The 41,831-nt window shown below is 66.0% G+C and carries 38 protein-coding genes (1 of these 38 running past the window's edge); 15 read left to right on the top strand and 23 right to left on the bottom strand.

Annotation, left to right across the window (positions count from 1 at the left end; genetic code table 11):
- Nucleotides 1-66: 66 nt before the first annotated feature.
- Nucleotides 67-543: a nuclear transport factor 2 family protein gene (locus ARC23_RS02545; RefSeq protein ID WP_057495772.1), complete on the bottom strand. Its 477-nt coding sequence runs from the start codon at nt 541-543 to the stop codon at nt 67-69.
- A 62-nt stretch (nt 544-605) separates the two neighbouring features.
- The gene (locus ARC23_RS02540; RefSeq protein ID WP_057495771.1) at nt 606-1,175 is read right to left on the bottom strand and encodes a TetR/AcrR family transcriptional regulator; all 570 of its coding nucleotides are present in this window, start codon (nt 1,173-1,175) and stop codon (nt 606-608) included.
- A gap of 166 nt (nt 1,176-1,341) precedes the next feature.
- Here ARC23_RS02540 and ARC23_RS02535 point away from each other — a divergent pair, with 166 nt between their 5' ends.
- Nucleotides 1,342-2,295, top strand: coding sequence for an alpha/beta fold hydrolase (locus ARC23_RS02535; RefSeq protein WP_057495770.1), 954 nt, complete (start codon nt 1,342-1,344; stop codon nt 2,293-2,295).
- Between the two features lie 567 nt (nt 2,296-2,862).
- On the opposite strand, the gene ARC23_RS02530 is transcribed toward ARC23_RS02535, so the two are convergent.
- From ARC23_RS02530 to ARC23_RS02515, 4 genes are all read right to left on the bottom strand, one after another.
- A complete protein-coding gene (locus ARC23_RS02530; protein WP_057495769.1) occupies nt 2,863-11,697 on the bottom strand; it encodes a calcium-binding protein in 8,835 nt (2,944 codons plus the stop codon).
- 224 nt (nt 11,698-11,921) lie between these two features.
- A complete protein-coding gene (locus ARC23_RS02525; protein WP_057495768.1) occupies nt 11,922-13,340 on the bottom strand; it encodes an HlyD family type I secretion periplasmic adaptor subunit in 1,419 nt (472 codons plus the stop codon).
- The gene (locus tag ARC23_RS02520; protein ID WP_057495767.1) at nt 13,337-15,508 is read right to left on the bottom strand and encodes a type I secretion system permease/ATPase; all 2,172 of its coding nucleotides are present in this window, start codon (nt 15,506-15,508) and stop codon (nt 13,337-13,339) included. The genes ARC23_RS02525 and ARC23_RS02520 overlap by 4 nt, the downstream gene beginning before the upstream one ends.
- A gap of 232 nt (nt 15,509-15,740) precedes the next feature.
- Entirely contained in the window at nt 15,741-18,389 is a 2,649-nt protein-coding gene (locus ARC23_RS02515; protein ID WP_057495766.1) for an excinuclease ABC subunit UvrA, read from the bottom strand.
- Between the two features lie 176 nt (nt 18,390-18,565).
- On the opposite strand from ARC23_RS02515, the gene ARC23_RS02510 reads away from it, so the two are divergent.
- The 3 genes from ARC23_RS02510 to ARC23_RS02500 all read left to right on the top strand — a co-directional run bounded on the left by ARC23_RS02510 (nt 18,566) and on the right by ARC23_RS02500 (nt 19,641).
- Nucleotides 18,566-18,844: a hypothetical protein gene (locus ARC23_RS02510; protein ID WP_057495765.1), complete on the top strand. Its 279-nt coding sequence runs from the start codon at nt 18,566-18,568 to the stop codon at nt 18,842-18,844.
- A gap of 123 nt (nt 18,845-18,967) precedes the next feature.
- On the top strand, nt 18,968-19,222 hold the full coding sequence (locus ARC23_RS02505; RefSeq protein WP_057495764.1) for a hypothetical protein: 255 nt from the start codon (nt 18,968-18,970) through the stop codon (nt 19,220-19,222).
- A complete protein-coding gene (locus tag ARC23_RS02500; RefSeq protein WP_057495763.1) occupies nt 19,219-19,641 on the top strand; it encodes a low affinity iron permease family protein in 423 nt (140 codons plus the stop codon). The genes ARC23_RS02505 and ARC23_RS02500 overlap by 4 nt, the downstream gene beginning before the upstream one ends.
- 3 nt (nt 19,642-19,644) lie before the next feature.
- On the opposite strand, the gene ARC23_RS02495 is transcribed toward ARC23_RS02500, so the two are convergent.
- Complete coding sequence (locus ARC23_RS02495; RefSeq protein ID WP_057495762.1) at nt 19,645-21,162, bottom strand: FAD-dependent oxidoreductase; 1,518 nt, start codon at nt 21,160-21,162, stop codon at nt 19,645-19,647.
- A 225-nt stretch (nt 21,163-21,387) separates the two neighbouring features.
- Between ARC23_RS02495 and ARC23_RS02490 the strand changes: the two genes are divergently transcribed.
- A complete protein-coding gene (locus tag ARC23_RS02490; protein WP_057495761.1) occupies nt 21,388-21,618 on the top strand; it encodes a hypothetical protein in 231 nt (76 codons plus the stop codon).
- A 9-nt stretch (nt 21,619-21,627) separates the two neighbouring features.
- Here the strand turns inward: ARC23_RS02490 and ARC23_RS02485 are convergent, their stop codons facing one another.
- Nucleotides 21,628-22,077, bottom strand: a complete 450-nt coding sequence (locus ARC23_RS02485; protein WP_057495760.1) for a BLUF domain-containing protein — start codon at nt 22,075-22,077, stop codon at nt 21,628-21,630.
- Between the two features lie 190 nt (nt 22,078-22,267).
- Between ARC23_RS02485 and ARC23_RS20270 the strand changes: the two genes are divergently transcribed.
- Nucleotides 22,268-22,528, top strand: a complete 261-nt coding sequence (locus tag ARC23_RS20270) for a hypothetical protein (RefSeq protein ID WP_238985170.1) — start codon at nt 22,268-22,270, stop codon at nt 22,526-22,528.
- 7 nt (nt 22,529-22,535) lie between these two features.
- Here the strand turns inward: ARC23_RS20270 and ligD are convergent, their stop codons facing one another.
- Complete coding sequence (gene ligD, locus ARC23_RS02480; RefSeq protein ID WP_057495759.1) at nt 22,536-25,085, bottom strand: DNA ligase D; 2,550 nt, start codon at nt 25,083-25,085, stop codon at nt 22,536-22,538.
- A gap of 13 nt (nt 25,086-25,098) precedes the next feature.
- Nucleotides 25,099-25,275: a DUF3606 domain-containing protein gene (locus ARC23_RS20265; RefSeq protein WP_080392996.1), complete on the bottom strand. Its 177-nt coding sequence runs from the start codon at nt 25,273-25,275 to the stop codon at nt 25,099-25,101.
- Between the two features lie 248 nt (nt 25,276-25,523).
- Between ARC23_RS20265 and ARC23_RS02475 the strand changes: the two genes are divergently transcribed.
- On the top strand, nt 25,524-26,021 hold the full coding sequence (locus ARC23_RS02475) for a YciE/YciF ferroxidase family protein (protein ID WP_005416567.1): 498 nt from the start codon (nt 25,524-25,526) through the stop codon (nt 26,019-26,021).
- A gap of 39 nt (nt 26,022-26,060) precedes the next feature.
- On the opposite strand, the gene ARC23_RS02470 is transcribed toward ARC23_RS02475, so the two are convergent.
- The 3 genes from ARC23_RS02470 to ARC23_RS02460 are packed head-to-tail and all read right to left on the bottom strand — an operon-like array spanning nt 26,061 to nt 28,019.
- Complete coding sequence (locus ARC23_RS02470) at nt 26,061-26,795, bottom strand: DNA-formamidopyrimidine glycosylase family protein (protein WP_057495758.1); 735 nt, start codon at nt 26,793-26,795, stop codon at nt 26,061-26,063.
- Nucleotides 26,788-27,555 (bottom strand): DUF72 domain-containing protein, encoded by a 768-nt coding sequence (locus ARC23_RS02465; protein ID WP_057495757.1) that lies wholly within the window; start codon nt 27,553-27,555, stop codon nt 26,788-26,790. Before ARC23_RS02465 ends, ARC23_RS02470 begins: the two co-directional genes overlap by 8 nt.
- Nucleotides 27,552-28,019, bottom strand: coding sequence for a BLUF domain-containing protein (locus ARC23_RS02460; RefSeq protein WP_057495756.1), 468 nt, complete (start codon nt 28,017-28,019; stop codon nt 27,552-27,554). Before ARC23_RS02460 ends, ARC23_RS02465 begins: the two co-directional genes overlap by 4 nt.
- Before the next feature lie 303 nt (nt 28,020-28,322).
- Here ARC23_RS02460 and ARC23_RS02455 point away from each other — a divergent pair, with 303 nt between their 5' ends.
- The gene (locus ARC23_RS02455; protein ID WP_046430680.1) at nt 28,323-28,646 is read left to right on the top strand and encodes a KGG domain-containing protein; all 324 of its coding nucleotides are present in this window, start codon (nt 28,323-28,325) and stop codon (nt 28,644-28,646) included.
- Nucleotides 28,647-28,746: 100 nt separating this feature from the next.
- Here the strand turns inward: ARC23_RS02455 and ARC23_RS02450 are convergent, their stop codons facing one another.
- From ARC23_RS02450 to ARC23_RS02440, 3 genes are all read right to left on the bottom strand, one after another.
- A complete protein-coding gene (locus ARC23_RS02450; RefSeq protein WP_057495755.1) occupies nt 28,747-29,655 on the bottom strand; it encodes a manganese catalase family protein in 909 nt (302 codons plus the stop codon).
- A gap of 36 nt (nt 29,656-29,691) precedes the next feature.
- Nucleotides 29,692-30,213, bottom strand: a complete 522-nt coding sequence (locus ARC23_RS02445; RefSeq protein ID WP_057495754.1) for a ferritin-like domain-containing protein — start codon at nt 30,211-30,213, stop codon at nt 29,692-29,694.
- A gap of 159 nt (nt 30,214-30,372) precedes the next feature.
- Nucleotides 30,373-30,720: a hypothetical protein gene (locus ARC23_RS02440; protein ID WP_238985169.1), complete on the bottom strand. Its 348-nt coding sequence runs from the start codon at nt 30,718-30,720 to the stop codon at nt 30,373-30,375.
- Nucleotides 30,721-30,927: 207 nt separating this feature from the next.
- Here ARC23_RS02440 and ARC23_RS02435 point away from each other — a divergent pair, with 207 nt between their 5' ends.
- A complete protein-coding gene (locus ARC23_RS02435) occupies nt 30,928-31,320 on the top strand; it encodes a response regulator (protein WP_057495753.1) in 393 nt (130 codons plus the stop codon).
- A gap of 15 nt (nt 31,321-31,335) precedes the next feature.
- Here ARC23_RS02435 and ARC23_RS02430 read toward each other — a convergent pair whose 3' ends face one another.
- From ARC23_RS02430 to ARC23_RS02420, 3 genes are all read right to left on the bottom strand, one after another.
- Nucleotides 31,336-31,734, bottom strand: coding sequence for a BLUF domain-containing protein (locus tag ARC23_RS02430; RefSeq protein ID WP_080392995.1), 399 nt, complete (start codon nt 31,732-31,734; stop codon nt 31,336-31,338).
- A gap of 373 nt (nt 31,735-32,107) precedes the next feature.
- Nucleotides 32,108-32,614 (bottom strand): hypothetical protein, encoded by a 507-nt coding sequence (locus tag ARC23_RS02425; protein ID WP_057495751.1) that lies wholly within the window; start codon nt 32,612-32,614, stop codon nt 32,108-32,110.
- 10 nt (nt 32,615-32,624) lie between these two features.
- The gene (locus ARC23_RS02420; RefSeq protein ID WP_057495786.1) at nt 32,625-33,788 is read right to left on the bottom strand and encodes a zinc-dependent alcohol dehydrogenase; all 1,164 of its coding nucleotides are present in this window, start codon (nt 33,786-33,788) and stop codon (nt 32,625-32,627) included.
- Between the two features lie 148 nt (nt 33,789-33,936).
- On the opposite strand from ARC23_RS02420, the gene ARC23_RS02415 reads away from it, so the two are divergent.
- The 3 genes from ARC23_RS02415 (at nt 33,937) to ARC23_RS02405 (ending at nt 35,420) form a co-directional block, all read left to right on the top strand.
- Complete coding sequence (locus tag ARC23_RS02415; RefSeq protein WP_057495750.1) at nt 33,937-34,125, top strand: hypothetical protein; 189 nt, start codon at nt 33,937-33,939, stop codon at nt 34,123-34,125.
- Nucleotides 34,126-34,226: 101 nt separating this feature from the next.
- Nucleotides 34,227-34,865, top strand: a complete 639-nt coding sequence (locus ARC23_RS02410) for a DUF6766 family protein (RefSeq protein ID WP_057495749.1) — start codon at nt 34,227-34,229, stop codon at nt 34,863-34,865.
- 3 nt (nt 34,866-34,868) lie between these two features.
- The gene (locus tag ARC23_RS02405; RefSeq protein ID WP_057495748.1) at nt 34,869-35,420 is read left to right on the top strand and encodes a cysteine hydrolase family protein; all 552 of its coding nucleotides are present in this window, start codon (nt 34,869-34,871) and stop codon (nt 35,418-35,420) included.
- Nucleotides 35,421-35,445: 25 nt separating this feature from the next.
- Here the strand turns inward: ARC23_RS02405 and ARC23_RS02400 are convergent, their stop codons facing one another.
- The 4 genes from ARC23_RS02400 to ARC23_RS02385 all read right to left on the bottom strand — a co-directional run bounded on the left by ARC23_RS02400 (nt 35,446) and on the right by ARC23_RS02385 (nt 38,003).
- Nucleotides 35,446-35,679: a hypothetical protein gene (locus ARC23_RS02400; protein ID WP_057495747.1), complete on the bottom strand. Its 234-nt coding sequence runs from the start codon at nt 35,677-35,679 to the stop codon at nt 35,446-35,448.
- A gap of 122 nt (nt 35,680-35,801) precedes the next feature.
- Nucleotides 35,802-36,278 (bottom strand): Rap1a/Tai family immunity protein, encoded by a 477-nt coding sequence (locus ARC23_RS02395; RefSeq protein ID WP_238985168.1) that lies wholly within the window; start codon nt 36,276-36,278, stop codon nt 35,802-35,804.
- Nucleotides 36,279-36,293: 15 nt separating this feature from the next.
- The gene (locus ARC23_RS02390; RefSeq protein ID WP_080393000.1) at nt 36,294-36,785 is read right to left on the bottom strand and encodes a hypothetical protein; all 492 of its coding nucleotides are present in this window, start codon (nt 36,783-36,785) and stop codon (nt 36,294-36,296) included.
- A gap of 234 nt (nt 36,786-37,019) precedes the next feature.
- Nucleotides 37,020-38,003, bottom strand: a complete 984-nt coding sequence (locus ARC23_RS02385; protein WP_057495746.1) for a LacI family DNA-binding transcriptional regulator — start codon at nt 38,001-38,003, stop codon at nt 37,020-37,022.
- Nucleotides 38,004-38,160: 157 nt separating this feature from the next.
- On the opposite strand from ARC23_RS02385, the gene ptsP reads away from it, so the two are divergent.
- The 3 genes from ptsP to ARC23_RS02370 all read left to right on the top strand — a co-directional run.
- Complete coding sequence (gene ptsP / locus ARC23_RS02380) at nt 38,161-40,671, top strand: phosphoenolpyruvate--protein phosphotransferase (protein ID WP_057495745.1); 2,511 nt, start codon at nt 38,161-38,163, stop codon at nt 40,669-40,671.
- Nucleotides 40,668-41,624, top strand: coding sequence for a 1-phosphofructokinase family hexose kinase (locus ARC23_RS02375; protein WP_057495744.1), 957 nt, complete (start codon nt 40,668-40,670; stop codon nt 41,622-41,624). Before ptsP ends, ARC23_RS02375 begins: the two co-directional genes overlap by 4 nt.
- A gap of 86 nt (nt 41,625-41,710) precedes the next feature.
- Nucleotides 41,711-41,831, top strand: partial view of a fructose-specific PTS transporter subunit EIIC gene (locus tag ARC23_RS02370; protein ID WP_057495743.1) — the 5' portion only. 1,571 nt of this gene lie beyond the right edge of the window; 121 of the gene's 1,692 nt are visible here — the first part of the coding sequence; it begins with the start codon at nt 41,711-41,713; its stop codon lies beyond the right edge, outside the window.

Genomic DNA, 41,831 nt, shown 5'->3' with positions numbered 1-41,831 from the left:
CCGCCGGCGCAGATGCCGGCGGCCCCATCGTACCCGAGCACGCGTCCATTGGCGCCTTTGAGGCGCTTACATCCCCAGCTCAGTCAACCCCGGATGATCATCCGGGCGACGCCCCAGCGGCCAATGGAACTTGCGGTCGCTTTCCTTGATCGGCAGGTCGTTGATGCACGAGAAGCGGCGCTGCATCAGGCCATCCTCGCCGAATTCCCAGTTCTCATTCCCATAGGAACGGAACCAGTTGCCGGAGTCGTCGTGCCATTCGTAGGCGTAGCGGACAGCGATACGGTTCCCGGTAAAGGCCCAGAGCTCCTTGATCAGGCGGTACTCGAGCTCCTTGTTCCATTTGCGTGCCAGGAACTGCCGGGCTTCCTCCCGGCCGTTGGTGAATTCGGCACGGTTACGCCACTGGGTGTCGAGCGAATAGGCAAGCGACACCTTGTCGGCATCGCGGGAGTTCCAGCCATCCTCGGCAAGGCGCACCTTCAGCGTGGCCGATTCAAGGGTGAACGGAGGAAGCGGCGGACGGGGTTGTTCAGCGGACACGGGGGGACCTCCAATCGAAATGGATATACGGGTTGCTTCAAAGGATCTGGCGTACCCAGGCGCTAACGCCTGGCCTGTTCCAACAACAGCATCGCGACATCCTTCGCAGTGTCTGCGGCGTCGAGATCACCCATCACGTGCGACAGGGTGATGGCGCCTTCCATGAGGACCAGCAGCTGGCGGGCCAGGTCCGCCGGCTGCTCCACATCCAGTTGTTCGGTAAGTTCCAGCGTGTAATCGAGCAACTTCTGTTTGTGATCACGCGCGATCTCCCGGATCGGATCGGCAGGATCGCCGACCTCGCCCGCGGTATTGATGAACGCGCAACCGCGATAGCCCTCGGACTGGAACCACTCCCTGAGCACGGTGAACAACCTGAGGATGCGTGCTTCAGGAGTATCGGCCTTGTCGCACTCCTGCCGGAACCAGGTCAGCCAACGCACATCGCGCGTCTTCAACGCAGCGGCAGCCACGTCGTCCTTGTTCTCGAAGTGGCGGTAGATGCTCTTCCGTGCCACACCCGAGGTCTTCACCAGCAGGTCCATGCCAGTGGCGTGGATCCCATTCTGGTAGATCAGCGCCTCGGCCGTGGCCAGGATCTTCTGTTGGGTGTCGGTAGTGGCCTTGCTCATGGCCACAAGGTAGAACGATCATTCTCCCCTGTCAACGACGCCCTTCGCGACTGCGGCGACTCATGCTCGCCCAGGACGATCGATCAAGAAATTCGGACTCGTCATATCCCTGAGGCCTGATCGCGGGCGCAGAGTACGCCTCACCACCCACCCATGAGATACCTGCATGAACACCTTCGCCCGCACATTGGCCATTGCCACCCTCGCCCTCTCGGTGCAAGCCGGCCTGTCCGCACAGGCCGCCGAACCGGCCAAGCCGGCGACGGTTACCGCCATCGCGCGCACCGCCAGCTACATCACCACCGCCGACGGCGTGCAGCTGTACTACAAGGACTGGGGCCCGAAGAATGGCCCGGTCGTGACCTTCAGCCACGGCTGGCCGTTGAACTCGGACAGCTGGGAATCGCAGATGATCTTCCTGGCCAATCATGGCTACCGCGTCATCGCCCATGACCGTCGTGGCCACGGCCGTTCCAGCCAGCCGTGGGACGGCAACGATATGGATCATTACGCCGATGACCTGGCCACGGTGATCAATACACTGGACCTGCACGATGTGACCCTGGTGGGCTTCTCTACCGGTGGCGGCGAAGTGGCGCGCTACATCGGCCGGCATGGCACCGGCCGGGTGAAGAAGGCCGTACTGATCAGTTCGGTGCCGCCATTGATGCTGAAGACTGCCGACAACCCCAACGGCCTGCCGATCGAAGTGTTCGACGGCATCCGCAAGGCACAGATGGAGAACCGCGCGCAGCTGTACCGCGACATTCCGTCGGGCCCGTTCTATGGCTTCAACCGCCCGGGCGCGAAGGTCTCGCAGGGGCTGATCGATGCGTGGTGGGCGCAGGGCATGCAGGGCGGCCACAAGAACACCTACGATTCGATCGCCGCGTTCTCGGCCACCGATTTCCGCGCCGACCTGAAGAAGTTCGATGTGCCCACCCTGGTCATCCACGGTGACGATGATCAGATCGTGCCGATCGATATCTCCGGCCGCCAGTCAGCGAAACTGATCAAGGGCGCCAGGCTGATTGTCTACCCGGGTGCGCCGCACGGCCTGACCGATACCCACAAGGACAAGGTCAACCAGGACCTGCTGACGTTCCTGCAGGAAAAGTGAGCACCTTGGGCTCCGGCGATGCGCCGGAGCCCATCCCAGTGCCAATGCCGGAAGCTCGGTTCCTGCCGGCCACCCCCGCCCCGATTCGCATGATGAACCGGCCGACGCCAAGGAGGCCCGATCCCTGGTATTTGCCACGCTCTCGCCTGCGCAAAGTGCGGTCCTTGCCACGGGACTGCTCAGGGGGGCTGAAACCAACCAATGGTTGGGGGACGTGGCGGCGAACGGCTCCGTTCGAGTCTGCTGCGCGCATCCCGGCGCGCTGCACGGGCCCACTCATGACGATGCACTTCATGCGGCAGGCAATGGAGCAGGCATGATCCATCGGAGCGCCCCGTGTGCCCAAGCGGGCCCTGCGAACCCGCAGCGGAAACGTTGGCTGCTGGTCGCTTTCCGGCAGCAGCGCGTCGCCACTGGGGATCGTCGCGTGAAGAGCAGGCATGGCAGCCGGAGCAGGACGGCGTCGGGCGAACAGCGCAGGTTGCGCTGTCGGCGCAACCCACCTGGGCTCCCGCCCTTGCCAAGGGCTGCCTGCGGGAGGGCGTCGTGGCCCTCCCGCAGTGGCCATCAGAGCAGCAGCTGGCGTACCGCGTTGGCGCTGTAGCGGGGATTCAGGCGCCCCCCCGCCAGTGCGTGAGCTTGGGCCAGGCTGGCCTGCGGGTCGTCTTCGCTGCCCAGCGACAGCTCAGCCCCCTTGCCACCGAAACTGCCCATGCTGTCCACCAGGTGCTGCAGCTCCGCAAGCGATGCGGCGGTATCAGCTGCCCGGATCGATGACGAGGTGCGCAGCGTGGGCGGTGAGACGTCCTGGGCGGAGGCCTCGGCAAGCGGCGGGGCGACAACCGGTGCCGCGATCACCGCGGACGGCAGGCTGATGCCGTGGCCGTCATCGAACAGGCCCATCGCCTGCACGAAGGCGGAAGCCTCATCTGCGAGGCTGGGCAACGGCGCATCCAGCGGCGACGCCATGCTTGCGGTGGCGCTGGATGCAGCCCGGGCCGCCGGCAGCGGGGTCAGCTGCCCAGCGATGGTGGCGGCCGAGATCGCGTAGCCGCCATCGCCCGGCTGGACGAAGCTGATCGCGCGCTCCCCACCGAGGAAGTGCCCGAGCACCCGCATCTGCTTGCTGGCACTGCCGTCCACACGAACGATCAGGTCGTCGCCATCGCGGTGGTAAGCCAGGCGCGCGCGGTCGATGCCCTCCAGATACAGCCAGTCGGTTCCGCCCCCGGTGTTGTCGATGGTGTCGGCACCGGAAGCATCGGTGTAGAAGTAAGTGTCATTTCCGGTGCCTCCGAACAGCATGTCGTCGCCGTCCTCGCCGACCAGCTGGTCATCTCCAGCGCCACCGATGAGGATGTCCTTGCCGGAGCCACTGAAGCTGCCGTTGCCACCAGAAAGGTAGTCATTGCCATCGCCGCCATCAAGCTTGTCGTCGCCGCCCATGCCGAACAGGGTGTCATCACCGGCCACCCCCTTGATCAGGTCACGGCCGCTGGTGCCGACAATCTGTTCGCCGGCCGCGGTTCCGGTCTTGACCGAGGGGTAATCCGCGTCATTGCCCATGCCCGGTGATCCCCCGCCCGGATTGCTGCCACCGCCGTTGTTGGAGACCAGGGCATTGATCGCGGCGGTGTTCAGCGCCGAGCCACTGGCGGGCTGCAGGTAATCCAAGGCGAAGTCGCCGCCGAGGAAATGATCGGTCACTGTCACCCGCTGGCTGGCATTGCCATTGACGGTGATGATCAGGTTGTTGCCATCGCGGGTGAACGCCAGCTGCGCCGTGCCGATGCCGTTCTGGAAAATCAGCCAATCGGTGCCGCCGCCGGTGTTGTTGATCACATCGGTGCCGCCGCCATAGACGTACTGGTCGTCACCTGCACCACCGCTCAGGGTGTTGGTGCCGTCCTCGCCACGCAGCGTGTCATTGCCCAGCCCGCCTTCCAGTATGTCGTTGCCTGAGCCGGTGCCGTTGCCACTGCCGCCGGCCAGCTGATCGTTGCCGTCGCCACCCCGCAGCGTGTCATCGCCGCCCATGCCGAACAGGGTGTCGGCGCCGCCGAGACCTTCGATCAGGTCCTTGCCGGCGCCTCCGACCAGCTGCTCGCCAGCCGCTGTGCCCTGCACCACCTGATCGAAGCCGCTGCCGCTGCCGGCAACGATCTGGTTGATCTGCGCAGCCGTCAGGGTGCTCCCTCCGTCGGGCTGCACGAAATCGATTGCCGCGTCGCCGCCGAGGAAGTGATTGAGCACGCGCACCGCGGGTGTGGCGGACTGGTCGATGGTGATCAGCAGGTCGTTTCCGTTGCGGGTGAAGCTCAGGCGCTCGCGGCTCACGCCGGCACCGAAGAACAGCGTGTCGCTGCCGCCGCCGGTGTTGTCCACGGTGTCACTGCCGCTGCTGGCATCCACCAGGTAGGCGTCGTTGCCCGAGCCGCCGATCAGCAGGTCGTCGCCTGCACCGCCACTGAGCGTGTCGTTGCCGCCTGCGCCATTGAGTGTGTTGGCGCCAGCATTGCCCGCGATGTAGTTGGCGGCATCATTGCCGGTGCCGGCAATGGCGGCGGTGCCGGTCAGGAACAGGTTCTCCACGTTGGCCGACAAGACATGGCTTGCCGACGCCTGGACCTGATCGGTGCCCTCGCCCGCCAGTTCGGTCACGGTGTCATCGGCGTGGTCCACGATGTAGACGTCATTGCCGGCGCCACCGCGCAGCTGGTCGGCACCGGTCCCGCCGTCCAGGTAGTCTGCTCCGTTGCCGCCGTGCAGGATGTCCAGGCCGTTGCCACCCCACAGTTGATCGTCGCCATCGGCACCGATCAGGGTGTCGTCGCCATCCATGCCCGAAAGTCGATTGGCCGCAGCATTGCCCGTGATCTGATTGGAAAGGCCGTTGCCATTGCCGGTCACGATGCCGGCACCGAGCACCAGGTGCTCCACGTTCGAAGCCAGCACCAGATTGGTTTCGAAGCGCCGTTCGACCGTATCCACGCCCGCATCGAGCTCTTCGATCACACGTTCCTGGGCCGAGCTGGTCACGTAGTAATCGTCGCCCTGCGCGCCCTGCAGCCAGTCGTTGCCGCCGCCACCGTCCATGCGGTTGTTGCCGGCATTTCCGATCAGCTGGTTGTCCAGTGCATTGCCGGTTGCGTTCCAGTGCCCGGTGCCGACCAGCTCGAGGTTCTCCACATTGTCGCCGAGCTGCCAGCTGAGGTCTGCCAGCACCGTATCGATGCCCTCGCCTGCCAGCTCCACGGTCTGGTCCGATGCGGAGTCGACGCGGTAGATGTCGTCCCCCAGCCCGCCGACGAGCCGGTCGTTGCCGAGCCCTCCGTCGAGCAGGTTGTCGCCGTCGGTGCCGATGATCAGGTTGTCCAGCTGGTTGCCGATGCCCTCGATGGCCTGGTCCAGCAGGGCCAGGCCCTCGACCTGTTCGCCGAGCGTGTAGGAGTAGCTCGAGCTTTGCACGGTGTCGTGGCCTTCGCCGGCCAGCTCGATGATCTGCTGGGAGGCGTCGGTGACCACGTAGGTGTCGTCGCCCTGGCCACCATAGAGGCGATCGCCCGGGCCCGCGCCTGTCAGGGTGTCGTTGCCCTGGCCGGCATGGATGTCGTCGCGGAACTGGGTGCCGGTCAGGGAGTCCGCTGCGGCGGTGCCGCGGATGACATTGCGCACGCCCAGCGACAGCGACGAGGTGGCGGTCTGGCCCCAGCTGTCGCTGGCGACGATCTGCACGGTGTACTCGCCACCACCGTTGGGCGGACTGCCGGAGATGACGCCTGTGGTCGCGTCGATGGCCAGCCACTCGGGACTGCCGTTGCCCAGGCTGAAGGAAAGGGTGTCATCGGCGGCATCGCGGAACATGCCGGTCGGCAGCGCGAGGGTGAAAGCCTCTTCACCCACCGCCTCATGATTGAAGTAGTAGATCAGGGTTTCGGGCGGATTGTTGGTGTAAGGCAGCCGATCCAGCCCGCCCTTGCGGATGGTGCCATCGGCAAACACGAATTCGTCGATGCGCTGGCTGAGAACGATGCCCGCTTCGCTTTCCTGCCAGTATCCGCTGACGGTGATCCGGTCCGACGGATCCGTACCCACCTGGATCACCAGATCCAGCCCGACCTGCGACCAGGTGATGTCGTCCGGATCGATGCCGGCAGCGAAGATCACACGGTCGCGGGTCGAGACGCCATGGCCCTTGGACTCGATGGTGTCCTGGCCATCGCCACGCGCGTAATGGAAGTCATCGTTGCCGGTGCCGCCCTCCAGGGTGTCGTTGCCGGTGCCGCCATACAGGTCGGCGCCCCCGCTTCCGGCCTGCAGGAGGTCGTTTCCTTCCTCGCCGTACAGGTAGTCGCGGCCGGTGGCGTAGGACGTGTTGAGCTCGCGCTCACCGCCCACCAGCGTGTCGTTGCCGCCGCCACCGCGCAGTTCATTGCTGAAGCCGTTGCCGACCAGTCGGTTGTCGCCGGCATTGCCACGCAGGTTGGCATTGAAGGCGCCTTCGTTGTCACTGCCGCTGAAGTACAGGTCCAGGGTGAGGTTGTTGCCCAGCGAGAGATTCTCGACGTTGGCGTAGTCGGCCACGTTGAACCATTGGGTCGAACTGCTCACTTCGTCGACGTGATCGATGATCACGGTGTCGATGCCTTCCCCGGCATTCTCCACCACCACATCCTTGGCGGTGATGACGTAGGTGTCATCCCCGAGTCCGCCATACAGATGATTGGCCGCATCGGAAGTGCGGCCGACCAGGATGTTGTTGCCGCTGTTGCCCCAGCCGGAGAGCGCGTTGGCGCCCCACAGTTCAAGCCGCTCGATATTGGCGTGGTCTGCCAGCGAGTAGGACAGCGAGGCGCGGATGGTATCGAACGATGCGCCGACACCGGTGTCGGTCTCCACGATGACATCGCCCAGGCTGTCGACGACGTAGATCTCATCGGCAATGCTGCCGATCAGGGTGTCGTTGCCAGCGCCACCGTCCAGCAGGTACAGGCGCTGGTCGTGGTTGCCGTTCCAGGGCGCAGGCCCGATCTGGATGGTGTTGTCCAGGTCGTTGCCGACGAACTTGCGCGGGATGTTGACGCGCCACCCGTAGTACTCGGGGTTCTGCCAGTACAGGAAGGTGGAGGCGTAGACGCCCACCAGGTTCTCTACGTTGGCGGTAAGGGTGTAGGAGTAGGACTCCGCGTACACGGTGTCGATGCCCTCGCCCGCCAGTTCGATCACCGTATCCGGGCTGGGCGCATCCTGGTAACCCGCACCGACGTAATAACGGTCGTTGCCCGCGCCGCCGCGCAGCACATCGTACTCTCCGGGGCCGGAGATTGCGTCGTCCCCATACAGTTGGTCGTCACCGTCGCCGCCATCGATCTCGTCGATGCCGCCGTCGCCGTCCAGCGAATCGTTGCCCGCGCCGCCGAAGATCCGGTCGTCGCCAGCCAGCCCGTGCAGCTCATCGTTGCCGAGCCCGCCCTGCACATTGTTGTTGGCGGCGGTGCCAAGATAGAGGTCATCGCCGTCGGTACCGACCCATGCATCGGAATTGCCTCGGAAATCCTGCGCCGACAACCAGGTGCCATCGGCGAACTGGATGCGATGCGTGCCGTTGGCTGCCGAGAGGAATCCTTCAAGGTAGATGCTGGCGAAGTCGGCACCCTGCCTGAAGGCGATCATCAGGTCGTCCCCGGAGACCTGGAAGTTGTTGATCATGTCCCGGGTGATCGACGTGCCGAGCTGGATCACATCGCTGCCCGCGTCTGCCTCGCCCAGGTTGAGGATCGAGTCGTAGCCGTCGTAGAAGTTGAAGATGTAGGTGTCGTTGCCGCTGCCACCGTCGAGTACGTCGCCGCCGAGCCCGCCGCTGAGGGTGTCGTTGCCGGCACCGCCGTACAGGAAGTCGTCGCCGGCCAGGCCATGAATGGCATCATTGCCGCCACCGCCGTGCAGGTTGTCTGCGTTCTCCGTGCCGACCATCTGGTCGTCGCCCGCGCTGCCCACGCCGGTCGGCACGGGGATGGACAGCAGCTGCTCGAAGTAGGCTCGATCAAGGATCGTGCCATTGGGCAGCTGCACCGACGCTGCCATCCCTGCCGCAAAGAATCCGCGCACGACGATGGAGTCGACACCGCTGGCGTGAAGGATGACCAGATCCAGGCCATGGGCCGTATAGGCCAGGTCTTCGGCAGCGATGCTGCTGCCGAAGCTGATGGTGTCCTGGCCCGCGCCTGCATCCTCCAGAGCCACCAGGTCGGCGCCGAAGCCGGACTCGAAGTGGAAACGGTCGTTGCCTGCGCCGCCGCGCAGGAGATCGTTGCCTGCACCGCCGGTCAGGACATCGTCGCCGTCGCCGCCGGTCAGGTGATCGTTGCCGTCTCCGCCCTGCACATCGTCGTTGCCTGCGTCGCCGTTGAGCATGTCATTGCCGGCACCGCCAAGGACCAGATCATTGCCTTCGGCGGCCGAGATGATGTCATCGCCATCCTCGCCGTGCAGTTCGTCGTTGCCGATGCCGCCATAGATGCCGTCATCGCCGGCGCCACCGAAGACCAGGTCGCTGCCGTCGTCGCCGTCGATGGTGTCGTTGCCGGCGCCGCCATAGATCGTGTCGTCACCTGCTTCGCCGTCCAGGGTGTCGTTGCCATCGCCTCCATCCAGGACATCATTGCCGACGCCGCCGCCCAGCTTGTCGATGCCCGCGCCACCGCTCAAGCGGTCATTGCCCGCGCCGCCATACAGCTCATCGTTGCCGTGATCGCCACTCAGTACGTCGTCGCCGTCCTGGCCGAACAGGCGATCGTCATCGCTTCCACCGGACAGCGTGTCCTGGCCGTCGCCGCCCTGCAGCTCATCCTTGCCGTCGCCGCCCTGCAGGGTGTCGTTGCCGTCCTGGCCGGACAGCAGGTCGTCGCCGGTGCCGCCATCGAGGAAGTCATCGCCGCCGTTGCCCTGCAGTTCGTCGTCGCCCGCTTCGCCGTACAGGGTGTCGTTGCCGTGGAAGTCTGCGCCGACATCGCTGAGGGCGCCGTCGCCGAGCAGGATGTCGTTGCCATCACCGCCCCGGATCACGTCGTTGCCACCCAGGCCGATCACGGTATCGGCACCTTCGCCTGCATCGATCGTGTCGTTGCCATGAAGCGATCCATCGATACCGATCGAATCGCCGACAATCATGTCGTTGCCGCTGCCGCCGCGCAGGGTGTCGTTGCCGCCGTCACCGTAGATCTGGTCGTTGCCGTCGCCGCCATCGATGAAGTCGTCCCCGGCCACGCCGCCGACGTTGTAGGAGTACCCCAGCCCATAGTCGACACGGTCGCCCTGGAGGATGTCATCGCCCTCACCGCCGTCGATGATGTCATGGCCTCCCTGTCCATAGATGCGGTCATTTCCCGATCCGCCGATCAGGGTGTCGTTGCCCGAGGTATTGGCCTGGCTGGAAATCTGCGTCGCCACGAAATCCCATATGCCGCCGGCGGCAGCGAAGTCATCACCCAGGATGAGATCGTTGTCCTCTTCGCCGCGGATGTAATCGTTGTCGGCGCCACCGATCAGCAGGTCGTTGCCCGTGCCACCACTGATGTTGTCATCGCCTTCGCCACCGTAGGCGACGTCCGAGCCGTCCCCGGCGTCGATCTCATCGTCGCCACTCGGGTTCACGTTCGAATCGGTTTCGACCCAGGGATCCTGCCCGTTGTCGTAGGTGGCGCTGACCTGGAAGCCGATCAGGTTCTGTGTCGCGTCACCGCTGACCGGCGCGTGACCCTCCATGTGGGTATACCAGCCCTTGCCGAAATTGAGGACATCGTTGCGTTCGCGCATGTCCTCGTACCAACCGTCCAGATCGTTCGGCACGGTCCATGCCAGCAGCATTGGAATACCGAGCAGCACATCGTCTCCCAGGCCGCCGAGAAGACGGTTGCTGCCCGGCCCGCCAAGGATCAGGTCGTTGCCGTGGCCACCGTCGATCCAGTCGTCGCCATAGCCACCGTCCACGCCATCATTGCCACCCATCGCGCTGATGATGTCGTTGCCGCTGCGCACTTCATCCGGATCGCCATCATGGCCGACCTGATCGTTCTCGTTGGTCAGCGCGTACGGGTTCTCGGGCGTTCCCGGCTGGCCGAGGCCCGGCAGCGTGATGCTCAGCTCGCCATTGGACCAGTTGCGTACGACGATGCGGCCGCCGGTCTCACGGTGGGTGATGATGAGCGAGGAGGTATCGCCGCTGCCAACCACCTGCAGGCGGAACTTGCGGTCCTGGGTTTCCCAGCCAAGGCCGTCGCGGGAAACGTGATTGACAGAAAGGTCGCCGATGGCGACGTTGTCGAAGGTGATCTTGCCGATACCGTCGGTATCGACCACGATATCCTGCGATCCGCCGGCAAAATCGGCCAGGTGGAATTCGTAGGTGTCGAACCCGGTGCCGCCTTCCAGCCGGTCCGATCCCTTGCCGCCCTCCAGTACGTCATTGCCGGCACCGCCGTTGAGGACGTCGTTGCCTTCATAGCCCTTCAGCAGATCGTTGCCGGCGCCGCCGCTCAGGCGGTCCACGCGTTCGGCACCGTGCAGGCTGTCATTGCCACCTCCGCCGATCAGGATGCTGCCGTTGCCCTGCAGATACTGCGCGCTGAGCTGGTCATCGCCCGAGGTGCCGAAACTGAGGTAGTCGCCCATGGCGGGCAGGTAGCTGCTGCCGCCGTGCTGGATCTGGAAGACGATGGAATTGTAGGCATCGTCGCGAAGGTCTTCCGGCTCCTTGGCGAATTCGAAGAAGTCCTCGACCAGGTCGTTGGCCATGTTGCCGCCGACGATACCGGCCACCGCACCGATCACTGCGACACCGGCCACGATAGGCCAGGAGACCACGCCTGCCGCGACCACCGCGCCGGTCAGCACACCCGTTACGACGGTATTGACGGCGCTGCCTGCAAAGACGGCCGCCGCCGCGCTGAAGTCACCGTCGAGCATCTTCTGGATGATGTCGAGGCGGTCCAGTCCCTTGCCCACCACGCCGAAGACCTTTTCCGAGCCGCCCAGCGAGATGAGCTTGCCCTGCTCGTCCAGCGAGCTGATCACGCCGCTGGCCAGATCCTTCAGGGTGATGGCCGGCTCCTGGTCCTTGTCGACCAGCGCCAGCTGACGCTGCGTGTCGGCGATCATGCCCTGGCACCACACCAGCAGATCGGCGTTTCCTTCCAGCTGGAACCGGCTGGCGTAGATGCTCAGCAGCTCGGCATTCTGTTCCAGCACATCCTTGTACATGGCGAGCAGCTGGTCGGGGGGCACTGCACCGGTCCCGTCCGCGGGCTTCACCCGATCCAGCCCGAGCTTCAGGTTGGCCGCCAGGGCCGCTGATATCTCGGTCAGCAGCATCGCCTTTGCATCATTGATCGCATCTGCAGCCATCACCGTTTCCTTTCGTTGATTGGTCGTATCGTCATGTGCAGCGGAATGCCGAAGCACGCCACCGGAAGAGGAACCCACAGAACGTTCTTCCGTTCTGCCAGGGCTGGAACAGGAGCCTGCCGAGCGGGGATCCCGCCGGCATCATCAACAACGTTTCCACTCGAACAGCGAACGCCCTGCGAACCGGATCGCGCCCTTGCGCGCGCGTTCGCTGGAGACCGGTGCTAGCGCTCGCGGAGCCCTTCCCCGGCATGCTGCCGCAATGGACTGAGCAGGTAGTCGATCACCCGTCGCTTGCCGGTCTTCACCTCGGCGCTGAGTGCCATGCCCGCGCTCATGCCCACCACTACGCCATCGATATCCAGGGTGCTGCCATCGAGACGGATCCGTGCTGGAAAGACCGAGCCCAGCGTTTCGTGTTGGGCTGCGTCGTGCGAGACGCTGATCACGCGGCCGGTCAGATAGCCGTAGCGCGTGTACGGGAAACTTTCCACCTTTACGACAACGGCCTGCCCAGCGCGGACGAAGCCGATATCCTTGTTGAGGATGGTGGCTTCCACCTCGAGCGACTCCCGTGGCACCACGGCCAGAAGCTCCTGGGCCGGAGTGACCACGCCGCCGACGGTGTGCACTGCCAGCTGCTGCACGGTGCCGGCCACGGGGGCGCGCAGGGTCATCAAGCGGTTGCGTTGCCCAGCCTTGTCCCGTTCTGGCGTTCCCTGCGCGATCTGTTGTTGTGCCTCGCGCAACTGCTCCAGGTACTGGCGCTTGGATTCGGTGAGCAGCACCCGCAGTTCTTCCTGCGCGGTGGCCAGTGAACTTTTCAGCTCACGCAGGCGATTGTGCTGCACGGCAAGATCCCGCTCGGCGCTGATCCGCTCCTGTTCGCGCAGCAGGTAGTCATGGCGCCCAACGTAGTTGCCCTGCACCAGCCGCGCATAGTCCTCCGCGCGCACCTTGGTGATCCGCGCAAGCTCGGCCATCGGCTCGATGGCCTCGGATATGGTCTGGATCTCGGCCGCCCGCTGGTCGATGGTCGCCTGCAGCCTGAGCCGGTTGGCCTGCAGCGCGTCGAACTGGCTCAGTAGCAGCTGCTGCTCGGCGGCGCGTCGTTCATCGGCGATCCCTTCGGCCTGGGGCAAGTGTGGTCGCTGCCCCGAGGACATCGCGTCAACCATCGCTGCCAGCCGCAGTGCGGTCATCCGTGATTCTGTCAGTGCAGCGTCCACCTGGCTCAGCTCTGCGCCACTGGCGGTAGTATCCAGTTCGATCAGCGGCTGCCCGGCCGCGACCTGCTGACCGTCGCGCACCAGAATACGCCGCACAACGGCGGTCTCCAGAGGCTGCACGATCTTGGTGCGCGAGTCGGCCACCATCCTTCCGGGCGCCACCGCCACGATGTCCAGCTTGCCCAGGCAGGCCCAGAGCAGAGCGACGCAGAAGAAGGCAATGATGATCCAGGCCGTCCAGCGCGCTGTCGGCGAGACGGGGGTCTCGATCAGCTCCAGGTGAGCGGGCAGGAACTCGCGCTCCGCCCGCTGGCGCGCCGGCGCTTGATGTGCATGCCGCGCTGCCCAGTGTGCACGGAACGCGCCGCAATAGCGCTGTACGAACGCCGCGCATCCTTGGAGAACGTGTTTCATGGCGTGCCCGCCTGAAGGGTGTGCAGCCGCTGGTAGGCGCCGCCCGGGCGATCAACCAGCTCGGCATGGCTGCCGGACTCGACGATGCGGCCCTTCTCCACCACCACGATCCGGTCGGCATGGCGGACCGTGGACAGTCGGTGCGCAATGATCAGCACGGTACGGCCCTTGCAGATGGCCTGCATGTTGCGCATCACCGCATGCTCCGATTCGTAGTCCAGTGCGCTGGTGGCCTCGTCCAGGATCAGGATGCGTGGCTCGGTGATCAACGCGCGGGCGATCGCCACCCGCTGCCGCTGCCCGCCGGAGAGTCCGGCGCCGTGCTCACCGACAATCGTGTCGTAGCCTTCCGGCAGCGCCACGATGAAATCATGCGCACCGGCCAGCGTCGCGGCGCGGATCACACGCTCCAAGGGCACGCCCGGGTCAGCCAGGGCGATGTTGTCGCGGATGCTGCGATTGAACAGGAAGTTCTCCTGCAGCACCACTCCCAGCTGGCGGCGCAGCCACGCTGGGTCGGCAAGCGCCAGGTCATGCCCATCGATGAGTACGCGGCCACGCTCGGGAATGTAGAGGCGCTGCACCAGCTTGGTCAGCGTGCTCTTGCCCGAGCCCGAGCGGCCGACGATGCCGATGACCTCACCGGGCTTGATCTCCAGATCGATGCCATCCAGGACCTGGGGGGCTTCGGGCCGGTAACGGAATTGCACGCGCTCGAAACTGATGCCACCCTGGATCGGCGGCAGGGCCGCGCGGCTGCCCGGCAATTCGGTACGGGTGTTGAGGATGTCGCCCAACCGCTCCACCGAAATGCCCACCTGCTGGAAGTCCTGCCAGAGCTGGGCCAGCCGGATGATCGGCGCGGCCACCTGGCCGGACAGCATGTTGAACGCGATCAACTGGCCCAGTGACAGCTTTCCTTCCAGTACCTGCCTGGCGCCAAAGAACAGGATTGCCACCCCGACCAGTTTCTGCACCAGCTGGACGCTCTGCTGCCCCACGGTAGCGGCGCGGGTGACACCGAAGCTGGCGTTGACATATCCCGCCAGCTGGTTGTCCCAGGTGCGGGTGGCCTGCGGGTCAACGGCCATCGCCTTGACCGTGCCGATGCCGCTGACCGTTTCGACCAGGAAGGACTGGTTGTCAGCCCCCCGCGCGAATTTGTCCTGCAACCGCCGGCGAAGAACCGGCGTGATACCCGCTGAGATCAACGCGTAGACGGGCAACGAAAGCACGACGATCAGGGTCAGCCAGCCGCTGTACCAGAACATGACGGCGAGGAACACCACGGTGAACAGCAGGTCCAGTACCGACGTCAGCGCATTGCCGGTCAGGAATCCCCGGATGTTCTCCAGTTCGCGCACGCGTGCGATGGTGTCGCCGACCCTGCGCGATTCGAAGTAGGCCAGCGGCAGCGTCATGACATGCCGGAACAGCCGCGCGCCCAGCTCAACATCGATCTTGCTGCTGGTGTGCGCGAAGACATAGGTGCGCAGGCCGCTGAGCACCACTTCGAACAGCGCCATGCACACCAGCCCGATGGCGATCACGTCCAACGTGGTCAGTCCGTTGTGGACCAGGACCTTGTCCATCACCACCTGGAAGAAGAGTGGCGTGACCAGCGCGAACAGCTGGATGAAGAGGGAGACGATGAAGACCTCCGCCAACATCCTGCGGTACTTGATGATTGCAGGAATGAACCAGGTGAAATCGAAGCGTGCCAGCTGCCCCAGCACCGAGGCCCGTGATGCCACCTGCAGCAGCCTGCCGGCGTAGCACGCGTCCAGTTCGCCGAGGGTCATCTGGCGCGGGCGTCGTTGCGCCAGGTCATGGATCAGCACCTCTTCGCCGTGGATGCGTGCGATGAGGAATGCCTGCCCCGACGTGTCCCATGCCAGTGCAGGAAGGCTGACCATCGGCAAACGCGCAGTGGGTATCCGCGCGACGCTGGCCTTCAGGCCCAGCTGGCGCGCCGCCAGTAGCAGGGTGGTTTCGTCGAAGGATTCACCGCTGGCCGCGAACGTATGCGACAACTGCCCCGCGTCTGCTGCTACGCCGTGGTACTGCGCAAGCAGCACCAGTCCGCGCAGGCCTAGATCGACCGTATCCTGGGAAGCGCCCCCTCTCTCCCCGTCCGCGACCGCAAGGGCCGCATTTACCTGGTTCATAACATCCCTGCTATGGGCTCACCCCTGAGCCTGTCGCGGACTATCACGAAGCCGCCGGGGAATGTCAATTGCCTCACGAATTGCGTGATGGCGCGCACGGTTGGCGCGCTCCCGGACGGTCTCAAGCGCCACGAATACGGGTGGAGGGCGATCCACGCGCGCAACCGCGACGCTGCCCGGCTGGAGCGGGCAACGCTCGTGATGAGGGGTTATCGCCGAGCATGGCTCGGCGCTACAGCGGCGCCAGCTCGCGCGCCAGGAACGGCGCTGTCCTGCTGCCTTTGGCCCGGGCCAGCTGATACGGCGTGCCCTTCGCCACGATGGTGCCACCCGCGCCGCCTGCGCCCGGGCCGACGTCAATCACCCAGTCGGCCTGTGCGACAGAACGCATGTCGTGCTCGATCATCACCACGGTATTTCCTGCGTCCACCAGCCGCTGCAACTGCACCAGCAGCCTGTCTGCGTCCAACGCATGCAGTCCGGTGGTGGGTTCATCCAGCACATACAGCGTGCGCCCGCGCTGGCTACGCTGCAGTTCGGTGGCCAGCTTGATGCGTTGCGCCTCACCGCCGGAGAGTTCGGTGGCCGGTTGGCCCAGCCGCAGGTAGCCCAGCCCGATGTCCTGCAGCAGCTGCAGCGGGCGGGCAATGGCATCCTCTTCGGCAAAGAACGCGTGCGCCTGGTCGACCGTCATCTGCAGGACCTCGGCAATGGTGCGGCCGTTCCACAACACCTTCAACGTAGCCTCGTTGTAGCGTGCGCCATGGCAGGTGGGGCACGGCGCATAGACACTGGGCATGAACAGCAGTTCGACGCTGACGAAGCCCTCGCCCTCGCAGGTCCCGCATCGGCCCTTGGCCACGTTGAACGAGAAGCGGCCCGCGTCGAAACGACGGCGGCGCGCGTCGGGCGTCGCGGCGAACAGCTTGCGCACGTGATCGAACAGGCCCGTGTAGGTGGCCAGGTTGGACCGAGGGGTGCGACCAATCGGTTTCTGGTCGACCTGCACCACGCGTTGGATGGCATCCACATCGCCGGCCAGCTTGCCCCGGGTGGCTTCGATCACGGTCGGCCCATCCGTCGGTGCGCTGTCGACACTGTCGTCCACCGGCTCGTGCCCCAGGTGCAGCAGCATCAACTCAGGCAGGGCCTGTGCCATCAGGCTGGACTTGCCCGAGCCCGAAATGCCGGTCACTGCCGTCAGTACTCCCAGCGGCACCTGTGCGTCCACGCCCTGCAGGTTGTGGCGGTGGATGCCCTTCAGCTCCAGCCAGCTGCTTGCCCTGCGCTGCCGGCTGGCAGGTGCAGGCACCTGGTCGAACAGGTACCGCGCGGTGCGCGAGCCCTCGATGCGGCGCAGGCCGTCGGGCTCGCCACTGTAGAGAACCCGCCCGCCGTGCTCGCCTGCCTGCGGTCCCACGTCCACCAGCCACTGTGCACGGCGCATCAGTTCCAGATCGTGTTCAACGACGAACACCGAGTTGCCTCCATCCCGCAGCCGCTCCAGCGCGTCGTACAGCGCCTGGCTGTCGGCCGGATGCAGGCCGGCCGAGGGCTCGTCGAGCACGTACAGCACGCCAAACAGCAACGAGCTGAGCTGCGTGGCCAGCCGCAGGCGCTGCAGTTCGCCGGCCGACAATGTGGGCGTGGCGCGATCCAGCGAGAGGTAACCCAGGCCCAGGCCACGCAGCTGCCGTACCCGCGCCATGACTCCACCCGCCAGTCGCTGCGCTGCGAGGCGCTTTTCTTCTGACAGGGCTGAGGTCAGGCGCACGTCGGGGGCGCCCGCGTGGGTCGCGCGGCCACTTGTTGCGCGTTTCGCGCGATCGCGGGGCGTCGCACTCCTGTGGGAGCGTGCGCCGTGGCTGTGTGCACTGAAGTCGCCCTGCGCAATGGGCTCGAGCAGCCCGGCCAGTTGATCCAGCGGCAGCCGCATGAACTCGCCGATGTCCACACCGGCAAAGGTGACCGAAAGCGCTTCGGGCTTCAGGCGCTTGCCCTGGCAGGCGGGGCACAGCCTGCCTTCCATGTAGCGCGAGACACGCTTGCGCATCAGCGCGCTCTGGGTAGTGGCAAAGGTGTGCAGCACGTAGCGGCGGGCGCCGGTGTAGGTGCCCATGTAGCTGGGCTCCAGCTTGCGCTTGAGCGCGGCACGCGTCTCGGCAGGCGTGAAGCCGGCATAGACGGGCACGGTCGGCGTGTCCTCGGTGAACAGGATCCACTCCCGGTCCTTCTTCGGAAGCTTCCTCCATGGCACGTCGATGTCATAGCCCAGGGTGACCAGGATGTCGCGCAGGTTCTGGCCATGCCAGGCCGGCGGCCAGGAGGCGATGGCGCGCTCGCGGATGCTCAGCGACGGGTCCGGCACCATCAGCGCTTCGGTCACTTCGTAGACATGGCCCAGCCCATGGCAGGTGCTGCAGGCACCCTGCGGCGTATTGGGCGAAAAGTCCTCGGCGTACAGCATGGGCTGATGGGCCGGGTACGCGCCTGCACGCGAATACATCATGCGCACCAGGCTGGACAGCGTGGTCACGCTGCCCACCGATGAACGTGCGTTGCTGGCACCGCGCTGCTGCTGCAGGGCCACTGCCGGCGGCAGGCCGTCGATGGCATCCACGTCGGGCACGCCGGCCTGGTCGATCAGGCGGCGCGCATAGGGTGCGACGGATTCGAAATAGCGCCGTTGCGCCTCGGCGAAGACCGTGCCGAAGGCCAGCGAGGACTTGCCGGACCCCGATACGCCAGAAAACACCACCAGCGCGTTCCGTGGAATGGAGACGTCGACATTCTTCAGGTTGTGCTCGCGTGCGCCGCGGACCTCGATGCAGCCGCTGGCTGCGGCAGCGCATGACGACTCGCCAAAGGGGGTGTGGGACATCTCAGCGTTCCTGCATTCGGTGGGCGCGCCGCGCAGGCGTGGCCGGTGGGCCATTGTCGCTGCTGCGGGGTGAATGGTGTGAGGGTGCGGGGGCGGAATGCTGCCTTCACCTCGCCTTCGTACGCCGTTGCGCGGCCGAGGGCTAACGTGGGGTACCTGCACAATGGAAGGCCGTCATGCACCCTGATGTACTTGGCTGGGCCGCCACCGCGGTACTGATGGCCACCCTGATCCGGCAGATGGTGAAGCAGTGGCGGGCGCCGAACCCTGAAGCGGTGTCGAAATGGCTGTTCGTGGGCCAGATGACCGCGTCCGCACTGTTTACGGTGTACAGCGCAATGCTGGGCAGCATCGTCTTCGTGGCCACCAATGCGATGCTGCTGTTGACGGCCGTGGTGGGCCAGGTGATGGCCTGGCGGCGTCACGGCCGGCGCCAAGCTCCCCCGCCCTGCTGAGTGTTAACGCGTGTTGCCTGAAGGTTTGACATCACGTTGCCCCACTCTTGATGGGCCCGCTGACAACGCACTCCTATGCTGGGCTCGCCACCTGATCGGTGGTGATCAACCTGGAGATGCACCATGCAACGCGATCAGAAAGACCTTCCCCACCCGGACCCGGAAGCGCAGAGCCCCGATCCTGTCAGTCCGCTGCAGGCGACGCTGCACAACCATCGCAATCATGACGAAGCGCTGCAGGAAACCTTCCCTGCCAGTGACCCGATTTCTCCCTTCATCGCTGCGCCAACACCGGAAGAGCAGGCCAAGCACCTTGGGGAGCGGGTCAAGCTGCCGGATCGCCGCACGGATAAGGAGGCCACGGGGGGCGATCGATGATCCGGCGCGGCTTCGCCCGTGTCGCGGCGGCAACGGCACGATTGTCCGGCAGCCTGGGGGCATTCGTTGCGGCGCTGGGTGTGATCATCACCTGGGCCGCCAGCGGGCCGGCGTTCCATTTCAACGACACCTGGCAACTGGTGGTGAATACGGGGACGACCATCGTGACCTTTCTGATGGTGTTCCTGATCCAGCATACGCAGAACGCCGATACGGCCGCGCTCCACATCAAGCTGGATGAGCTGATCCGGGTCAGCAAGGACGCCAACCAGGAGCTGTTGAACCTGGAGTCGATGGAGCCGGCCCACCTTGAAGAGATACGCCAGCGCTACGAGGCACTGGCCAAGACCGCTGCAGACATCAAGTCCAAGAAGGAGCGCTGCATGCCCTGCGGTGCGGACGCGGCCGCCGAAGCTTGAGGGTCAACGCTCAGGCGGCTGCCCCGCCTGCAGCGGTTCTGGTGTGAGGCCCTGCGTGGCGGGGCCCTCCAGCAGTGCCCCGGTGGCTGAAAAGCGGCTGCCGTGGCAGGGGCAGTCCCATGTGCGCTCATGCCCGTTCCATTGAACGACGCATTTGAGGTGCGGGCACAGCGCCGACATTGCGTGCAGCTGGCCGTGATCATCGCGGTAGACCGCGGTTCGCCTTCCATGCACGTCCAGAAGTGCCCCGCAGCCACGGCTCAGCTCGCCGGGTGAGTGCGACGGCGCAGCACCCAGGCGATCTGCCACCATGTGCCGCGCCACCGTGGTATTGGTGCGGGCCCAGCCGGCCGCCGAGCGCACCGGCGTGAAGCGCATGGGGCTGAGCAGCTGCTCGATCTCGCTGGCCGCGCCCCTGATCCCCTCGGCGATCGCACAAGCGGCCACGCCCGCCCAGGTCAAACCGTCCGGCCCATAGCCGGTCGCCACCCACACATTGTCGTGCGCGCTGCTGCCGATGTAGGGCAGCTGGTCGGCGGCACGGAACTGCTGCGCAGACCAGCACAGCGGCTCGCCGTGCACGATGAAGTTACGACGCGCGTCGGCGACCAGATGCTGGGCCGGATCCATCACCGGTGTTTCGCCGGTGCGATGCGTCTCGCCGACCAGCACCAGCCAGTCACGGCCATCAGTCCCGGGCACCCCGCGCAGCGAGCGGTGCCGGTCGGCGATCCAGTGAATACCTGCCGCTGGCGGATTGGCAACCGGCATCGCCACGCCGTACTCGCGGTACACCTCCATCTCTGCCTGCACCAGATTGAATCCTGCTGGCGAGTGGGTGGCGAGCACGAAGTGCCTGGCATGGATGCGGACGCCAGGGGCCGTCGCAATGCCGGCGGATGGCTCGATGCGGGTGATCCGGGTCCCGTCGTGGATGCGCACGCGGCCCGCCAGATGACGGGCCAGTTCCCTGCAGAACGCCGCCGGATCCAACTGTGCCTGATCGGGGACACGGAAGGCGTGGCCCAATGCGAACGGCAGCCCGGACTGCTGATGTTCGCACTGCAGCCCGACGCGCTGATAGGCCTGCAGCTCACGCTCGAATCGCGCCGTGACCTCTCGCGTGCGCTGCTGCACGCCATACTGCATGGTCACGCGTTCGAATCCACAGCGCAGATCGTAGCGATGAACCAGCGTTTCGATGGATCGCAGCGCCTGCTGCCGCCACTGCACGATACGGCTGGCAGTGTCACCACCCCAACGCGAGATCAGATCTGCCAGCCGCGAGACGGGCGCGTAAAGATTACCCGTGGACATCACCGTATTACGTCCGCCGATGGGCCCCGCATCAACCAGCAGCACATCCAGGCCGTCATCAGCCAAGCGGGCTGCGGTCAGCAGGCCGGTCATGCCTGCGCCCACCACCAGCACGTCGACGCGCGTCGTGCCAGCAAGGGGGCGGAAGCTATGCGACCCGGTGTCAGCTGACCACAAGCTGGCGCGCGGGGCCGGTCCAGACATGACAGAAATCCTTGCACCTTCAGCGGGGAGGCCTCTGTGATACGCCCTTGCCGGTGAAATGGCGGTGGCGCGGTCGTGCAGAAAATGCTCACACGTTGGGCGCACCGATCGCGGATCAACAATGTGTGAAGTCTGCGTAGACAACACGCCTGCGTCGCCGCTGCCGGTCGCAACCCTCCCCTTGCAGGGTGATCGCTACTGTGTGCCTCGAAGGAGGATCAGGCAGTGAGCACGCACCTGGAAATCGACCTGATGATCGCGCAACTGGAGGAAATGCTGCCAACCTGGACGGCGTTCCATCCCGAGCCGCAGTTCATCGGCATGCTCGCCGAGGCGCTGGACTACATTGCCGCCAGTGCGGATCCGGATGCCCGGCTGTATTGCGTGATGCGCACCGGGCACCTCAACGTGTGCAGCGGAGAGATCCCGTGGACGGCGCGCTATGGAGGTCGCTAGGCCGGTGGATCACGCCGCGACGACATGCGGTTCCACCAACCTCGCCAGGACATCCATCGCCGTCTCGGTTGGCGCATCATCATCGCTGTGCTGGGCGAATCCAGACCAGTCCGCGCAGGCAAGGATCTTCAACTGCTCGGGTTGCGTCGGCAGCCAGCGCATCGGCCAGAACGGGAGTCGCCGGCTGCCTACCCTGCCGCGCTGCAACTCGATGAGCCCTGCGTGGCTGGAAGCACCCACCACTCGCGAGTACGCCACCCTCAAGCCGTCTTCGGGCCCCTCCATGTACTGGAGGAAGCGGGTGCCGTCGAACAGCAGGACGCCAGTGACGCCGGCACTGCGGTTGAAGCGGCTGGCATCATCCACCAGATCGTCCAGCTTTCCGCTGCCCAGCCCGAGCGGATCACCCACAACGGCGGGGCCCGCTTCGCTGACGTAGGCGACTGCCCTGATCGGCATTGGCTGCTCCTGTAGCGACCCCCCCAGATTCCGTATCGCTAGGATAGGCCATCTGCGCTCCGGGTTTGTTCCGATCATGTGCATTTTGTGATTCCGTTGGGTTCCGGCTGACGAGCGGCAGCCAGGACGCCTCGACGCGCCCTATGCCATGGATCGTTTACGCTTGGAACAGATGACTCGGGAGCTCCCCATGCCCAATACCGGCCTTTTCCATGTTCTGGAGCTGGACGCCGCTTCCGGTGTGCAGGGTATTGAGCGCGTCAGGTCCATTCGCGTGCGTTGCAACACCTGCGGCAGGATTACGCAGTTGTCTGGAGGCGAGTTGGGAGCGGTACCCGGTGGAACGACGCTGGTATGCGGTGCCTGCTCGTCGCGCCAGACGGTCAGCAACGCACGGTTGGTTGAATGCGATCATGTCTTGCCCAGTACCGCGCAGCCGCCCGAAGCGTAGGTGCGGGCTACGGGTCTGCCTGCGCCCATCGCGCCAGATTCTGCTTCACCTTCCCGATACCGGCCCAGGGGTCCTTGCGGCGCCGTTTGAGCCTTGCTGGCACGTCCTTGATCGTGAACGCGTCTGCGCGCTTGAGTTTCGCCAGGTCGCCCCACGCGATCGGCAGCGCGACCGGTGCCCCCGGCCTGGCCCGCAGCGAGTAGGACGCCACCGCCGTCGCACCGCGCCCGTTGCGCAGATAGTCGACGAAGATCCGCTTGTTGCGGAGGCTTTTGGTGGCCGTTGCCAGGAAGCGCTGGGGCTCGGATTGCGCCAGCGCGTCGGCGAAACCCTTGGCAAAGCGCTTGGTCAGGTCCCAATCGCATCCCGGGTTGAGCGGCACGACCACGTGCAGGCCCTTGCCGCCGGATACCCGCAGGAACGATTCCAGCTCCAGCTGCGCCAGCAGTTTGCGGATGTCGTTGGCCGCTTTCTTGACCTCGGCAAAGGGTACGTCTGGCCCTGGATCCAGATCGAACACCACCCGGTCGGCCTGGTCGGGCGCCTCGGCATGGCTGCCCCAGGGGTGGAACTCCAATGCGTTGAACTGCACCAGTTCAAGCAGACTGGCTGCGTCGCGCACCACCAGGTACTGGGCGTTGATCCCGCTTTCCTCCTTCAGCCTTACCGAATCAACCAGCTCCAGTCCGGCTGTATGGTGTTTCTGGAAGAAGCAGGGTTTTGCGGTGCCACTCGGGCATCGGATGATCGACAGCGGACGATCAACCACCTCGGGCAGGAGGTGCTCCATCACTGCTGCGTAGTACTCCCATACCTCCTGCTTGGTGTAGCCATCGCCAGGAAACAGGATCTTGCCGGGTGACGACAGCGTGGGGGGGCTGCGGTCGGCAGCGGGTGACTTTTTCGCATCGCGCGCAGGACGCGGGGGCGCGGGCTTTCCACCAGAGGCCGTGGCCGGCCCGGAGCGATCTGAATCACCGAGATCGGCGATGCCCTTGTCCGTCCGCACCGCCTTCAGCGACGCCTGGCGCAACAGCTTCTGCCCGCCAATCCCGCGATAGAAGACCTCCACCACGAAACGCGGTTCGAACCACGTCGCGGCGCGCAGGTCGGTGTCCTGCGTGGGCACGTATGCGGTTGGCTTGCGGCCGCCGCCGCCCTTGATGCGCCTGCTGACGTCGCCAATCAGTTCGTCCGAGAACCCGGACCCGACGCGGCCGGCGTAGAGCCAGCCATGCTTTGCGTCTGGCCGGGCCAGCAGCAGCGAGCCAAAGCCGGTGCGGCTGCCTTTGGGTGCGGTGTATCCCACCACCGCGAACTCGTCGCTGGCCAGCTGCTTCGTCTTGCGCCAGTCTTCGCTGCGGCCGCTGTGGTAGCTGCGATCACCGCGCTTGGAAATGATGCCTTCGAAGTGCTGCTCACCGGCCAGGCGGTAGGCCTCCTCGCCATCTCCCTGTACATGCGAACTGAATGCCAGTGGGCTGCCCTGCCCTTCAAGCACCGATTGCAGCAGGGCCTTGCGTTCCAGCAGGGGGGCATCGGCGACGTCCACGCCATCGAGATGCAGCAGATCGAACAGTGCATACGTCAGGACGCCCTGCCTCTCGCCGGAAAGCGTGGCCTGGAGCAGGTTGAAGTCCTCCTTGGTGCCAGCACCGGCGATCAGCTCGCCGTCCAGTGCTGCCGAGGTCAAGCCCAGGGCCGCGATCGCGTCACGTATCTCGGGAAGTTTGCCGGTCCATTCCAGCGCGTTCCGTGACCACAGCTGCACGTTGCCCTCAACGACAGTGGCAAGGATGCGGTAACCATCCCATTTGATCTCATGCACCCACTGCCCGCCCTGGGGCGGCGCTTCGCCCAGCCTGGCCAACTGCGGCTCGAACGGCCCGGACGGCGCCGCTGCCCTCCTTGCCCTGCTGAGCGCAAGGGCCTTCTTCGACCAGCTCTTTCGCCGGGTGCGTGTGGCAGGCACCGCTGTCAGCCGCTTCTTCGCGGCCTTGCCGGCCCCGGCGTGCTTCAGATCCTCCGGTGGCGGCGCAGCGACATCGGCCAGCAGGTCGTCTGCCTCAAGGTCGCTGGCGAAGGCATCGTCCTCCTTGAACAGCAGCCACTGCGGCTGGCGCGCAGGCTTTCCCGACCGGACCAGATGCCAGCCGCCTTTCAGCTTGGTACCGAACAGTTCGAAGCGGAGATGGCCCTTGGCGAGCTGGGCTTCCGGATCGCCCTGCGTGGCCCATACGCCGCGGTCAAACCGGGCGACATGGCCGCCGCCATACTGGCCCTTTGGAATCTCACCCTCGAAGGCCGCGTAATCCACGGGGTGATCTTCCACTTCCACCGCCATGCGCTTGACCTTCGGGTCGTAACTTGGGCCCTTGGGAACGGCCCAGCTCTTCAGCGCATCACCAACCTGCAGGCGGAAGTCATAGTGCCTGCGGCTGGCATGATGCAGCTGGACCACGAATATGGCGCGCTGGCCTTTCGGCAGCGCCTTGCCCGGTTCGGGCTCCTGGGTCTGGTCAAAACGACGCTTGCGGCGATACTCGACCAAGGACATGGCCAGCTCCGCGCTATCTGCCCAGGTGCTTGCGTACAGCAACCGCCGTGGGCCCGACCGCCGCGACGGCCGCGCGAAGTTCTTCGGCGGACACGCCCAGCGTCGCGGTCCAGTACCGCAGCTCATAATCCTCGTTGACGTTGATGCGATCCCGGTCCGGGCTGCCAACGTTCTTCCTGTCATCGCTCATGGGAGTCTCCAGCGTGATCGGGGGTGAACTGACCGTACCGGCCATTCCATGGGCACGGAGCGATGCCACTGTGAAGCCATGGCGAAGGCCGGCGGCCGCGCGGTAGATCCAGTCCTGAAGAGACACCACTTCGTGAAGGCAGTGCGTAGGGTCCGCGTGGGAGCTCACATGCCGCCTTCACTCATCCCCCGCCTGATCGCAACCGACCAGACCCTACGCTGACTGCTCCACTCACTGCGGAGCCCAGTATGGCTATCAAGACGGCCGAAGACCTGTTCATCCACGAACTCTCGGACATCTACAGCGCCGAGAAGCAGCTGACCAAGGCGCTTCCGCGCCTGGCCCGTGCGGCCGAGAATCCGGATCTGGCCGCGGCGTTCGAGACGCACCTGGAGGAAACCCAGGGACAGATCGAACGCATCGACCAGGTGGTCGAGGTGCTCGGCATCCGCCTGAAGCGCATCAAGTGCGCGGCGATGGAAGGCCTGGTCGAGGAAGGCAAGGAGGTGATCGACAGCATCGACAAGGGGCCGGTGCGCGATGCTGCCCTGATCGGTGGCGCGCAGAAGGTCGAGCATTACGAAATTGCCTCCTACGGAACGATCGCCGCGTTGGCCAAGCAGCTGGGCTACAAGGATGCCCTGCCGTTGCTGCTGGAGACGCTGGAGGAAGAAAAGGCGACCGACGAGAAGCTGACCCTGCTGGCCAAGGGCGGCGGCAATGCCAAGGCCGCGCAGGCCGCCTGAGCGGCATCGCACGGAGCCCGGCCGCCACGGAAGGCGGCCTCAGGGTCTGTACAGCACCTGATCGATCGGGCAGAAGAACGTGCGCCGCCGCGTCGTACCCATGTACAGCTTGCTGATCGGGCCACCACAGAGCGGGCACACCTTGCGCGTATGCACCTGCCAGTGCTTCTTCAACTCGAAGCGCCGTTTCCACTCCAGGAACTCAAAGCTGTAGGTGCGTGCCTGCGTGATCATGGCGGTCAGCTTGCGCGGCGGCAGGTCACCCAGGCGCGTGGCCGGATGCACGCCGATCCGGAACAGCACCTCGTTCTTGATGATGTTGCCGACGCCGGCGAAGATCGCCTGGTCCAGAAGCGCATCGCAGACCAGGGTGTTGGGCAGCGCCTTCAGCTTGCGCCGGGCCAGCTTCGGATCCCAGGCGTCGTTCATCACATCCGCCCGCCAGTCGTAGACGTCGTTCAACGGCTCGTCGATCAGCCGGACCGAACACGCATAGAAATTCAGTTCGCCGTTGTCGAATGCCAGCGAGACCCGTGCGGGCGTCGGCTTCCGCTCGTCGATGCGCCAGCTGCCGAACATCATCAGATGGATGCGCAGCGTGTGATGGCTGAATTCCAGCAGGAAGTGCTTGCCCCAGCTGCGAACCGACTTGACCCTGCGGCCCTGCAGCGGTGACAGGTCGATGCGGCTGTTGCCGGAAACGCCTCGTACGACGTGACCCTTGAAACGGCTCGCGGCTTCACGCAGCAGGACAATGGACGGGCCCTCAGGCATGCGCGTGCTCCCGCAGCAGTGTCTGCAGGCGCAGGGCGTTACCGGTCGCGTGGCCCAGCGCGGTGTTGTCCAGTACGCACCAGGCACGGCGCTGCGCGGCGGCTTCGCGCTGCAGCTGCTCGGCCAGGCCCACCAGCGCCTGCTCGCTGTAGGCGCTGCGATAGATCTGCGGCTGCCCGTGCCAGCGCCAGTAGCTCCACGTGCGGTCACCGCCCGGGACCGCTGCTGCGGGTACCCGGGCCGGGTCAGCCGCGACCCGTGCGATGCCATGGTCGCTCAGCAGCGCATCGACGTCCGCAGTGAACCAACTGGGATGGCGCGGTTCGCAGGCGACATCAACCGAGGTGCGTGCGCGCAGTCCGTGCAGGAATTCGGTCACGGTTGCCGGCTCATACGCCAGGCTGGGCGGCAGCTGGAGCAGCAGCGGCCCCAGCCTGTCCCCCAGCGCCATCACGCCATCAAGGAACAGCGCCAGCGGCTGCATCGTGTCGCGCAGCCGGCGTTCATGGCTGATCAGGCGTGGCAGTTTCACTGCGAAGCGGAAACCTGCGGGCACGCTGGCGGCCCACCGGGCGTAGGTCGCCGCCTGGTGGGGGCGGTAGAACGAGGAATTGATCTCGACCATCGGCAGGCGGGTGGCATAGCGCTGCAGCACGCTGTCGCCGGCGCCGAACGCCGTCTGCGCTGCCCGCGACAGCGACCAGCCAGCGCAGCCGATACGTACCTGGCCTGGCGTGCCCGGGGCGTCGGCTGCGTTCATCGTGCCACCGGTCCGTCTGGCTCCAGCAACAGGCCGTCGCCGCCGCCTGGCGGTGCCTGTGCCACCAATTGCAGTCGATCAAGCGCACTGGTGCCCGGGGCGAGTGCGGAGGCGCTGCGCACGAAGCCGGTCCAGTCGGAGATCGCGATCTTTCCCAGCGCCAGCTCATCCACCCGCACGCTGTGCATTTGCCAGTGCGGAAACTGCCGCCTCCCCACCCTGCCCCGGTTCAGCTCGACCAGGCCGTTGTGGCTGCCGGCCGCCAGGATGCGGGTGTAGGCCGCGCCGACGCCGGCCTCGGGGCCTTCGAGATATTGCAGGAAGCGAGTGCCGTCGAACAGGAGGACGCCGGTCACATCAGCAGATTCGTTGAACAGCATCGCGTCGGTGACAAGTCGCTGCAGCCGCTCTGCAGTCAGGTTTCGGGTGGCTTCACTTACATATGCGATGGCACGAAGAGGCATGACAGCACCGGGTTGTTGCAGTGGGCTCTACCTTAGCGCTGCGGATCAAACGCGCGGTGACACCGGCGTGGAGGCGGCGTTGAACCTGGACGTGCCGACGCCGCGCTGCGTTGACACCCGGCGCCAGCACCGCGGCCGCCGTGCCGTGTCACCCGCAGGTCGATTCGCATTCGTGGAGAACGCATGAGGAAGTACGTGGCCGCGCATGACACCACGTTGGCGGTCGTGCCACCGCGGTCTAGCGGCGGATCTGGAAGATGGTCGCTGCCGCCAATCGGGCGGCGCACTCCAAGGAGACTTTCCATGGCCAACCAGAACCAGAACCAGGGCAGCAGCAACCGCGGCTTCGCTTCGATGGACGAGGACAAGCAGCGCGAGATCGCCGCCAAGGGCGGCCGCGCCGCGCATGAGTCGGGCAACGCCCACGAATTCAGCTCTGAAGAAGCGCGCGAAGCCGGTCGCAAGGGCGGCGAAGCGGTGAGCCAGGATCGCCAGCATATGGCCGACATCGGCCGCGAAGGCGGCCAGAACAGCCATGGCGGCGGCAACCAGGGCGGCAACCAAGGCGGCCGGCAGCAGCAACAGGAACGTGGTGGCAACAACAACCGCGGTGGCCAGCAGCGTTGATCGATACTGACCGGTTGCACGCTATGTGGGCGGACAGCGTGTCCGCCCACTTTTTTTACGCAATGCGAGGGGCGGACGCCTGCCCCGGCCTTGACCGGCGTCAAGGCTCCCGTGGCGGCAGGTCGAGCGCGCCGGCCCCCGGCCCTGCGCCCAGTTCGGCACCGGTTGTCGGTCGTGCTTCGGGGTCGGAGAGCGTACGCAGGGTCATGGCCTGCACCGCGGCCTGCTCGCGTGGGGCCAGGCCTACCGTAGCGCTGCCGTCGCCGCCATCCACAGCGGCCTGGGCCTCGCGGTCGCTGACCCGCTCCCACAGTTCGCCGCTGTTCCAGCTGCCCAGCGGATCATCCGCGCCGTCGCCCTGGGACATGTCCATGTAAAGGTCGGTAAAGGCGGGATCACCCGGCAGCTTGCCCGGGGGGAAATGGGGCTGGATGCTGTGCAAGGCCTTTTCGAAGGATTTCAGGTGCGCGACTTCGCGCGTCATCAGGAAGCGCAGTGCATCCTTGATGCCTGGATCGTCGGTGACCGTGATCAGTCGTTCGTAGACCAGCTTGGCGCGGGCTTCCGCGGCGATGTTCGAGCGCAGATCGGCGGTGGGCTCCCCGATCGAATCGACGTAGGCCGCCGTCCACGGAACACCGCTCGAATTGACCAGCGCCGGGCCGCCGCCGTACAGGAGCTGCTCGGTATGGCTGGTGCTGTTCTGGCCGAGCAGGCGCATGTCCTCGGCTTCGGCAAGCCCCTCGGACTGGATGGCCTTCGGGCCGCGGTTGAGCATGGCGATGATGGTGCCGATGATCTCCAGGTGGCTGATCTCTTCGGTGGCGATGTCCATCAGCAGGTCCTTGCGGCCGGGATCGCATTCGCCGAGTCCTTGGGTGAAGTAACGCATCGCGGCCGCCAGTTCGCCTTGCGGGCCGCCGAACTGTTCCAGCATGAGGCTGGCAAGCTGCGGGTTGGATTCGCGCACGCGCACGGTGTACATCAGCTTCTTGTGGTGAAAGAACATGGGGCTGTCTCCTGTGTCTGGCAGGCGCGATCGGGATCAGCGCTTGGCCTGGGCGCCGGGCGTTTCGTCCCGGTTGAGGAACGCGCCGACCAGGCTGTCCTGGTGTTCTTCCAGCCAGCGCGCCATGGCGATCTCTTCCTGCAGGATCTGGCCGCATACGGCCGCGATGTCCGGTGCGGCGGCACGTTCGGCCGCGATCACCAGCGCCCGGTAGGTGGCGATCTCGGTGTTTTCGAAGCCAAAGGAGATACCGACGCTCTTGACGACCTCGTCTTCCATCAGGCTGTTGCCGGCAGCGTGGATGGCTGCGGTCACGCTGGCGAACAGCCCCTTCGCGGTGGGCACGCTGCCACCCAGCGATTCAATACACTCGCGCAGGGAGGCGGCCTGCTGCTGCGTCTCCTGCACATGCTGGCCGATACGTGCGGCAAGCTGGGGATAGTTCTCGATGCGCGAAGCCATGGCCTTCATCATGGTCTCCGCCTCCTGCTCCATGGCGTAGGCGTCCTGTAGCCACTTCAGCAGGCGCTCGCTGCGGGCGGTGTTCTGGTCTGCCATCACGGTCTCCGGTAGTGGGGCGACATGCCTCCGGAGACCATGGTGGCGAGACGGCAATCACTGCTCCGTCGCCCGGCGTGAACCGCCGGGCGTGCACACTGCACCTGGCACTGATGCCGTCATAACATCCGCACGTGCCTGGCAACGCCGAGTGTGCGGTCAGGCCGGCATCGCGCCGGACGCTACTGCTGCGCTACCAGCGTTGCGATGAGAGCCTGTCGCGACCACGAATGCGCCTGCTGACGCCTTCAATGCCTGGATCACCCGATGCTGCGCACGGTGCGCGCCACCTTCCACGCCCACGACGTAGACAAAGCGGCCATCGAACTTGGCCTGGGCGCCCTCCAGCACGTCATCCTCCTGCAGGGTGCGCTTCAGCGACTTCATCCATGCCCGTTCGGGGGCGCGATCCAGCTCCACGACGATCGCAGCGCCGCCGCAATCCAGGGACATGCATTCCACGCGCAGTGCGCAGGGGATGGTGGGATCGGTAGCGTATCGAGGCATGGCCGTGGCTCCAGTGCGGGGGGACGGCGGCAGTATCCATGGCCGCCGCCAACGCGCCGTCAAAAAACGCCACACCGCCTTCCACGCCGCATCGACGCGCGGGGCACCAGCGCCGGGCCGCTTCGCACCGGGCTGACATGCCGCACGCACGCCGTTGATGCACTACAGCACACACTGCAGTTCCCAAGGCAACACAGGCATGCGTGCATGCAATCGGAAACGAGTCAGCGCAGATGCAACCTGCTGCTGGTTGAAGACCAGCTCGACCTCGCTGCACTGATGGAACAGGCGCTGGAAGATGGCGGCGGCCGGGTGACCCACGCCTACAGCGTGTTCGATGCGCTGGGGCTGCTGGATACGCAACGCTTCGATGGTGCGGTGCTGGATGTGGAGCTTCGCGATGGCGTGGTGTTCCCGGTTGCCGATCGGCTGGCGGAACTCGGTATTCCCTACCTGTTCGTCTCTGCGGTGTATGACCAGCTGGTACCACTGCGCCACCGCCGCGCAACCTTCGTGGCCAAGCCGTTCCACATCGACCGGTTGCAGGAAGCGGTCCAGCAGGTGGTGGGAGACGTCTGCACGCCCCCGACCACGCACTGAGCGCCAGCGCCCGGGTCAGCCCAAGTGTGGGGCCACCACCTGGCTCAACTGGCGCAGCGCGCCAGCGCGGGAAAGCCCATTCCAGTTGCCACCCGCCACGATGCGGATGTCGGCAGGGTCGGTCCAGAGCAGCCGCATGGACCAGTAGGGGAAGAACCGGCCGCACACCCTGCCCCGGCCCAGTTCCAGCAGTTCGCAATGGCTGCGGGAGCCAAGGATGCGGCTGTACACCACGTTGATGCTGTCTTCCGGTCCCTCGATGTACTGGAGGAAGCGGTTCCCATCGTAAAGAAGCACGCCCGTCACGCCTGCTTCGAAATTGAAGCGGGCGGCGGCCCTGGTGAGGTCGTCCACATGGTCCATGGAAAGCCCCGGTATCGCCTCACTTGCGTAGGCGACTGCGCGGAGGGGCACGTTGATTCCTTCTGACGCAGGAAGTCTCCTGCGCTTCGATCATGGCGACGCTGCTGTAGGGGGGCATGAGGTGTTTCACTGCCGGTCTAGCTCAGTCCTCTCCCCGGCCGCACACCGCAGTAACACGAGCCCTGGATTCACGCGGCTTTTGCGTCGGGTTCGACGACCAGCGGCAGCGTGTCCATCGCCGTGGCATCGGCCTGTTCGGTCGCGGCACCAGCACCTCACGGGCGCGGTTCTGCACTGGGGAGGGTGAGGTCGCACGCTGCATGAAGGGACCTGCACTGGAGAGGTGTGATGAACGTAGGCGGCAAGCCGTCACACCACTATCCTGGAGGCGTCTCCGGCGCATGAATTCACTGCGCCAAGGTGCTCACGCGCTTTCCTGCCGGCGGCGCCGTCCTGCCCGGACGCATTGCAGCAGCTCCCACAACCAGGGCAGTACCACCACGCCCAGCGCCGGCAGCAGGACCAACCACCACACTTCCGGTACGGCCGGCGCTACCGTGAGCGACCAGCGTGGCTGGGCGTGCCAGCCGACCCAGGCCAGCAGTACCCAGGGTGCAGCGTCGAGCACGCTGTGCACGTGCTGCTCGGCCGGGCTGATGCGTCGCCGCCCGTCCGCACTGACGGTATCGAAGTAGCCTGCGACCGCGTGTGCAATGACCAGTACGGCCAGCAATGTGGCAAGTAGCCACGTGTTTTCCAGCAGGAGCCACGCCAGTACGCCGCTGCCGATCAGCACAAGCTGCACCCCGTGCAATGCGCTCTCATCCATGCCCGAGGTCTGCGGCAGGTGGGTCCGCCGGTGGAAATGGAAGTCCAGCGAGCCGGCCGCCAGCCACAGCGCGTACACACCGGCCACGACAATCACGCTCATGCCGGCCCGCTCACGGTGTCAATACGATCTTGCGGCAGTCGTCATCCTTGGCGTCAAACATGGCATACCCCTGCGCTGCATCGGCCAGGCGCATCCTGTGCGAGATGATGTCACCCGGGGCCAGTTTCCCTTCCATGATCGCGTCGAGCAGCTCGGGCATCAGTCCCTGCACGTGGGTCTGCCCCATCTTGAACGTGAGCCCCTTGTCGAACGCATCCCCCAGCAGAAAGCCGTGGATGAAGCCGGCATAGACCCCGGGGATGCTGACCACGCCACCGCGACGCGCTGCCGCGATGCACTGCCGGATCGCTACGCCGCTGCTGCCTTCCAGCTTCACGGCGGTCAACGCTGACTCCAGCGCGCTGCCTTCGGCTTCGAAGCCCACGGCCTCGATGCAGGCGTCCACGCCACGGCCACTGGTCTGGGCCAGGATGTAATCGGCCGGGTCCTCGATCTCGCTGAAGTCGATGGGGGTTACGCCATAGGCGCGCCGCGCATAGTCCAGGCGGTAGCGCAGGTGGTCGACCATGAAGAGGGTCTCCGCGCCCAGAAGCCGGCAGCAGGCCGCGCTCATCAATCCAACCGGGCCTGCGCCGAAAATGGCCACCGTCGAGCCCGGCTTCACCCCTGCATTCAGCGCGGCCTGGTAGCCGGTCGGGAGAATGTCGGACAGGAACAGCACCTGCTCATCGGCCACGCCGTCCGGGATGCGAAGCGGGCCCACGTTCGCCTTTGGAACGCGCACGAATTCGGCCTGGCCACCGGCCACGCCGCCATACAGATGGCTGTATCCGAACAACGCCGCCGGAGGCAGTATGCCCTTCTGATTCAGCGCAGCGCCCTTGCCAGGGTTGGTGGTTTCGCAGGCGGCATACTCGGCCAGCCGGCAGTGGAAGCAGTCACCACAGGCGATCACGAAGGGAATCACCACCCGATCGCCAGGCTTGACCTGGGTCACGCTGCGGCCGACCTCTTCCACCACGCCCATGAATTCGTGGCCCAGCACGTCGCCATCGTGCAGATCGGGAATCCTGCCCCGGTACAGGTGCAGGTCCGACCCGCAGATGGCGGTGGCGGTCACCCGCAGGATGAGATCGTCATCCACCGCCAGTACCGGGTCGGGCACGGTCTCGACGCGCACATCCTTGCGGCCGTGATAGGTCAATGCCTGCATCATGCTGCTCCAGGAAGCCGGGGTTCCAGCATCGCAACGCCTGCATCCCTTCGCAGTGACATCGGGGTGTGCGCGGCGTTCATTCTGCGGCGTCGTGGCGTTAACCCAGCCCGGTGCAGGCTTGGGGTTCACGCCGCAGGAGCTGCACATGAACGACAAGCTTCCCTTCAATCCGACCACGGACGTGGACGATCAGTCGAAGGCGCATACGCCGGACAAGCGGCGCAATGACCGCGCCAGGTGGAAGGACCATGACATGCCTGACGACAGCAATGGCCCCAAAGCCGTTCCCGAAGACTACGAGCGCCCTGATCCGGATCCTACTGGCCAGCGCTGAGTCCGCCTCACGCACCGGATGCGCAGGATTCACGGGCGCTTGTCCGCGACCCGAGCACGCTTCATGACACGCCTTCCGGAGTGGCCTGAACGAGGTGCTGCATGTGGAAACGCAATGGTCTGTCGCTGGTACTGCTTGCCCTCACTGCGCTGTTCATCGTCGGGCAGGCGGTCGCGGGACACCAGGTGCACAACCAGGAGCTGATCGAGCACGGCCGGGCGCCACTCGATCTCTGGCACTACCTGGCGACCGGGCACTTCGTCAGCGCCACGTTCGAAAACTGGGAGAGCGAATTCCTGCAGATGGGGATGTACGTTCTGCTGACGGTCAGCCTGCGGCAACGTGGCTCAGCCGAATCGCGGCCCTTGAATCCGGCGCAGGAACACAATCGCATCGAACCCGGCCCCACGCCCTGGCCAGCCAGGCGCGGTGGCCTGTGGAAGGCCCTTTACGGCCATTCGCTGGCAATTGCGTTCGGGCTGTTGTTCCTGCTCAGCTTTACGCTGCACGCACTGGGCAGCTGGCGGGCCGAACAAGCCGAACAGCAGTTGAAGGGACTGCCGGTGCCCGGCTTCCTGGAGCACCTGGCCAGCAGCACGTTCTGGTTCGAATCCATGCAGAACTGGCAAAGCGAATTCCTGGCCGTGTTGTCGCTGGTGGTGTTGACGATCTTCCTGCGCCAGAAGGATTCGCCGCAATCCAAGCCGGTCGAGGCGCCGCACACCCAGACAGGAGATTGAGCCATGGCAGATGAGCCGTCGACGGCCTTGCTGATCATCGACATGTTCAGTCGTTTTGACTTCCCGGGCGCGCAGCAACTGGCGCCCGCGGCAGAACGCGCGGCCAGGCAGATCCGACGCTTGAGAGACCACTTCGATGACTGCCGGTGGCCGGTCATCTACGCCAATGACAATTTCTCGGACTGGAAGCGGGACTTTCGCCAGCAGGTGGCACAGTGCCAGCGGGACGGAGGTCCGGCCGGGCGCATTGCCACCGGCCTCTCACCGTCGCCCGGCCACTACTTCGTGCTCAAGCCCAAGCACTCGGCTTTCCTGGCCAGCCCCTTGCCGATTCTGCTGGCCAAGCTGGGGGTGCGCCGTCTCTTGCTCAGCGGGATGACGGCCGATTCGTGTGTCCTGGCCACGGCGCTGGACGCCAACGCGAGGGAATTCGACGTGGTGGTGGCACTGGAAGCCGTGGCGGGGACGCCGGGCCAGAAGCAGCGCGCAATGGCGCTGCTTGCCGGTTCGGGCGCAGCTCGGGTCGCGCGCGTTTCCTCACTGGTCTCTACGTGATCAGCAGGATGGAGCCGAAGCCGGCTCAGGCCCGGTCAGCGACACCGCGTACACCCGCGTGACCCGCGCAATGTGCACAGCAGAAGATCTGGCCATTGCCCTCGACGCCATGCCCGATGACTGCGCACTGGCAATGCGCGCAGCGCGGCGCGAAGGCGTGGATCGCGCATTCGAACGAATCGAACGTGCCGCTGCGTCCGCCCTGCTGCAGGGTGAAGCTCTTGTCGTAGTCGTTGCCGCAGACATCACAGGTGGCCATGGGGCACCTCATGCGCTGGAAGGAACATGCAGCGTGGCGAACGCCGATGTCGGTGGCCGTGAATGCATCGTGTCGCGAGCGTGCAGGACGTTCGCACCGTCGCCAGGTCGGCGCGGCCTGCTTCATTGGTCTTTGCCGGGCTCGGCAATGCCGCCACGTGATGCACCGCGACCACACGGAAAGGCCGTCCGCAGCCCTTCGACAACCAGTGAAGACGCATCCTGCTGCAATCGCTCGCGAGGCAGCTGCCGCAGATGGGAGGAAATGCGATCCACCAGCTCATGCGGAAGAACCCTGCCCTGCCCACACCATTGCCCGCCACTGGCATCGGCGACGCCCTGGATGTAGGCACTGGCGCGTGCGCTGGACAGGCTCCGGCAGTGTTCGCCATCGCAGAACCCGTCAGCGCCTTTGCCCTGCAGCAGCGTGATGAGTTCCGCGCCACTGACAAGCCAGGTGCGTGCAGATTGCGTTGTTGCCGCCACGGCGGACCCAGCCAGGGCGCACAGGCTCAGCGTGAGGAGTTGGCGCATGCGACGGCGCGTGCAGCGAGCGGGATGTCCTTTCATCTCGGGGTCCTGGCGGTTGTACTTCTGCATTCAACGCGGCACCGGTCAAAGCTGATCAAGCTGGTTGCGCGGATGAAACTCCGGGTCGTCCTCGGCGTCCAGCATGGCCTCCACCAATGCCTCGAAGGGCCCGGTGGCGCTGTCCAGGTCTGTTGAGGACAGGAATCCGGATGTCCCCGGGCCGGCCAGTGCAATCGCAGCAACTGTCTCCCGCTCACCTTCCTCGGCCCAGAGATAGTCGTGGATCAGTGCCACCCCCCGGTCGCCCGCCTTCAGGAAGTCGGCGGCGCCTCGTGCCACGGCAAGAAACGCGATGAGATCGTAGAGGCTCTCCGAATACGTCAGCGATCCTGCAACAAAGTGCGTACCGGTGCGGTCATAGGCGGCAATCTGGATATTCCCGGCCTGCGCAGCGGCAAGGAAAGCCATCAGTGCGGCGCGATTGTCGGGGTGGCGCGCCAACAGCGCCTGGCAGTCCGCGAGCAGGTGATCCAACGCCTGGTCGCTTGAAGACGCAAGGTGCTGGCCGTTGGCCATGCGCCACTGTCCGGCGATGCTTCGCCAGTCCGGCCAACGGGACGCTGAAGGCACGGGCGCTGCCAGCCATCTGGAAAGGTCCTGATGGGAGATCTGCAGGCGGAGCAGCGCTGAATAAGGCTCTGACAAGGCGATCATCCCCTGTGACTGTGTACAGAGGGCTTGTAGCAGACAACGCATGACCCGCCAACACCCTGGCGGCAGCTTCATGCACTGCCGCAGGCGCGCGGCCAACTATCGCGCGGCCGTTGACCCTCTCACCACGCACGTTCCGTTCATCACCAGTCTGCGCACGGGCAGCTCCGGCGTGCGCAGGCGTTCCAGCAACAGCGACATCGCAGCGCGGCCCATCTCTTCAACCGGCTGCTCGACCACGGTAATGCCGGGTTCGACCAGCTCGGTCCAGCGCTCGTTGTCGAAACCTGCCAGCGCCAACTCGCCGGGGATCGCGAGACCGGCACTGCGGGCCGCCTTCAATGCGCCCATGAGCAGCAGGCTGTTACTGGTGACCAGCGCTTCGGGACGCGAAGGGCCGCCCAGCCACGGGTCGACCGTTGCGATGGCGGCCTCGGCCGTTGGCTCGATCTCGCGGTAATCCGGCTCCAGCCCGCGCGAGCGCATTGCGGCGAGATAGCCGTCACGGCGCTCGGCCGCCGTGGTACTGGTGCTGCCGAAGAGGCCGCCGATGCGGCGATAGCCGCGCTCGGCCAGATGCGCGACCAGGCCGGCCATTGCCGCCGGATTGTCGAGCACCACACTGTCGATCGACCCGCCGGGCGCGGCGCGGTCCACCAGCACCGTCGGATACTCCAGCGTGAGCCGTTCCAGCCGGCCCACCGTGGTCCGGGTGGGCGCGAAGATCAGTCCACTGATGCGTTCTTCGTGCATCAATTGCAGATACAGCGCCTCGCGTTCGGGGTCCTCGTCGGTGTTGCAGAGGGTGACCCGCAGGCCCTCCCGGTACGCGACCTCCTCCACGGCACGGATCAGCGCGGTGAAGAACGGGTTGCGGATATCGGCGACGATCAAGCCGATGATGCCGGTGTGCCGGGAGCGCAGCCGCCTTGCCTGCAGGTTCGGCCGATAGCCGGTCTGGCGGATCGCCACCTCGACGCGGCCGCGAACCTCTTCGCTGACCGGGCCGCCCCCGAGCACCCGCGACACCGTGGACTTGGACACCCCCGCCACGCGCGCGACGTCATTGATGCTGATACTCATTGGAAACGTTCCCGGAAAAGGTCGCCGACCCTGCCCGGGTGGCTGTTCAGGACAATGCTAACGCCAAAGGGCTATTGGCTTTTTGTGCGGTGCACATTGAAATAGTCGATGGGAACGTTCCCAATACGCCATCGCCCCACCCTTCCTGGAGCCCGCCTTGCCACCGCTGCCCTTCCCCACCCCCGTCAGCCGCGAACTGGTCCGCCTCGGCGCACAGGCCCGCGACAAGGCAGATGCCATCGCCCAGGCCGCGCAGATGCTGGTCGCCGCCGGCTGCGTGGCGCCGGGCTACGAGGCCAGCATGGGCCGCCGCGAAGCCGTGGCCAACACCTTCCTCGGCCACGGTGTGGCGATCCCGCATGGGCTTGGTGAGGACCGCCATCTGGTGCTTCGCGATGGCATCGCCGTGCTGCAGTTGCCGGACGGGGTGGAATGGAATCCCGGCCAGGTGACGCAGTTGGTGGTCGGCATCGCTGCCCAGTCCGACACCCACATCACCCTGCTGCGCAGGTTGACCCGGCTGATCCAGGACGAGGCCACGCTGCAGCGCCTGTTTGCGACCACCGATGCGGGTGCGATCGTCACCGCGCTGACCGGGGACAGTGCAATCACGACCGCCCAGGTACCGGCAACCGATCTGGCCGAGCGCTTCGACTGGACCATTGCCTACCCCAATGGCCTGCACGCACGCCCGGCCACGCGCTGGGCAGAGACCGCGCGCAGCTTTGCGGCCCGCGCCCAGGTGCGGGCGGGCAACCAAGCGGCGGACGCCAAAAGCCTGGTCGCCCTGCTGCAACTCGGCCTGCGCCATGGCGATGCGGTCAGCGTGTCTGCCGAAGGGGCCGACGCCCCCGCCCTGCTGAGCGCGCTGCGCAAGGTCATGGACGGCCTGGTAGCCCAGGAAAAAGCCGACGCCGAGCGCGCAGCGCAACGCAAGGCCGCACCGGTGGCTGGCTGGAACCCGCCCGAAGCACAGGCTGCCATCGTCGGTATCGGTGCCAGCCCTGGGCTGGCCATCGGCCCGGTGCATGTCTTGGCCAGCGCGCAGGCCGACGTCGCCGACCGCCCCACCCCGCTCGGCGAAGGCGGGGCGCGCCTGCAGGACGCACTCGCCCGCACCCGCCAGCAGCTGGCCGCGCTGCAGGATGACACCCAGCGCCGGCTCGGCGCCTCGGACGCGGCGATCTTCAAAGCCCACGCCGCCCTGCTGGACGACACCGACCTGATCACCCGCACCTGCCAGCTGATGGTCGAGGGCCACGGTGTCGCGTGGTCCTGGCACCAGGCCATCGAACAGATCGCTTCGGGCCTGGCGGCGCTGGGCAATCCGGTGCTGGCCGGGCGCGCCGCCGACCTGCGCGACGTTGGCCGGCGCGTACTGGCGCAGCTGGATCCGTCTGCCGCCGGTGGCGGCCTGGCCGACCTGCCCGCGCACCCGTGCATCCTGCTCGCAGCCGACCTGTCGCCGTCAGACACGGCCCACCTCGACACCACCCGCGTGCTCGGCCTGGCCACCGCGCAGGGCGGGCCGACCTCGCATACCGCCATCCTCTCGCGCACGCTCGGCCTGCCGGCGCTGGTCGCCGGGGGCGCCGGGCTGCTGGCGATCCAGCCGGGCAGCGAGGCGATCATCGACGGCAGCTGCGGTCGGCTCTATCTGTCGCCCTCCGGGACCGATCTCGCTTCGGCGCGCGCGTGGATTGCCGAGCAGCAGCAGGTGCGCGAGCGCGAAGCCGCGCAACGCGCGCAACCGGCGCAGACCACCGATGGCCACCGTATTGACATCGGTGCCAATGTGAATCTGCCCGAGCAGGTGCCGCTGGCGCTGGAACAGGGGGCGGAGGGCGTTGGCCTGATGCGCACCGAGTTCCTGTTCCTGGAGCGTGGCAGCACGCCAAGCGAGGATGAGCAGTACGCCACCTATCTGGCCATGGCGCGGGCGCTCGATGGCCGCCCGTTGATCGTGCGTGCACTGGACATCGGCGGCGACAAGCAGGTGGCACACCTGGAGCTGCCGCATGAGGAAAACCCGTTCCTGGGCGTGCGCGGCGCGCGCCTGCTGTTGCGTCGCCCCGACCTGCTGGAACCACAGCTGCGTGCGCTGTACCGCGCGGCGAAAGACGGCGCGCGCCTGTCCATCATGTTCCCGATGATCACCTCGGTTCCGGAGCTGACCGCGCTGCGTGCGATCTGCGAGCGCCAGCGCGCCGAGCTGGACGCGCCCGAGGTGCCGATCGGCATCATGATCGAAGTGCCGGCCGCTGCCGCCCAGAGTGACGTACTGGCCCGCCACGCCGACTTCTTCTCGATCGGCACCAACGACCTGACCCAGTACGTGCTGGCCATCGATCGCCAGAATCCGGAACTGGCCGTCGAGGCCGACAGCCTGCACCCGGCGGTACTGCGCGCGATCCGCACCACGGTGGAAGGCGCACGCATGCACGGGCGCTGGGTCGGTGTCTGCGGTGGCCTGGCCGGCGATCCGTTCGGTGCGATGCTGTTGGCGGGCCTGGGCGTGGACGAACTGTCGATGACCCCGAACGACATCCCGGCGGTGAAGGCACGCCTGCGCGGCAGCGCGCTGGCCGATCTGCGAACGCTCGCCGCGACGGCGCTGGGCTGCGAAACCGCAGAGCAGGTGCGCGCCCTCGACGGAGTACGTGCATGAATGCCGGTGCAGTCACCATCACCCTGAATCCGGCGATCGACCAGACCGTGCGCCTGGCGCGCCTGCAGCCGGGCCACGTGCACCGTGCCCGCAGCAGCCGCGATGATGCCGGCGGCAAGGGCATCAACGTCGCCGCCTGCCTGGCCGACTGGGGCGTGCCGACCTCCGCACTGGGCGTGCTCGGTGACGGCAACGTCGGTGCGTTCGATGCGCTGTTCTCGGCGCGGGGCATTGCTGATGCCTGCCTTCGCGTACCGGGGCACACCCGCACCAACATCAAGCTGGTTGCAGAGGACAGCGGCGAGACCACGGACATCAACCTGCCCGGGCTGACGCTCGGGGGTGCCGATCTGGACGCCGTGGCACGCCGGCTTGATGCATTGTTGCGGCCGGAGCTGCCGGTGGTGTTGTCCGGTAGCCTGCCGTCCGGCCTGCCAGTCGACGCGTGGGCTCGACTCCAGGCGCGGGCCGGTGCCGCAGGTGCGCGCGTGCTGCTGGACACCAGCGGCGACGCGCTTGCGGCCGCCTTGGGCGGCGCACGAGGCGCGCTGCCCTACGCGGTCAAGCCCAACCGCCACGAACTGGAGGCCTGGATCGGCACGCCGCTGCCGGATCGACATGCCCTGCGAGCGGCGGGCGTGGCGCTGGTTGAACGCGGGATCACACTGGTGGCGATCTCGATGGGCACCGACGGCGCGCTGTTCGTTGATCGCAGCGGCGCGCTGATCGCGCGACCGGCGCGGCTGGCCCAGGGCAGCACGGTCGGCGCGGGCGACGCAATGGTCGCCGGCATCGCTGCCGCATTGCTGGAGCCTGCCTTCGATCTGGCTGGCTGCGCACGACTGGCCACGGCGTTCTCGATGAGCCGCCTGGAAAGCGGCGACGCGCGACGGTTGGATCCGGCGCAGGTGCGCCAGTGGAGCGGCGACGTGCTGATCGAGCGTTTGGATTGAGACGACCGCAGGAGGCGCTGTTGCTGGCTTCAACCAGCGTCCGGCGCCTCCTGCAAGGACGAACCCGAAGCATTCCAGGAGTTCCCATGCAAGTTTCCACCGTAGTCATCGCCGCAGGCGATCGCAGCATCGAAGCGGTTCTCGCCGCCGAAGCGCTGCGTAGCGCCGCCCGCCAGCGCGGGTTCGAACTGGCGATCGAAATCCGCA

Source organism: Stenotrophomonas beteli (assembly GCF_001431665.1).
Classification (GTDB): Bacteria; Pseudomonadota; Gammaproteobacteria; order Xanthomonadales; family Xanthomonadaceae; genus Stenotrophomonas; species Stenotrophomonas beteli.
This window is presented reverse-complemented; position numbering and strand designations above follow the sequence as displayed.

Coding starts and splice junctions, on each gene's coding strand:
- ARC23_RS02465 (WP_057495757.1), bottom strand. CDS start 27,555: ATGAACGCAGCCGACGCCCCGGGCACGCCAGGCCAGGTACGTATCGGC.
- ARC23_RS02475 (WP_005416567.1), top strand. CDS start 25,524: ATGGCTATCAAGACGGCCGAAGACCTGTTCATCCACGAACTCTCGGAC.
- ARC23_RS02415 (WP_057495750.1), top strand. CDS start 33,937: ATGAACGACAAGCTTCCCTTCAATCCGACCACGGACGTGGACGATCAG.
- ARC23_RS02535 (WP_057495770.1), top strand. CDS start 1,342: ATGAACACCTTCGCCCGCACATTGGCCATTGCCACCCTCGCCCTCTCG.
- ARC23_RS02400 (WP_057495747.1), bottom strand. CDS start 35,679: ATGGCCACCTGTGATGTCTGCGGCAACGACTACGACAAGAGCTTCACC.
- ARC23_RS02375 (WP_057495744.1), top strand. CDS start 40,668: ATGAATGCCGGTGCAGTCACCATCACCCTGAATCCGGCGATCGACCAG.
- ARC23_RS02510 (WP_057495765.1), top strand. CDS start 18,566: ATGCACCCTGATGTACTTGGCTGGGCCGCCACCGCGGTACTGATGGCC.
- ARC23_RS02520 (WP_057495767.1), bottom strand. CDS start 15,508: ATGAACCAGGTAAATGCGGCCCTTGCGGTCGCGGACGGGGAGAGAGGG.
- ARC23_RS20270 (WP_238985170.1), top strand. CDS start 22,268: ATGCCCAATACCGGCCTTTTCCATGTTCTGGAGCTGGACGCCGCTTCC.
- ARC23_RS02450 (WP_057495755.1), bottom strand. CDS start 29,655: ATGTTCTTTCACCACAAGAAGCTGATGTACACCGTGCGCGTGCGCGAA.
- ARC23_RS02515 (WP_057495766.1), bottom strand. CDS start 18,389: ATGTCCCACACCCCCTTTGGCGAGTCGTCATGCGCTGCCGCAGCCAGC.
- ARC23_RS02540 (WP_057495771.1), bottom strand. CDS start 1,175: ATGAGCAAGGCCACTACCGACACCCAACAGAAGATCCTGGCCACGGCC.
- ARC23_RS02440 (WP_238985169.1), bottom strand. CDS start 30,720: ATGCCTCGATACGCTACCGATCCCACCATCCCCTGCGCACTGCGCGTG.
- ARC23_RS02525 (WP_057495768.1), bottom strand. CDS start 13,340: ATGAAACACGTTCTCCAAGGATGCGCGGCGTTCGTACAGCGCTATTGC.
- ARC23_RS02470 (WP_057495758.1), bottom strand. CDS start 26,795: ATGCCTGAGGGCCCGTCCATTGTCCTGCTGCGTGAAGCCGCGAGCCGT.
- ARC23_RS02485 (WP_057495760.1), bottom strand. CDS start 22,077: ATGCCGATCAGGGCAGTCGCCTACGTCAGCGAAGCGGGCCCCGCCGTT.
- ARC23_RS02455 (WP_046430680.1), top strand. CDS start 28,323: ATGGCCAACCAGAACCAGAACCAGGGCAGCAGCAACCGCGGCTTCGCT.
- ARC23_RS02425 (WP_057495751.1), bottom strand. CDS start 32,614: ATGAGCGTGATTGTCGTGGCCGGTGTGTACGCGCTGTGGCTGGCGGCC.
- ARC23_RS02460 (WP_057495756.1), bottom strand. CDS start 28,019: ATGCCTCTTCGTGCCATCGCATATGTAAGTGAAGCCACCCGAAACCTG.
- ARC23_RS20265 (WP_080392996.1), bottom strand. CDS start 25,275: ATGAGCGATGACAGGAAGAACGTTGGCAGCCCGGACCGGGATCGCATC.
- ARC23_RS02395 (WP_238985168.1), bottom strand. CDS start 36,278: ATGCAGAAGTACAACCGCCAGGACCCCGAGATGAAAGGACATCCCGCT.
- ligD (WP_057495759.1), bottom strand. CDS start 25,085: ATGTCCTTGGTCGAGTATCGCCGCAAGCGTCGTTTTGACCAGACCCAG.
- ARC23_RS02505 (WP_057495764.1), top strand. CDS start 18,968: ATGCAACGCGATCAGAAAGACCTTCCCCACCCGGACCCGGAAGCGCAG.
- ARC23_RS02500 (WP_057495763.1), top strand. CDS start 19,219: ATGATCCGGCGCGGCTTCGCCCGTGTCGCGGCGGCAACGGCACGATTG.
- ARC23_RS02530 (WP_057495769.1), bottom strand. CDS start 11,697: ATGGCTGCAGATGCGATCAATGATGCAAAGGCGATGCTGCTGACCGAG.
- ARC23_RS02390 (WP_080393000.1), bottom strand. CDS start 36,785: ATGGCCAACGGCCAGCACCTTGCGTCTTCAAGCGACCAGGCGTTGGAT.
- ARC23_RS02420 (WP_057495786.1), bottom strand. CDS start 33,788: ATGCAGGCATTGACCTATCACGGCCGCAAGGATGTGCGCGTCGAGACC.
- ARC23_RS02495 (WP_057495762.1), bottom strand. CDS start 21,162: ATGTCTGGACCGGCCCCGCGCGCCAGCTTGTGGTCAGCTGACACCGGG.
- ARC23_RS02405 (WP_057495748.1), top strand. CDS start 34,869: ATGGCAGATGAGCCGTCGACGGCCTTGCTGATCATCGACATGTTCAGT.
- ARC23_RS02445 (WP_057495754.1), bottom strand. CDS start 30,213: ATGGCAGACCAGAACACCGCCCGCAGCGAGCGCCTGCTGAAGTGGCTA.
- ARC23_RS02410 (WP_057495749.1), top strand. CDS start 34,227: ATGTGGAAACGCAATGGTCTGTCGCTGGTACTGCTTGCCCTCACTGCG.
- ARC23_RS02435 (WP_057495753.1), top strand. CDS start 30,928: ATGCAATCGGAAACGAGTCAGCGCAGATGCAACCTGCTGCTGGTTGAA.
- ARC23_RS02385 (WP_057495746.1), bottom strand. CDS start 38,003: ATGAGTATCAGCATCAATGACGTCGCGCGCGTGGCGGGGGTGTCCAAG.